The sequence below is a fragment of the Actinoplanes sp. NPDC051343 genome (assembly GCF_044455125.1).
Classification (GTDB): Bacteria; Actinomycetota; Actinomycetes; order Mycobacteriales; family Micromonosporaceae; genus Actinoplanes.
Genome location: NZ_JBITEL010000005.1, coordinates 168005 through 225675, shown reverse-complemented (window position 1 = coordinate 225675; position 57671 = coordinate 168005). Strand labels below are relative to the sequence as shown.

The window sequence follows — 57671 nt, the reverse complement described above, 5'->3', positions numbered from 1 at the left end:
ACGATCGGCGTTGCCAGCGCCCCGAACGCGACCGGCGCCGTATTGGCGATCAACGCCACCGACGCCGCCCGGATCGGACTGAACCCGAGCGCGATCAGCATGACCACGGTGACCGCTACCGGCGTACCGAAGCCGGCCAGCGCCTCGAGCAGCGCGCCGAAGCAGAACGCCACGATGACGGCCTGGACGCGCATGTCCGGGCTGACCCGCGCCATCGATCGGCGCAGCACGTCGAAGTGGCCGCTGACCACGGTCAGGTTGTAGACCCAGATCGCGTTGAGCACGATCCACAGGATCGGGAAGAAGCCGAACGCCGCGCCCTCGGTGGCCGAGAGCACGGACTGTCCGACCGGCACGGAGTAGACGGTTATCGCGACGACCAGGGCCACCACCAGGGCGATGACGCCGGCCAGCCAGGCGCGCATGCGCAGCACGCCGAGCAGCACGAAGAGCGTTAGAAGGGGAAGAACTGCGAAGATCGCGGAGAGACCGACCGAATTGCCGACGGGGTCGGTCACGATCCGGAACTGATCCACCATAGGACCCATCCAGGGTTGTCGATCGTTCCGATCAATCTAAACCGCGCATGACCGAAACGAACAGCCCTAGATCCCGATGCGACCGAACCGCACGTCGCCCCACGACCAGATCGCGGTCAGTTGCACCCGCTGCCCGGGCTTCGGCGCATGCCAGACCCGGCCCACGCCGGCATAGACCGCCACGTGGTAGGCATGGCCGCCGCTCAGCCAGAAGACCAGATCGCCCGGCCGGGCGGCGGCTTTCGCGATGTGCCGGGCGGCACGGAACTGCCCGTCGGCCGTACGCGGGAGGCTGATCCGCACACTCCGATACGCGTACCCCGTCAAGCCGGAGCAATCGAAGGCGCTCGGCCCGGTGGCGCCGAAGCGGTACGGCTTTCCGTGTTGAGCACGCGCCGCGGCCACGATGTGATAGCTACGCATTCTCGCCGCGTACGCAATTCCAGCGGGAGTCGAACGCGCCGCGCAAGTGCCGGCGGCGGGAGCAATGGTCAGCACCACCAGTGCGGCGGCGATGAGAATGGCGAGACGAACCGGCAGAGCCTTGACGTCGAGAAACACAAAGAATCCTTGGTCCTTCAACCGCCTGCGAGGTTAGCTGTCGGATCAGGCCGGAAGGACGGCCCGTCGCGCGTGGCGACCTCACCCCGAGCCGGCTGGTGAGCCGGCATGATGGTTCCCCCGTCCCCGCTCACTGAAGATCCTGATAGGAGTCGGTTTCCTCGACGCTCTCGGTGAGCGGGACTCGGCGCCCGAGAGCGACCTCCCGTCGGGGAGGCACCGCATACCCATCGGCGGCCCTCCGTGATTCGACAGTTCACGCGCCGCGTCCCGCCCGCCTCATTGGTCCCGAACCGGAGGCCCCGGTCGCTACCTCTCCGGACATCGCAGCCGGATCGACCCGATTCGGCGGAAAAATACGGCCGCCGGACGGTGAACCTCGTCACCGAATTCGTTGACCCCCGAAAGTGGATATCGGTTAAGCGCGAGCCCGGATCGGTCGAAAGGTATTGGGATAGACCTCTGCAAAGGGCGGTGAATTGCATGGTTCTGCACCAGATCGGAGAGTGGACTGATGCGGAACTTCCCCGGCTCAACCGGGCGATTCTTTCCGGTGATGCCCCACCGGGACTACTCACCGAGCAGTGCACTCAGGTGCTTTTCCCGCTATTGCCGCAACCCGACCGAGTGCCCGCTGAGCAGGCAAAACGCTTGGCCGTACGCCTCGGATTCGTCGGCGCCTCGCTCGGCCGGCACTACCAGGAGCGGACGCCGGAGGGAAAGCGGACGCCGGAGCGGGCATACGACGGCCTGACCGTCGGTGACCTGCCTTTTCGTCTCTACTTCGAGGCGATCGCGGAGCGGACCGGCACCGGACACTGCGGCCGCGACACCTATGCCTCCCTGGTCCGCTGGAACGTCGGCACGCTGAAGGTCCTGCGAGGCGACGAGACGATGGCCGTGCTGCCCGGCGTCTTCGACGACGGCAAGGTGCGCAGTTACACCGGCACGCCAGGTGAGGAGCGCTTCTTTCTGCTGGTCAAGAAGGGCGAGGCGGTCGAACTCGCGATCAACGACGTGCTGGGGCCGCTGACCGGGGACGAGGGCGTCCTGCTCGGCGCCGAAGCCCTCGACCGGGTGCGCCTCGCGATCGAGCTGCTGGTCGCGCTGCGCGAACTGTTCCGCGATTTCGCCGCGCTCCCGCCCGAGCGCAGCATGCCGACCGACCAGTTCCTCGACGTGTTCCGGCAGTTCGCGGTCCATTGGACGCCCGGCGACGTCCCGCCCAGCGGCGCACTCGACCCGGAGGCGCTGAAACGGGACTTCCTGCTCGGCCTCAACCTCGACGGGTACGAGAGCAACGTCCGGCGCCTCTTCCCGGCGTTGCTGACCGCCGAGCGGGAGGCGATCGAGTCGATGATGGCCGAGCCGACGCTGCCCGAGCGTGTGCTCGCCGGCCTCGGCCGGTCGCCCGCCTCGCTGCGGGAGGCCGACCGGGGTGACCTGGTCCGGCTGGTCGGCGAGCATCCCGGCCTGGTCGACTGGTATCTGCTGCTCGCGGCGCACGCCCGGGCGGCCGGTGCGCACCTCATGCTGAGTAAGAAGTTCCTGTTCAAGCCGCAGCAGCGCCGGGATGCGGCAGGTCTCGGCGACCGGCCTCTGGTGTCGAACCGGTCCGGCACGACCGGCATGAACGAGACCTTCCTGGAGCGGATCACCCGGGCCCGGCAGGACCACCTGCTGGCGCCACTGCGCCGCGTCATAACCCGTGAAACACCAGAAACCACCACCAATACGGGTGTATCGTCGCCGATATCCGTTTCCCGTATGGGCTAAGGCGGTACGCAATGGGCCCCCAAGCCGTCGAGGTCGGTCATGAGCAGCTCATGGCCCTGATCGACCACACCTCGGCGGTCATCTACATGCGCGACGCCGACGGCCGCTACCTGCTCGTCAACCGTGAGTACGAGCGGCTGTTCAAGCTGCACCGCGAGGAGATCGTCGGTCTGACCGACCACGACCTGTTCCCGGAGCCGATCGCCGACGCGTTCCGGGCCAACGACCTGCAGGCATTCGCCCGCGGGGTGCCGGTGCAGGTCGAGGAACAGGCGCCGAGCGACGACGGGCTGCGCACCTACGTGACCGTCAAGTTCCCGCTCACCGACCCGCGCGGCCGGGCGTACGCGGTCTGCGGCATTTCGACCGACATCACCGAGCGGAAGCTGGCCGAGGAGGAGGTGCGCCGCCTCAACGACGAGCTCGAGATGCGGGTCCGTCAGCGCACCGCCGAACTCGAGGCGTCGACCCGCGAACTGGACGCGTTCGCGTACTCGGTCTCGCACGACCTGCGGGCCCCGCTGCGCTCCCTCGAGGGCTTCAGTCAGGTGCTGCTCGAGGACTTCGCCGACGATCTCGAGGAGGAGGCGCAGCGCTACCTGGGTCGCATCCAGGCCAACGTCACCCGGATGGCCCAGATGATCGACGACCTGCTGCATCTCTCCCGCGCGACCCGCTCCCAGCTGCGCCGCGAGCACACCGACCTGTCCGAGCTGTCCCGCGAGGTGCTCGCCGAACTGGCCGCCCAGCAGCCCGGCCGCCGGGTCGAGATCCATGTGCCGGACGGACTGGTCGCCCGGGCCGACCCGCACCTCGTACGCCTCGTCCTGCAGAATCTGATCGGCAACGCCTGGAAGTTCACCGCCCACCGGGACGACCCGGTGATCCGCATCGGCGTGCGGCGACAGGACGGCATCGACGTCTTCTCGGTCGAGGACAACGGCGCCGGTTTCGACCCGACCTACGCACACAAGATGTTCGACCCGTTCCAGCGGCTGCATTCGGCGGCCGAGTTCGAGGGCACCGGGATCGGACTGGCCATCGTCGCGCGGATCGTCACCCGGCACGGCGGGCAGATCCGGGCCGACGGCACCCCGGACGGCGGCGCCACCTTCCGGTTCAGCCTGACCGCCGCCCCGGCCGGTTGGGAGCTGCGATGACGAGCCACGGGCCGATCCTCCTGATCGAGGACAATCCGGACGACGTGCTGCTCACCATGCGCGCGTTCGGCAAGAACCGGATCAGCAACGAGGTGGTGGTCGCGAACGACGGCGAGCAGGCGCTTCATCTGCTGCTGCCGTCCGAGGGCGAGGCGGTCCACCCGGCGCTCGTGCTCCTCGACATCAAACTGCCGAAGATCGACGGACTCGAGGTGCTGCGGAAGGTCCGGGCCGACGACCGTACGCGTTCTCTCCCGATAGTCGTGCTGACCACCTCGAACGAGGAGCGCGACATCGTGGACAGCTACCGGCTGGGGGCGAACAGCTTTGTCCGCAAGCCGGTGGTGTTCGACGAGTTCGTCAAGGCGGTAAACGTGCTCGGCATCTACTGGCTGCTGGTCAACGAACCGGCCCCGGTCCCGGCCGGGAGCTGATCGCATGGACGAGGTCAAGGTCCTGGTCGTCGACGACAGCGACGACGACGCCCTGCTGATCATCCGCCAGTTGACCAAGGCGGGTCTCGAGGTCAGTCACGTGCGCGCCGACACCGCCGCCGACGTGGCCGCCGCTCTCACCGACTGGTCCCCCGACGTCGTGATCTCCGACTACACGATGCCGTCGTTCCGGGCCGAGGAGGCGCTCGAACAGGTCCGCGCGCACGACGCCGACATCCCGTTCCTGCTGGTCTCCGGCCAGGTCGGCGAGGAGACGGCGACCGCGATGATGCGCGCCGGGGCGCGGGACTTCGTACTCAAGGGGCGGCTGGCCCGGCTCGCCCCGGCCGTGCAGCGTGAGCTGCGCGAGGCGGCCGAGCGCCGGCGCCGGCGGCGGGCGGAGGACGCGCTGCGGGAGAGCGAGGAACGTTTCCGCCTGATCGCCGAGCACGCGCAGGACATCATCTTCCGCTACCGCCTGGTCCCCGAGCCGGTCATGGAATACCTGAGCCCGGCCGTCGAGGCGATCACCGGGTACCGCCCCGAGCAGTTCTACGAGCACCCGGGCCTGATCTTCAGCCTGGTCGAGCCGGAGGATCGGGTGGTGCTGGCCCAGTCGTGGTGCGAGGACCACGAGGGCATGGTCACGATCCGCTGGAACCTCCGGTCGGGTGGCGTCGCGTGGATCGAGCAGCGGGCCGGCGCGATCCTCGACCGGGACGGCCGGGCGGTCGCGGTCGAGGGCATCCTGCGCGACATCACCGAGCGGGTGCGGGCCGAGCAGAACAAGCTCGAGCTGGAACAGCAGTTGCGGCAGTCGGAGCGGCTCGACTCGCTGGGCCGGTTGGCCGGCGGCATCGCCCACGACTTCAACAACATCCTCGCGGTGATTTCCGGCTACGCCACGATGCTTGCCGAGGAGCTCGAGGAAAATGGTCCGAATCGGGCTGACGCGCAGGCGATCGAACAGGCGGCCGCCCGCGGCAGTGCGCTCACCCGGCAGCTGCTGATCTTCAGTCGGCTGGAGCCGTCCCGGCCCGAGACCCTCGATCTGAACGTGGTCGCCACCGACATGCAGCGGCTGCTGGCGCGCACGCTGGGTGAGGACATAGAACTGCGGACCGTACTCGGGCCGGATCTTCCGCCGATCACCATGGACCGCAGCAAGCTCGAGCAGGTGCTCATGAACGCGGTGATGAACTCGCGCGCCGCGATGCCCAGCGGCGGCCGGTTGACGATCGGCACCGCGGCCGAGCCGGACGGCGACTTCGTCTGCCTGACGATCACCGACACCGGCTGCGGGATGGCGCCGGAGGTCGCGGCGCGGGCGTTCGAGCCGTTCTTCACGACCAAGGGGCGGGGCAACGGGACCGGGCTGGGGCTGGCCACCGCGTACGGCGTGGTGACCGACGCCGGCGGGACGATCGGCCTGGAGTCACAGCCCGACCAGGGCACCACCGTGCGAGTCCGCCTGCCGGCCGGATCCACCGGTCCAGCGGGTGAGGCCGTCGTCGCTCGAACCCCCTCCGCCGGTGGCCGTGGCCAGCGGATCCTCGTCGTCGAAGACGAGGACGGGGTACGCGACATCGTGTGCCGCATTCTGAAGAAAGCGGGCTATGACGTTCGCGCCTCCGGCGACCCGCAGGAGGCGCTGAAGATGTGCTTGGACTTCAATCTCCATGTCGATGCCCTTCTGAGCGATGTCATCATGCCCGGCATGTCCGGCACCCAGCTCGCCGCCGAGTTGCGCCGTACGCGCCCGGGCCTGCCCGTGCTCTTCATGTCCGGTTACACCAGTGGCCCGAAGCCCGGCGGTCAGGAGCTGCCGCTGGACGCGCCGCTGCTCTACAAGCCGTTTCAGACCGATCAGTTGCTGCAGACGCTCGATCAGCTTCTGCATCGTTCGCGGTGATCAATTCCAGTTACGTTTCGTGGTTCGCTCGCGACGACTGATCACGATCAGTGCTCCTGCCGGCCTCGTTGCGACCCGCATATCCGAGCAGATCCCGGCCTCCGTAGCGGCCGTTCGCTCGCGTCTCCGGTCCGATTCCCGACGTCCCATTCGAGGCTTTCGAGATTCTTTCCTAAACGCGAACATCATCCGATCCGGTCGTCGATCTTCAGTTTTCCGACCCGGTGGGAAGATCCGGATCGCCCTGACCTGCGATCTCGACTAATGTCGGCACGTGACGTCGACCTGCAATTACGCGCCTGTTCACGTGCAAGTTGCAGACTCCGAGGACGTCCACTAGCCGTCCGTCGACATTGGCACCAAAGAATCGGCGAACACGCATTGTGCTTGAGGCGTCACTCTTCGTACTCTGATGGTCAACACTTATCGATCAACGTGAGTGCGGAAGCGGGCCGGCCTGGCGGAGGCCCGCGGGGGAGAGCAGCCATGCTTGTCAAGGTCATCGATCAAGTTCCCGACGGCGATCTGCGCGAGACCCTGTGGAAGCTCTACGAAGATTCCTTCGCTGAGCTCCGCTCGCTGGCAGTCCAACGGCACCTGATGTACCGGTCCGAGTTCGACGAGGTGATGGACGATCCGCGGATCAGCAAATACCTCGCCCTGGAGGACAACGGCACGCCGGTCGGCATCGCGACCTACACCAACGATCTCGAAGCGGTGCCTCTGATCGCACCGGAGTACTTCGAGCGCCACTGGCCCGAGCACTACGCGGCAAAGAAGATCTGGTACATCGTTTTCGTCGCCGTCAGTCCGCAAGCGCAGGGTCGCGAGGCATTCGCTCTCCTGTGCGAGCAGTTGTACCTGGTGGCGTCGACGCAGAACGGCTTGGTCGGCTTGGACATCTGCACTTACAACGACGATGTCCGGCACATGTCGCGGATCTTCCGGGTGTTGGTTCGCCGGATGGCCGACAACATGAGGTTCAGCCGAATCGATCAGCAGTCCTACTGGCTGTACGAATTCCCCTCTGCCGCGTAGTAGCTCTCTCGTCGGTCGGGGGCTCAGGGCATAGGCAACCTCCACATGGTCCAGAGGGATGGTCCGTCGGGCAGCTCGATCACGGACCGGACCCGGTATCCGTGTCGGAGGTAGAAGTCCCGGTTACGGGGGTGGTTGGCCTCCAGGTACGCGGGGAGGCCGGCCTGGTCGAGCCGGGCATGGTGGCGGTCGAGCAACGCGCTGCCGATGCCCCGGCGCTGGCTTCCGGGTCGGACAGCCAGGAATGCCAGGTAGTGATGCGGCTCAAGAGGGTGACGGGCGTCGAGTGCGGTGTCGAGTTGGCACGCTCGCTCGAAGGCATCGCCGGCCACCTCCTTGAGCCGCCTTTCGTAGTCCTGCGGGGGCGGGAGCGGCGAGGTCAGCGGGAACCAGAGTGCGACTCCGGACAATTGCCCGCCGGCCGCGTCGGCCGTGGCGTACACCTCACCGCACCGCACCGCGTGCTCCACGAAGATCTCGAGGTACCGCGGGCCCTCGGTCCGGCGCTGCTCGAGGTCCGGCTGAAGCCATTGCGCGACCGGCCCGTCCTGCATCGCCTCGGCGACGAGGTTCGTGATCTCGGCCGTGTCGACCGGCGCGACGTTGCGGATGACCAGTTCCTGGATGGCGTACGTCATCGGTCCGTCCCTTCGGAGTCTCAGTACGGATAGCTCCGTGCGCCCACCGGGTCGGCGTGCAATGCGCGAGGGAACGAGTCGTCCGGGAGCAGGCTGACCCGGCCCTCGGTGCCGCGGCCGATCGCCGCGTAGACCTCCGGTCGCGTGACCCGCATGATCAGCGCCCAGATCACGCCGATCAGAGCCACACCCACGTAGAGCGGGGGGATCACCCACTGGAACGGGGAGTTCTTCGGCACCTGGAGCAGGTCACCGAAACCGATCACGGTCGCTATGAGCACCACGGTGAGAAGAAGGAAAGCGAGTCCGGGTGCGATGTAGGCCCGGAGGGTGTTCTCGCCCCGTTTGGATCGGCTGAAGAACGCGACCACCGCGGCCGAGCACAGCCACATCAGGATCAGCACACCGAGTCCACCGATCGTGGTCAGCCACGCGAAGACGTAGACCAGTGGCTCGACGTGCCCCGCCGCGTATGCGGTCAGGACGCCGAGTGCGAGCAGGCTCTGAGTGACCGAGCCGAGCAACGGAGCCCCGGTGCGCGGGTGGGTGTGACCCCACGCGGCGGGCAGTACGCCCTCGCGGCCGAGAGCGAACTGATAGCGGGCGACGGCCGCGTGGAACGCCAGGAGGGCGGCGAACACGCTCGTGAGGAAGAGGAGATAGCCGACGTCCACCAGGACGGTGGGGAGGTACTTGGAGACGAGGAAGAACACCAGGTCGGTCTGATGCGCTCCGGCCACCGCGGCGATTCGATCGGGTCCCGTCGCGACCGACATCGCCCAGGCGGACAGACTGCACAGCAGACCGGCCAGCATGACCGCCCAGTGCGTGGCGCGGGCGATCGTGCGCTTGGGGTCCTTGGCCTCCTCGGACAACACCACTGTCGCTTCGAAGCCGACGAAGCCGGCGATGGCCAGCACCAGCAGCGAGCCGCCGACCGGGGTGAGCAGGGGGCCGGGGTTGAACTGGCTGACCGTGACGTGATGGTTGGCCGGGTGGGCCAGCATCACGAGGTCGTAGATGAGAACGAGGCTGATCTCGGCGACCAGCAGCACGGCCAGCACGCGGCCGGACAGGTCGACCCAGAGCAGACCGAGTACGGCGAGCACGGCCCAGGTGACCAGTGCGCATGCGTACCACGGCACCTTGAAGCCGAACTCCAGCAGGATGTTGGAAGCGGCGGAGCCGAAGAGGCCGAACAGGCCGATCTGCATCAGCGAGTAGGCCGGTAGGGCTACGAACGCCGCGCCGACTCCGGTCACGCGGCCGAGGCCGTGACTGATGTAGGAGTAGAAGGCGCCGGAGTTGACGATGTGCCGGCTCATGGCCACGAACCCGACCGTGAACAACGAGAGGATGCCGGCCACCACGAGATAGGCGATCGGCACCGCGGTGCTCCCGATGATCGCGTAGATCGTGGAGATTGCTCCGATGATGACGGTCAGCGGGGCAGCACCGGCCACCCCGAAGAACACCACGGACGGGACTCCGAGCCGATTTTTCGCCAGTGCTTGCCCGACGATGTCCGGCCCGGCCTCATCCTTTTTCACCATCAGCAGCCTCCCGGCCCAGTGTTCGAAGTTGTTCTGGCGGAGGTGATGGCGCCCGGCGGCGCTCACCTTCGACCGACGGTCAGGACCGAGCCCACGGAGGCCTCGGTGATCTCGACAAGTTCCCTCAGATCGCTCGGCAGCGACTCCACCGCGTTGGGCAGGGTCTGGAATGCGTGCCGGTGCATCTCGAAGTCGTAGAGCACGTGGCGGGTGAGACCGGTGGCGGCGATCAGGCCGACCAGCAGCCGGTCGCTCACGCTCATCTCCACGCCGCGTACGAGAAGGTTGGCCAGGCGGGCCGGCGCCCAGGCGGCGGCATTACGCTGCTCCGCGCTGTTGGGCATATATAAGGTCTGGGTGCTGAGCATGCGGCGGCGCACGACCGGCTCGACCGCGCCGAGGCGCATCAGGCGTTCGCCCACGCGGGCCGCCGAGTCCTGCGAGAGGAAGGCGAGCCAGGTGCGCACGTCGCGATGCCGCGACTGGGCGATCAGCAGATCGAGAATGTCGTGGGCGAGCGCGTCGGTCGGTGGGTGCCGGTCGAGAATGATCAGGTCGCCGTCGGCGATCCCGATGCGTCCCTCGAGGATCAACTCGCCGATCAGCGCGCCGGCCAGGCCGAGGCCGGTCGCCCGGGGATGCAACCGGGACCGCCCGGTGCGGTCCTCGTGTGCGATCAGGAAGTACTGGTCAGCCAACACGCCTGTCCACGCCCCTTAGACAGCATTGAGACTCTCTTTTTCTTGCTCGCTTCGTTGCGGCGAACCCATGGCGACCGATTCGCTGGTCGTGGGTCCGATTGATGTTGAAACAGTGCGGTTCTCGGAATCGAGACGTCACTGTGGGTAGAGGTTGGGATAACTCGATGTCTCGCGCATCATGTACCCAACTTCAAGGTCATGACAAGGAGTACTAGACTTCTTATTCAGGCCTCCCGTCCAGCGCTGTCCAAGTTGGATCATGGGTAGGCCGGGTCTACTATCAGCCTCATCAGGACCGAGGGAGTCCAGGTGACCGTTGACGAGGGCCCCACGCTGCGACGACGCCGCCTGGGTGCGGAGTTGAAACGCTGTCGTGAGGCCGCGGGATTGACGCAGGAAAATGTGTCCCGCCATTTCGAGTGGCATGCGGCCAAGGTGACGCGCATCGAGACCGCGCGCGTGGCTGTCACCCCGCGCGACGTCAAGGACCTGCTCACCCTCTACAACGTCCGCGACGACGAATACCGCGAGGCGCTGGTCGAACTGGCGCGTCTCTCCCGCGAACGCACCTGGTGGACCGACTACCGCGACATCATGCGCCCGGGCAACTTCATCGGCCTCGAGGCCGGCGCCGCCGTCATGCGCACCTGGGAGCCGATCGTCCTTCCCGGCCTGCTGCAGACCGAGGAATACATGCGAGCCCTGCTGCAGACCGGCCGTCCCGACGATTCGGCCGCCGACCTGCAGCGCCGCGTCTCGCTACGCCTGACCCGGCAGGGCCGCCTGAGTGGCAACCGTCCGCTGGAGCTGCACGCCATCGTCGACGAGTCCGCGGTGCGCCGGGCCATCGGCGGCCGGGACATCATGGCCAAGCAACTGGCCTATCTGATCGAGGTCGTCCAGCGGCCGAACGTGACGCTGCAGATCCTGCCGTTCGAGGCCGGGGCGCACCAGTTCCTGGGCGGGTCGGCGGCGCTCCTGGAGTTCCAGGAGACCTCCCATCTGGATGTCGTCTATCTGGAAGGGCTGGCCGGAGACCTGTATGAGGAACAGCCGCACGAGGTTGCCCAATACCGTCAAGAGTTCGACCGGCTGAGCGCGGCGGCGCTCGACGCCCGTGGAACCGTCAAGATGATCGAGAGCCTGCTGCACCCGTAAGGCCGGGCCGTCCGGCAGTTCGGCCATGGCTGCGATTGCGGCGGGCTCCGGCTTCCGAGCACAGTGGACCTGGGGCGGGCAGTAGATTCGCGGTCGGCGGTTCGTCGATTACCGACTGTAGTGGCGCGAGCTGTGACGATCAGTCGCCCGGCGTTCCGCTTCGGCATTCCGAGCAGCGCATTCAGCCCCAGAAACCCTCGTCTGGGTGTTGTCTATCCAGAAGCCCTTGCGGGAGACTACAGAACGTGCACCGCATCGGCTGCACACCAAAACCGCATATGGAGGGAGGTGCTTGGGATTGCTCGCGCACCAACTCAACGGTGCTGCCTGGAAGAAAGCCAGCCGCAGCAACGGTAATGGCGGTAACAACTGTGTCGAAGTCGCCTTCCTTGACACGGGCGTCGCCGTTCGCGACAGCAAGGACCAGTCAGGTCCGGCTCTTATGTTCACGAAAGCGGAGTGGACCGCTTTTGTGGGCTCGGCCAAGGACGGCGAATTCGACCTTTCCTGAGAATGGACACTACCGATAGGCACCGAGCGATGGGAAGTGCCTACGCAACGTCAGCTTTCTCGGTATGTGCCTAAAGAAGTGCCGCAACGCCCCGGTCGCGGGGCGTTGCGGCACCAATACCGAGGGTTAAGTGCCGACCCCACCTCGGGCGGTGGCGAGGTTGGCCAACTGGACCCTCTCGAGCGCGTTGACGGGCCCACCGTCGCTGGTCACGGCCAGTGCGAGCGTGTTGGGCCCGTGTGGATCGAGGACTCCGGTCGGGAGCACGAACGTGTGCTGCGGTCCGACATCGGCGATGTACTGACCCATGTTCCAGCCGTTCACGAAGATCAAGACCCGGTAATGGCCGCGCGGCTGCGTACTTGACGAGTCGCCGCCAATCGTCAGACCGAGCGAGGCGTCCTCGCCGCGCGGCACCCGCAGATCGAATGTGGTGCGGTACCACGACGTGCCGGCCGGGGCGTCGGTGTCGGGGACCGGCCGTGTGGTCCACCCACGATCGTCGAAGCCCGGCAGGTACCAGCCGGTGCGCTCGCCGTACAGGCCGCCGTTGTTGAGCGGGCCGCGCACCCGGTCGGCCGACGAGTCTCCACCCTGGATCTTCCAGGTGACCGCGGTGGACAGGCCGGTGACACCGATCAGGCCGCGGCCCTCCTTGTGGGCGTCGTTCACGCCGCCGTCCTCGTTGTGCGAGTCGTTGCGCACCATCACCGACAGCACGTGATCGCCGTCCGGCATCCCCGGTGGCACCACGAAGGTGGCGGTTCCGCGCGTCGGCGGGGAGGCCAGGTTGGTCGGCAGGACGTACTGGCCCAGGTACTTGCCGTCGAGCCAAGCCTGAATCAGGCCCGCCCCACCGCCGCCGAAGTCGAAGCTGACGCTCGGCGGGGCGGATCCGGCGAAGTGCCCGCGATACCAGACATCCCCGTGGTGGAAGCCGTAGTCGTCGGCGGTCAGCACGACCTGGCCGGCCGGGGGCTTGGTGGTGCTGTTGGTGGTCGTCAGATCGGCGGTCCGCCAGGACACGTCGGCGAAGCCGGGCTGCGACTCGGGCGACTCCGGGGCGTACCTCCAGGTCGCCCGGCTCAGATCGGGCAGCGGAACCGGTGCCGGGCCGGGCAACTGCCGCCAGGCGGTCAGGCTGCGGGAAGTGGTCGGGCGGGCCGGGACGAGTACGCCGTTCCACGTCACCAGCAGCGACTGCCGCGGCCCCCACACCTCGAGATCAGCCGGCGCCGTGGTGTCGCCGGTCAGCGCCAGCAGCGGACCGGCGGCATGCGCGGTGCGCACCAGTTCCGGGCCGCGCACCAGCACCGGGCCGGCCTCGCTGTCCACCCGCCAGAACGTGTTCGCGGTGCCCTCGTCGGCGATCAGGAGCGTCAGAGCGTTGATGCGTACGCGGATCAGGCCGTGATGCGTATAGGAAAGCTTGAGATCGCCGGTCGCCGGGTCGTAGGAGCTCGTCGCCGACCCGCTGAGCACCTGGACCGCGGGCTTCGACGCGTACCGGAGAACGGTCTCCCCGCTCTCGCCGTCACGTCCGTGCAGGAGCGCAACCCCCGGCAGGTGGGTTTCGATCTCCGACGTCGAATAGACGAGGTGTTGTCCCTCGAGGTCGTAGTCGGCCACCAGGGTCTTGGCGTCCTGGCCGTTCAGGCGCAGGGGCAGCGTGTAGGAGCCGTCGGCGGTGCTGATCGGGAACGTGAAGCTGTCGTCGGTGGTCGCGCTCGACGGGTTGTGCACGGCGAAATAGAAGTGGGTGTCGGTGTCCGGGTTGACGGTGTGCTCAACCTTGACCGCGGTCGAGCTCGGTAGCACGTCGGGACCCTTGTCGACCTTGGTCAGCGGGGCGACGCTCTGCACGAAGTAGCCCAGGCTCTTGAGCGCGGCCGCCTTGGGCCGCAACTGCCGCGCCTCGTCGATCGCCGCGCCGTAGTCGTAGGACGTGTAGACCACCGGGGCCGGCAGCCAGCCCCACGAGGTGCCGCCGAAGGTCATGTAGAAGTTCTGCACGGTGAGCCGGTTGGCGATGTTGGTGCCGTAGAAGACCCGCTCGTAGCCGCTGCCCTGGCGCTGGGCGGTGCACGGATAGGTGCCGACACTGCCCCAGTAGTCGAACCAGCCGCCGCCGAACTCGGCCGCGAAGCCGGGAGTGTTCGGCGAGGCGGTCGCGCCGCCCTTGGCCCCGCCGGCGCCCTGGATGCCCCAGTCCGGGGCGGCGCTGGGCGCGCCGACCGAGCCGTCGGTGTGGCAGGTGCCGCCCGGGTAGCCGTCGAAGGCGTACAGGTCGGTCGGGCCCGGGACGGTGCCCTCGACGCCGGAGTTCGCCGGCACCCAGATGCCGTTGCGGCCCTTGTCGTTGTGGAAGATCGGCACGCCGATGCCGTCGGCGTGCGCTTTGTCGTAGAGATGCTGCAGGTAGTTGCGCTGGCTGGTGCCGGTGGCCGCCAGCTCGTTCTCGATCTGGTAGAGGATCACCGACCCGGTCCCGTTGGTGACCTGATGCCGGGCGATGATCGCGTCGATCGCCGACTGCCACTGATCGGTCGCCGCCAGATAGTCGGGTGCGTCCGAGCGGGCCTTGCCGGCCTGCGTGGTCAGCCAGGCCGGGAACCCGCCGCCGTCGGTCTCGGCGTTGATGTACGGCCCGGGACGCGCGATCACGTAGAGCCCGACCTGATCGGCGATCGTGAGCAGCCGGTCCATGTCGCGCACGCCGGTGAAGTCGTAGACGCCCGGCGCGGGCGAGTGATAGCCCCAGTCGAAGTAGAAGGAGACGGCGTTGAGGCCGGTCGCCTTCATCTTCTCCAGCACGTCCCGCCAGAGGGTGGGGCTCGGCAGCCGGTAGGCATGCATCTCGCCCGACCAGATGAAGGTGCGCTGCCCACCGATGATCATCGAGTACTGATCGAAGCCGACCGTGCGGGGTGGATGGAGAGGGCGTGGAGCCGGCGGGGCCGCGCCGGCCGTGGCCGCCGCGCTGGTGCCGAGAAGCGTCGCGGTCGCGAGGGCCGCGAGGATCGTCCGGAGGCGTCGTCCCCATCCATCGAAGCGCATCGACACATCGTGGAGGTTGAATAGGCGAGGCGTCAATCTCCGGCCGCGGACTATCCGGCGGCCGGACAGCGGCCGCTCGCCGCTAGGAGGGAATGGTGGCGACCAGCCGCTGGAGGTCGTCGTGGAGGAAGAGGGCGTCGAAGACGGCGGTGCGGTCGAAGGTAAGGGCGCGGGTGCGGGCGCGGATCGCCATCCGGCGGCGTTCCGGCTCGGAGAGGGTGAGCACCGCGTGGTCGAGGGCGGCGGCCAGGCCGGCGACGTCGCCCGGCTCGACGATGAGGGCCGTGTCGCCCACCGCCTCGCCGGTGCCGCCGGTCCGGGTGGTGATCACCGGGCCGCCGCCGGCCAGCATCTTCTCGGCCAGGGCGATGCCGAAGGTCTCGACGAAGTCGGGCTCGGGGCGGGTCGGGAGGGCGTAGGCCGCACAGCCTCGCATCAGCAGGGGCTTCTCGTCGTCGTCCACGTCGGTCAGGAAGACGACGCGGTCGTCGCCGGCGGCCAGGGCCTGCATTTCGGTCAGGGACGGGCCGGTGCCGGCCACGACGAGCTTCACCGTGCCACGCGCGCGCGACTGGGCGTACGCCTCGATCAGGTCTTGGATCCCCTTGGCCCGGGTGACCCGGGAGAGGAACAACAGATAGCCGTCGCGGCGAAGCCCGCGGCGGGCCAGGACCTCGTCGACGTGGCTCTCGTGGAGGCCGACGAAGGCGGCCGCGTCGATCGGTGGGTAGCTGACCGTGACCCGGCGGCGGCACTGGTCGGCGAAGGTGGTGCCGCAGGCCGCGTCGACCTCGGCCGCCGAGGCGACGATCTCGTCGCGGGTGTAGTCGGAGACCGCGACCACCTCGTCGTTGGCGAGGAACGTGGTCAGCAGGACCGTTGCGGCGCCGAAGCGGCCCTCGCGCAGGCAGTTGCGGATCACGTTGGTGACGTCGGAGCCGACCGCCTTGGCGATCGTGCGGACCCGCGGTGCGAAACCGGCCGCGCGGGCCGCGGTGACCGCGTCGACGACGATCTGGGTGTGCGGCACCAGGTACATCGAGAGGACGGTCGTGGGTACCGGCTCGGCGAGCAGTTCGACCAGGCGGCCGGTGAGGCCGGCCAGGTGACGGCCGTCCGGTACGCGGTAGTCGCCGACCGGGGCGGGGCGCTCCACGGTGATGCCGGGGCTGTACGGCTGGAGCCGGTCGAGCGGCTTCAGCGGCAGGCCGGCCGCCTGCAGCGTAGGAATCGGCCAGGTGAGCAGCCGTACGTCGTCGAAACCGCGGGTCAGGGCGACCTCGGCCAGATTGCGGGCCTCGCCGGAGTGACCGCAGATCACCGGGTCGGCACGGACCGCGATCACCAGACGGCGGGTGGGAAAAGTCATCGGGTGTCCTTCGCGGTGTCGAGGGAGAGGGACGGCGGGCGGGTCTGCCGTCCCCAGGCGGAGGGCTCGGGGCCGAGCCGCAGGTGCAGCCGGCCCCCGCGATGCAGATCGGTGGCGCGGAGGTGGGTGGTGAGCAGGGGCCGGCCGTCCAAGGTGGCCGACTGGACGTAGAGCGGGGGCGGTTCGCGGTCGATCCCGTCGACCCCGATCGGGGTCTCCCGGTGCCCGCTGGTCTCGATGACGAACTCGGCGTCGCCGACGTTGATCGCGGCCCGTTCGAAGGCCGGTGCGTTGATCAGGAAGAGGTTCTGCCCGGCCACCGGGAAGAGGCCGAGAGACGCCCAGACGTACCAGGAGCTGAGGCCGCCCGAGTCGTCGTTGCCCGCCAGGCCGCCCGGGCCGGTGCCGAACTGCCAGGTCAGGGCCGAGTGGACGACCTCGGCCGTACGGTCCGGCCGCCCCGCCCAGTGGTAGGCCCAGGGCGCCTCCATGTCCGGCTCGTTGTTGAGCCCCTCGAACCGGTTGAGCGCGTAGCCGGTCGCCATCTCCACCGGATCGGGGCAGCGGCCGGGTTGCACCACCGGCTCGGCGCCGTAGCCGAAGAAGCGGTCGAGCATGCCGACGAACGCGTCGTCGCCGCCGGCCAGCGCGATCCGGGCGGCCATGTCGTGCACCAGGCGGAACGAGTAGTTCCACTTGCCGCCCTCGTAGAACTCGGAGTCACGCAGCAGCCCGGTGGCCGGGTCGAACGCGTTGATCCACCAGCGGCCGCGGCGTTCCAGGTCGTCGGCCAGGCGCCCGTCGCCGATCGCGCGGGCGACCTGGGCCGTGCAGTGGTGGGCGTACGCCAGGTCGAGGGTGTGGGTCACCGGGTGCACCAGGCCGTGCTCGAAGAAGTCCTCCCCGTACATCCGGCGCAGGTCGCCGGCCATGTGGACGAGCGCCCAGTTCCAGTCGATCGGAGCCCGGCCCAACGCGTGCGCGTCGGCCAGCGCGGTGTGGGCGAGCGCGCTGGCCTGCCGGAAGAACCGGTCGGCGCCGCGGGCCATCCGGTAGCCGATCGGGAAGTTCCCCTCCTCCTCGCACACCCGGATCAGTGATTCGAGCAGGTCCTGGAACCGATCCGGGGCGATGGCGGCGAGCAGCGGCAGCTGGGTCTTGTAGATGTCCCACATCGTGCAGACGTCGAAGGCGTAGGGGCCGCTGTCGGGCCAGAACGGGCTCTCGTCGTCGGTCACGCAAGGCTTGATCAGGGAGTGGTAGAGCGCGGTCGCGAAGACCTTGCGGCGGGCCGGCGTACCGCCGTCGACCTGGACCTTGTCGAAATGCTCGCGCCAGCGGGCCCGGGTGTTGGCGCGCACCCGTTCGAAGGCCGGCTGGTCGGGCTGGCACTCCCCTTCGAGGTTGCGTTTGGCCTGCTCGGCGCCGCGCAGCGAGAAGCCGAGCCGCACCTCGATGGTCTGGCCCGCCCGGGCCGAGCCCATCAGGAGCAGGCCGAACGGGCGGAGCGTGGTGTGCCGGATGCTGTCGAAGTCGAGCCGGGTGCCGCCCGGGATGAGGCGCCGGTCGTACCAGAGCATCTGCCGCCAGCCGGGCGCGTCGGCCTCCATGCGGACCGAGAGGGGTACGCCCTCCATCACCACCGTGCCCTGCGCGGTGCCCGCCCCGGTGCTCTCGATCTGGGCCCGCAGCGGGACCGTGCGGCCGAGGTCGATCGCGAGGCCGCCGCACGACAGGTCGATCACCACACGGGCGCTGCGGTGCTCGGGGAACGTGTAGCGGTGCACGGCGACCTTGGCCCCGACCGTGATCTCGCAGCGGACCCCGGTGTCGAGGGTGGCCGCGTAGTAGCCCGCCTCGGCCCGCTCGTCGGTCAGCGCCCAGGACGCGCCGAGGTCGTCGAGCGGCTGGACCATCGGGGTGACGCGTACGTAGTTGTAGTACTTGCGGATCGCGCCGGTGCCGGACTGCTGGAAGTGGGTGAAGCCGGACGCCTGCAGCCGGTCGAACATCTCCTCGGGCACGCCTTCGGTGTTCTTGGCGTACCGGCCGTACCCGGTCGGGTAGGCGCCCGAGTAGGCGCAGGCCGAGACCATCCCGAGCGGCGACGTCGCGCCGGGGTGGGTGTTGCCGACCTGAGGCTTGGGCCACCACCACGTGGCGGCGAGACCACGCGCCCGGGGCAGGTCGGTGGCGGCGGTCCCGATGGAGGGTCCGACATCGTCGAGGATGGCGCGACTGTATTCAGCCCACCGGTTCGAAATGGTTTCGAGCTGGTGAAATTCAGCTCTTCTCGAAGGTCGCCAGGTGTCGTTCCCGGGCCTCGGTGAGGTGGGCGCGCATGGCCGCCTCGGCCTCGTCGGGGTCGTTGCGGTCGATCGCGGCGGCGATCCGCTGGTGCTCGCTGGTCGTCACGGCCGTCTGCTCGTACGGGAAGTAGCGCCGGTGCAGGTGGAGGTGGGCGTGCAGGCGGGTGATGCTGTCGACCAGCAGCGGGCTGGCGGCGGCCTCGGCGACCAGGCCGTGCAGGTGCGCGTCGAGCGTGGTGAACGCCGAGTGCCAGGACTGGTCGTCGCCCGGCGGGACGGTGCGGGCGGCCTCGGCCACCAGCGTGGCCCGCTGGTCGGGGGTGGCCCGCTCGGCGGCCCACCGGGCGGCCGCGCACTCCAGCAGCAGCCGCATATCGAACATGTCGGCGAACTCGGCCCGGCTGAGCAGCGGGCTGACCGTGTAGCCGGCCAGGGGACGCTTGCGGACCAGGCCCTCGGACTCGAGCCGGGCCAGCGCCTCGCGGACCGGGGTGGGGGAGACCTCGAGCTCGCGGGCGAGCGCGTCGATGTTCATCCGGTCGCCGGGGCTCAGCGTGTGCTCGAGCACCGCCGCCCGCAGCGACTGGTAGACGTCGTCACCCAGCGTGGAGCGCTTCAGCGGGGGCAGCGACATGTTTCCAGCTCTTTTCGTCTCGGTGTCTTGACGACCGTACCTGTGAACTAGTACACATCCAGGAAAGATCCTATAGGATCGCTCTCCCCGAAAGGAAGTCGCGCATGAAGCGGCCCCTCACCCGCCTCGGCACCGCGGCGACCGCTCTGCTTCTTTTGGTCGCCGGCTGCACCAAGAAGAGCGACAACGACGAAGCCGCGGCGAACACCCGCGGTCCCGGCCAGGTCAAGATCGCGCTGATCCCCGGCGGCGCGCACCCTTACTTCCAGCCGTGGAAGACGGCGGCGGCCACGGTCAAGACCGAGTTCAAGCTCGGTGACGTCACGTTCAACGAGACGTCGGCCTGGGACCAGACCAAGCAGAACGACGTCATCAAGTCGCTGGCCGCGCAGGGTTACAACGCGTTCGGCATCTTCGGCGTCTCGCCGGAGAACATCAACTCCACCTTCGAGGACCTCAAACGGCAGGGCTTCCCGGTCGGTTCGCTCGCCTCCTGCCCGGCCGGCGACGTCGACAAGGCCGACTTCTGCCTGTCGACCGACGTCGGCGAGGCGGCCTACAAGGCGACCAAGGCGGCGATCGACGCGATCGGCGGCTCCGGCACCCTGGTCCACCTGACCGGCAACAAGGTCGACTCCAACACCCAGCGCCGCATCGCCGGCGTGCAGAAGGCGGTCGACGAGACGGGCGGCAAGGTCAAGGTGATCCAGACGGTCACCGACATCGACACCGACCTGCAGAGCGCGCAGAAGGCGGTCGCCGACCTGCTCGCGGCCAAGGGCAAGCAGATCAACGGCATCGTCACCACGGCGTACAACCCGGCGGTGGCGGCGGCCGAGGGCGTCAAGCAGGCCAAGCTGCCGATCAAGGTCATCGCGATCGACGACGACAAGACGATCCTCGAGGGGATCAAGGACGGCGCGGTCGCCGGTACGGTCACCCAGAACCCGGTCGGCCAGGCCACGGTCGGCTCGTACGCGCTGATGAAGCTGGCCGGCGGCTGCACGATCTCGCAGCCGGGCGTGGTCATCGACTCGGGCTCGTTCGTGGTCACCAAGGCCAACGTCGAGACGTACGACACCGAGCGGCAGGCCAAGACCGACGACCTGCGCAAGGCGTTCGACAGCCAGTACCTGGTCTGCAAGTAGGAGTTCGAGTGCCGGTCATCACCCACGCCGAGGCGTACCTGGTCGATCTCGCGGTCGAAACGGTACGCACCGACGCCCTGCAGACCTTCGTGAAGCAGGAGACCGTCTTCGTCGAGATCCACACCGACGACGGCGGCTCCGGCCTCGGCTACAGCTACACCATCGGCACCGGCGGCGGGGCCGTGCTGTCGCTGCTGCGCGACAGCCTGCTCGGCCTGCTGCCGGGGAAGGACCCGCGCCGGGTCGAGGCGATCTGGCGGGAGCTGTTCCTGACCACGAAGGCGACCACGGTCGGCGCCATCACCTCGCTGGCGCTGGCCGCGGTCGACACGGCGCTGTGGGACTGGCGCTCGAAGAACGCCGGCGAGCCGCTCTGGATGCTCGCCGGCGGGGCCAAGGACCGCATCCCGCTCTACGACACCGAGGGCGGCTGGCTTCAGCTGTCGACCGACGAGCTGGTGGCCGGCGCGAAGGCGAGCCAGGCCGCGGGCTGGCCGGGCATCAAGATGAAGATCGGGCGGTCACCGGCCGACGACGCCTCCCGGGTCGCCGCGGTGCGGGAGGCGGTCGGACCCGACTTCGACGTGATGCTCGACGCCAACCAGTCGCTGACCGCGGCCGAGGCGCTGCGCCGGGCCCGGCTGCTCGAGCCGTACGACCCGTACTGGCTGGAGGAACCACTGCCGGCCGAGGACGTCGCCGGGCACGAGAGGCTGGCGGCCGGCACCACGATCCCGGTGGCGGTCGGCGAGTCGATGTACGCGATCGGCCAGTTCGCCGAATATCTCCAGCGGGGCGCGGCCGGCATCGTGCAGGTCGACGTGGCCCGCATCGGCGGCATCACCCCCTGGCTCAAGGTGGCCCACCTGGCCGAGGCGGCGAACGTGCCGGTCTGCCCGCACTTCCTGATGGAACTGCACGTGAGTCTCTGCTGCGCGGTCCCCAACAGCCGCTACCTCGAACACATCCCGCAGCTGCGGGCGATCACCCGCGACGAGATCGCCGTCGCGGACGGGTGCGCGCTCGCCCCGCTTTCACCGGGCCTGGGTATCGCCTGGGACTTAGACGCGATCGACGACCGGAGGGTGCGATGACCGACGCCGTTGTCCAGACGGGGAAACCGGCCCGCATCCCGCTGTGGGCCAACCCACGGATCGGCCTGGTCGTGCTGCTGATCGTGCTGGTCGTGCTGTTCAGCGCGATGCGGCCGGCCTTCCTCGACACCCGGCTCACGCTGGTGCCGCTGCAGTCCGACATCAGCGTCTACCTGGTGGTCGGCCTCGCCCAGCTGATGGTTCTCTCCCTCGGGCACATGAACCTGGCGGTCGGCCGGATGGCCGCGACCAGCGCGTTCGCCATGGGCCTGGTGCACGACAAGCTCGGCTTCGGACTGGTGCCGAGCCTGCTGACCGGCCTGATCGTGGGCGCGCTGCTCGGCGCGCTGGCCGGGCTGATCATCTCGCGTACCGGCGTGAACTCCTTCGTGGTCACCCTGGCCATGGACTTCGCGCTGGTCGGCCTCATCACGATCCTCTACACCGCGGTCACCGACGGCGTCGCGTTCCCCGACCAGCCGGCCGGGATGGGCGCGCTGCGCTCCGACACCTTCGCCGACTACTGCATGGGCGAGGTGTGCGGGCCGCGGATCCCGCTCGTCGTGCCGTTCGCGCTGGCGGCGGCGCTGCTGGTCGGGCTGCTGTTCCGGTTCTCCCGGCTCGGCCGCGAGATCTTGATGACCGGGTCCAACATCCGGGCGGCCGAGCTCTCGGGCATCCCGACCAGAAACCGGATCGTCCAGGCGCACGCCCTCTCCGGGCTGGTCGCGGCCCTGGCCGGTTTCCTGCTGGCGGCCAACAACGGCGCCTTCTCGGCCAGCCTGGGCGACCAGTTCCTGCTGCCGTCCTTCCTGGCCCCGGTGCTCGGCGGGACGCTGCTGGCCGGCGGCGCGGTGAGCGTCCTCGGCACGGTGCTCGGCGCCACCATCACCCAGGTCATCTACAAGGGCCTCAACCTGCTGCAGTTCCAGTTCGACCAGCTCCAGCTCTACATCGGACTGGTTCTGCTCGCCGCGTTGTCGCTGGACCGGGTGCGACATGTCATCGCCTCCAGACGAGGAGCCAAGCTGTGAGCATCGACAGCACGGCGGAGCGGTCCCGCTTCGCGAGCCCCCGCTTCTGGCGTACGCCGGAGCTCTCCCTCGCCGTCGTCGCGCTGATCGGGTTCGTGGCCCTGGCCATCGCCACCGGCGGCAACCTGCTCTCGGCCGGCACCCTGGGTGCGTTCTTCCGGTTCCTGGCGGTGCCGATCGTGATCGGCCTGTCCCAGATGGTGGTGCTCGCGGTCGGCCAGATGAACCTGTCGGTCGGCGCGCTGACCGGCCTCTGCGCGATGGTCGCCGCCGCTCTGATGATCGAGGCCGGGCTGCCGGCGCCGCTCGCGGTGCTGGCGGCGCTCGCCGTCGGGCTGCTCGCGGGCGTGGTCAACGGTCTGCTCGTGGTCGTCACCCGGATCAACGGCTTCATCGTCACGCTCGCGACGATGACGATCATCCAGGGCCTGCGGTACGGGGTGAACGGCCCCGACACCTTCCAGGGCTACTCGTCCGGGCTGCGCGCCTTCGGCCGGGCCGGCGTGCTCGGGCTGCCGCTCGTCTTCCTGGTCGCGCTGGTCGTGGCCGCACTGGTCGCCTGGTTCTTCGGCCGGACCACCACCGGGCGGCGGCTGCTGGCCAGCGGCGGCAGCCCGTTCGCGGCCCGGCTCTCCGGCATCTCCAACGATCGCTCGCTGGTCATCGCCCACGCCCTGTCGGGCCTTCTGGCGGGAGTCGCGGCGGTGCTCACGGTGGCCGCCTCGGGCTCGGTCAACTCCAGCATCGGCGACGACCTGCTGCTGCCCAGCTTCGCTGCCCCGATCATCGGCGGGGTGGCCCTGGCCGGTGGCATGGTGAGTGTGACCGGCACGCTGCTGGCGGCGTTTCTGGTGCGTCTGGTCGACGTCATGCAGGCGCAGTTCGGCATCAACCCGCGCTGGATCGACCTGATCATCGGCGCGGTCGTCCTCGGCGCGGTGCTGCTGGGCACCGTGCGGCAGCGGTTACTGGGCTTTCCGGCTCGCTTCGCTCGCGGCGTTGTGCCCCGGGAGGCCGATGACTCGGACACAACCGACACAACGCGGGGGTCGTCGTGATGCTGGTCGCGGAGAAGCTGGTCAAGACGTTCCCCGGGGTGCGCGCGCTCGACGGCGCCACCCTGCGGGTCGAGGCCGGGAGCGTGCACGCCCTGCTCGGCGAGAACGGCGCCGGCAAGAGCACGCTGGTCAAGCTGCTCACCGGGGTCTACCAGCCGGACGGCGGCCGGATCCTGGTCGACGACCAGGAACTGCACCTGGGCGGGCCGACCGACGCGCAGACGGCCGGCATCGGCGTGGTGCACCAGGAACGCAACCTCATCCCGCTGTTCTCGGTGGCCGAGAACATCTCGCTCCACCACATGCCGCACCGCCGCGGCGTGGTCGACCGCAAGCGTCTGCGCGAGGAGGCCCGGCGCTGCCTCGGCCTGCTCGACGTCGACCTCGACCCGGACCGGCCGGTGTCCGAGCTGTCGGTCGCACAGGGGCAACTGGTCGAGATCGCCAAGGCGCTCAGCCTGGACAACAAGATCCTGCTGCTCGACGAGCCGACCGCGTCGCTGACCGGCGACGAGGCCGATCGGCTGTACGCGGTGGTCCGCAAGCTGCGCGGCTCCGGGCACGCGGTGGTGCTGGTCAGCCACAAGCTGGAGGAGGTCTTCGGGGTCGCCGACACGGTCACCGTGCTCCGGGACGGCCGCAGCGTGGCCGAGGCCCAGCCACTGGCCGGATTCACCCAGAGCAAGGTCGTCGATCTGATGGTCGGACGCGCGTACGAGAAGGTGGCCCTCGCCGACCGTGAGGTGGACGCCCGAGCCGTGCCCGCACTTCGCCTTTCCGGGGTTTCCACCGCGCTGGGGCACCGGGACATCTCGCTCGAGGTGCGCCCGGGGGAGATCCTCGGGCTCTACGGGCTGGTCGGAGCGGGGCGCAGCGAGCTCGCCAAGTCGATCCTCGGCCTCGAACGGATCACCGGCGGGACGGTCGAGATCCACGGGCGGCCGGCCCGGATCCGCAACGTGGGCGAGGCGCTGCGGCGTTACCGGCTCGGCTACGTCACCGAGGACCGCAAGGACGAGGGGCTGTTCCTGGAGCAGCCGATCTCGCGCAACGTCGCGGTCACCGTCTGGCGCCGGCTGGCCAGGGCCGGGCTGGTCACCGACCGGTCGGAACGCAGGCTGACCGACCGCTGGTCGGAGAGCCTGGGCATTCGGCTCGCCTCGCCGCTCCAGCTGGCCGGCCAGCTCTCGGGCGGCAATCAGCAGAAGGTCAGCCTGGCCAAGTGGCTGGCCGCCGAGTGCGACATCCTGATCGTCGACGAGCCGACGGTCGGCATCGACGTGCGCACCAAGGCGGCGTTCCACGAGCTGATCGCCGGGCTGGCGGCCGACGGGCGGGCACTGCTGCTGATCTCGTCCGACCTGCCCGAGACGGTCGCGCTGGCCGACCGGATCGCCGTGATCAGCGAACTCGAGATTGTCGGGGAACTGGTCAACGACCACGACTACCCGCGGATGAGCCAGCAGATCATTCGCATGATCCACGCCGAGACGCACAGCGTCGCATGACTGCCCGCACCGAGCGGCACCCCGCCGCACCGGCCGGCGGGGTCGAAGGCGAGGGTCGGCAGGGCATTCCGGAGGAGGGCACAGCGGCATGAACGTCACCGAGACGGTTCCGATCGGAAAAACAGATGTGCGGGTGACCCGGCTCGGACTCGGGCTGGCGCCGATCGGCGGGCTCTACGCGCCGGTCAGCGAGGCGCAGGCCCGGGCAACCGTCGAGAAGGCCTGGGACCTGGGCATCCGCTATTTCGATGTGGCGCCGCTCTACGGCAACGGGCTCTCCGAGACCCGGGCCGGAGCGGTGCTGCGCGACAAGCCGCGCGAGTCGTTCGTGCTGTCGACGAAGGTCGGGCGGGTGCTGCGGGCGGGCGGCGCGGACCGGCAGCGGATCTGGGCCGAACCGGTCGAGGTGACGCCGGTGTTCGACTTCTCGGCGGACGGGGTGCGTACGTCGTACGCGGAAAGCCTGACCCGTCTCGGCCTGGACCGGGCCGACCTGCTGCATGTGCACGACCCCGATGACTTCTTTGCCCAGGCGGCCGCCGAGGCCCTGCCGGCGCTGGTCGACCTGCGGGAGCAGGGGCGCATCAGCGGCGTGTCGGTCGGCATGAACCAGACCGGGCTGCCGGTCGAATTCGTGCGCACCGGCATGCTCGACTGCGTGCTCGAGGCGGGTCGCTACACGTTGCTCGACCAGTCGGCGGGGGCCGAACTGTTGCCGCTGTGTCTTTCCCTCGGCGTTTCGGTGATCGCGGCCGGGGTCTTCAACTCGGGCATCCTCGCCGATCCGCGGCCGGATTCGACCTACGATTACAGCCCGGCCTCGCCGTCGCTGATCGAGCGCGCGCTGGCCGTTCAGGCCGTTTGCTCGTCGCACGGTGTGCCGTTGCGGGCGGCGGCCATTCAGTTCCCGCTCACCCATCCGGCGGTGGCGTGCGTGCTGGTGGGGGCGCGCTCGCCGGAGGAGGTCTCCGACGCGGTGGAGATGGCCTCGATATCGATTCCGTCCGCGCTCTGGTCCGATCTGCGTTCAGCCGGGTTGCTCTCATGATTATCGACGCGCATCAGCATCTGTGGACGGCCGACTATGCGTGGCTGGCCGATCCGTCACTTACTCCCGTTCGGCGGGACTACACGCTGAACGACTTGCGGAACCAGATGAGCGTGGCCGGGGTGGACCGCACCGTTCTGGTCGAAGCCGGCCTCGGTTCTTCCGCCGAGACCACCTCGTTTCTCGCTCTTGCCTCCGCTGCGCCCGAGATCGCCGGAGTCGTCGGCTGGGCCTCGCTGACCTCCCCCTCGCTGGCTTCTGATCTCGACCGGCATCGGGCCGGTGCCGGCGGGGAACTGCTGGTCGGCGTCCGCGACCAGGTGCAGGGTGAGGACGACACGTTCCTCGACCGGCCCGACGTGCGGGACGGGCTGGCCGTGGTCGCGGCGGCCGGCCTGGTCAACGAACTGGTGGTGCGGGCTGCGCAGCTGCCGTCGGTGGTCCGGGCGGTCGAGTCGCTGCCGTCGTCGACGTTCGTGCTCGACCACCTGGGCAAGCCGCCGATCGCCAGTGGGGACATGGCCCCGTGGCTTTCCGTGATGGAGTCGCTCGCGGCGCTGCCGAACGTCGTCGCCAAGGTGTCCGGGCTGGTCACCGAGGCTTCCTGGACGTCGTGGAAACCGGCCGACATCGCGCCCTACGTCCAGGCCGCGGTCTCGTTGTTCAGTCCTCGGCGACTCATGTGGGGATCGGACTGGCCGGTGGTCGAGCTCGCGTCCACCTATTCGCAGGTCAAAGACCTCATCACGGACGTGTTGGGCGGTCCGGATCCGGACGTGTTCGCGGGCACCGCTGTTCGCACCTATCAACTGGAGATCATGTGAGGATCGTCGCGGTCGAGACGCACGACGTCCGGTTCCCCACCTCGCGCGAGCTGGACGGCTCCGACGCGATGAACCCGGACCCGGACTACTCCGCGGCGTACGTCGTGCTGCGCGCCTCGGACGGCTCCGAGGGGCACGGCTTCACCTTCACGATCGGCCGGGGGAACGAGGTCGCGCGGGCAGCGATCTCCTCCCTGGCGCCGCTGGTGATCGGGGGCGACGTCTCCGATCTGGGCGACTTCGCGCGGCGGCTCACCCACGACTCGCAGATCCGGTGGCTCGGGCCGGAGAAAGGGGTCATGCATCTGGCCGCCGCCGCCCTGATCAACGCCGCCTGGGATCTGGCCGCGCGGGTTGCCGGGCAGCCGGTGTGGCGGTTTCTGTCCGGGCTCGCTCCGGACGCTCTCGTTGACATGATCGACTGGCGGTATTTGAGCGACGCTCTGACCCGGTCGGAGGCGCTCGACCTTCTCGTTGCCGCCCGTCCCGGCATCTCCGACCGCATCGATTTCCTGTCGCGCTCCGGATATCCGGCCTACACGACATCGGCGGGCTGGCTGGGTTACTCGGACGAGAAGCTGGTGCGGCTGTCCAAAGCGGCCGTGGCCGACGGGTTCGCGCTGATCAAACTGAAGGTCGGTGCGGACCGCGACGACGACCTGCGGCGGTTGCGGCTCGCCCGGGCGGCGGTCGGCGACGACGTACGGATCGCGGTCGACGCCAACCAGCGCTGGGACGTCGGCGACGCGATCGAATGGATGACGGCGCTCGCGCCCGGCCGCCCCTACTGGATCGAGGAACCGACCAGCCCCGACGACATCCTGGGGCACGCGGCGATCCGGCGGGCGCTCCAGCCGGCGGGCATCCGGGTGGCCACCGGCGAACACGTGCAGAACCGGATCATCTTCAAGCAGATGCTGCAGGCCGACGCGATCGACGTGGTGCAGATCGACGCGTGCCGGGTCGCCGGGGTCAACGAGAACCTGGCGATTCTGTTGCTGGCAGCCAAATTCGGCAAGCCGGTGTGCCCACATGCCGGCGGGGTCGGGTTGTGCGAGCTGGTACAGCATTTGTCGTTGTTCGACTATGCGGCGGTGTCCGGGCGGCTCGACGACCGCATGATCGAATACGTCGACCATCTGCATGAACATTTCGTCGACCCGGTGGTGATCCGGGACGGGCGCTATCAGGCGCCGGAGGCACCCGGGTTCTCGGCGCAGATGAAGGCATCGTCGCTGGCCGAGTACGCCTTCCCGGACGGGCCGGCGTGGGCCTGATCCGGTTGGCTCTGGACGGCGGCCCGGTGCCTTTGCCGACGGGGGCCTCGTTTGACGGGCCGATCGCTGCGTTGCAGCATCTCGCGGCCGCGATCGAGGAGTTATCCACCGCTGATCCTGCGGCGTTGCCGTTTGCGCTGGTGACCGGGCTGGTCGGGGGCTCGGGTGCGCCCGGTACGGCGCGATGCGCGGCGATCGCGGTCTCGCCGTTGTCCGGCGGGGTGGCCGAGACCCGGGCCGAGGGGCCGTTCGCGGCCGGGTTGCGAGCGGCCGGGGCCACCGGAGTTGTCCTTTATGGACGCGCGTCTGCGCCGGTCTGTGTTGTCGTCTCGGAAGGCCGGGCGTGGACCGAACCGGCCGGCGACCTGTGGGGGAGCGAGACCGGGCCGGCCACGGACCAACTGCTTGCACGATACGGATCCGGAGCTGCGGTCGCCGTCATCGGGCCGGCTGGGGAGCGGCAAATTCCGTACGCGTCAATCGTCACCTGCCGTCACCACCCGCTGCCGCGACTTGGTCTCGGAGCCGTTCTGGGGGCCAAGAACGTCAAGGCGATCGTCGCCGTCGGCGACGCACCGGTTCCGGTCGTCTCGCCGGCGGCCGTCTCCCGGCTAGCGGCTTCCTACGCGGCCGAGGCGGCCGCCAACCAGCTGACCGTGTGGCAGAAGTCGATGCCCGGATTCGGGGTGTGGGCCGGCGAACCCGGATATGCGCCGGTCAACGGCTTTCGCGACACGACCCGCGGCGGCGGGCTCGGCGTCGTACCCGACGCCATCGCCCGCGCCGCGAGCGTTGCTGCCTGCCCCGGGTGCCCCACCGACTGCATCAAGGTGTACGCGGGAGCCGGCCTCCACCAGGAAGCCCTGGCCATGCTCGGGCCGAACCTCGGGAAAGATGACCCGTGGCCGTTGCTCGCCCGCTGTGAACAGCTGGGCCTCGACCCGGTCGAGCTCGGTGCGGTGCTGGCCGGGGCCGGGATGGCAAGCGGTCCGAATCGGGTCGGGTCTGTGTCGTCGGCGGGGATGGCTGGCGGGCCGGAGCCTTTTCCGCCCGGTGGGATGGGCGGCTGGCTGGATCGGGTCGAGCGGCTGCCGCCGGCCCGGATGGCCAGCAAGGGTGTGGCGATCCCGCCGTTCGATCCGCGGGTGCAGCCCAATCTCGGCCTGGCCTATGCGGTTTCGCCGATCGGGCCGCGTTACGACCTGGTCGAGCACGACCTCGACTTCGACCCGGTGGAGGGGATGCCGTCGAGCTTTCCCGAGATGCGGAGGCTCGGGGTTGCGGTGCCGCGGGCCCGCGGAGTGCTCGATGTGGAGGGAACCGCGCGGTTGATGTGGTTGTGGAGTGGCCTGGACGCGCTGGGCGTGTGTGTTTTCGCGGCTACGCCCACCCGGCCGCTCCTGCTCAGCCAGGTCTCGGACCTGGTCGAGGCCGTGACCGGGCGTCGGCCGGATGTGCTGGCGCTGGGGGCCGAACGGTTGCGGTGGCAGTTCGCGATCAATCGGCGGCTCGGGTTCGGGCCGGAGGCTGACACGCTGCCCGATGTCTTCTTCGACGAACCGGTGCGGGAGGGCCGTTATGCCGGGGCGGTGCTCGACCGGGCCGAGTTCGGTGCGGCCGTTGCGGCTCTGCGGGAACTGCTTCTTGCGCCCTGATCGGAGAATCCTTCCGGGATAGTCGGGGTCGTGCCGGCCGGTGCTTCAGCGGGGTTGGCTCGGCGCCAGGAGCGGACGCATGAAGGTGCGCTCGTAACGGAGGACGCACCCGCTCTCGTCGCGGATCCGGTCGGCGGCGACGAACTCGGGGTCGACGCCGAAGAGTTTCCGGTATTCCTCGTAGGCGGCCAGGCTCGGAAAGCTGAACAGGGCCAGCGCCTCGTCGCTGGCGCCCTCGCCCGGCAGGAAGTAGCCGTGATGCTGCCCGCCCCGGGCGTTGACCAGGCGGATCCACTCGGCGGCGAAGCGCTCGAACGCCTCGATCTGGGCCGGGTCGATCGTGTAGCGGACCACGCACGTAATCATCCGCCGAGCCTAGGCGTGACCAGGCCGGTCTCCTAGGCGACGACGACGGCCTGGACGCGGTCGCGAAGGCCGGGTGGCCCCGGTCGGGCCGGGGGTCAGGCGGTGGGGGCGAGAACTACCACGGCGGTCTCGCGACCCCGCTGGGCGGCGAAGGCTTCGAGGTCGCCGTAGCCCCGGTAGTCGTGGAGGGCTTTCCACAGGCGGTCGCGCTCGGGGCCGTCGGCCTGGCGGGCCTCGACCGCGAGCGGGCCCGTCACCAGGTCGACCCGGGTCGACGGGTGGGCCCGGAGGTTGTGCCACCAGGCCGGGTCGGCGTGGTCCCAGCCGTTCATGGCGAGGGTGACCAGGTTGTCGCCGTCCTGGATGTAGCAGAGGATGACCGCCCGGCGGCGGCCCGAGCGGCGGCCGAGGGTGTGGAGCCGGAGCATGCCGCAGCGGCCCGGCGTGGGGAGGGACAGACCCACCCGGTCGAGGGTGACGCGGAGGAGGGCGCGATGGGTGATCCAGGCGGTGCGGACGAACCAACGCGGGGGCAGTTTGGGCATCGGAGGATTCCTCCTACACTGTAGGTCTACACTGTAGGGCGAACTCTACACTGTAGGGTCAAGCCCGTGCCTCGCCGTTCTTCCGACCGACCCACCGCCACGCGCGCGCCCAGCCGCCTCAGCCGGGAAGGGATCGTGACCGCCGCGGTCGAGCTGGCCGACCGGGACGGGCTCGACGGCCTGAGCATGCGGCGCCTGGCGCAGCACCTCGGCGTCGACGCGATGTCGATCTATTACCACGTGCGCGACAAGAAGGCGCTTCTCGGAGCCATGGCCGACGCGGTCGCGGCCGAGATTCCGGAGGTGCCGGCCGATGGGCTCTGGACCGCGCGGCTGCGGGCGCTGATCATGGGTGCGCGGCAGGTCATGCTGCGGCATCCGTGGGCCGTCCGGATCTTCACCGATCGCGCCACGCCGACGCCGGCCGTGCTGCTGCACATCGAGCGGGTGCTCGCCGTGATGCGGGCCGGCGGCTGCTCGGTCGGCCTCGGCCACCACGCGATCCACCTGCTCGGCAGTCGCATCCTCGGGTTCAGCCAGGACCTGTTCGACGACTCGCCGCCGGCCGGTGAATCGGCCCCGCCTCCGCCCGAGTGGGCCGAGACCATGCCGCACATCGTCGAGCTGGCCACCGCCGTCACCCACGACGGCGCGCTCGGCGGCTGCGACGACGAGACCGAGTTCGCCTTCGGCCTCGACCTCCTGCTCGACGGCCTGGAACGGCGCCGCCAGGCCGCCTGAGCGGTGGCGGTCACGCCGCCTGGACGGTGGCCGTCAGGCGGCCTGGACGGTGGCGTACTCCCACAGGCGGTTGTAGTTGACGTCGTTCAGGTCGCGGCCGGCATCGGTGCGGGCCCGGAACGGCCTCGCCGTCGTCGCGGCGGGGGCCCACGGGGTCGCCGAATTGAAACCGGGGCCGATCAGGCTGTCGCGCAGGACCAGCTGACCGTTCGGGGTGACGCCGGGTACGTAGCCGGTCGCGCTCGCGCCCTGGTCCCACGCGCGGCCGAGGAAGCCGGTCGGTGCCTCCCGGTAGCCCTCGTCGGCGTCGATGAGTGAATGCGTGACCAGGAATCCGTACGGGAAAGCCGGCGCCGTGTTCGGCGCGAAGACGACGCCCCCGGCGGGTTTCCGGCTCGAGACCAGGTGGAACCGGCAGCGGTCGAAGACCGCGGCAGCCCGGCCGAAGACGAAGTCGGTGTCGCCCTCGATGTAGCTGTCGCGCACCGAGACCCGCGCGATGCGTTCCGGGTCGTCGGCGTTGGTGAGCAGCGTGTCCTGGCGGCTGATCAGGCGCATGTTCTCGAGCTGGGTGCGGTCGGCGTCGGTGCGCAGCGCGAGCGCCTGATGGGTGCCGCGGTCGACGGTGTCGAGCAGCGTGTTGGTGATGGTCAGGCCCTCGAGCTGCAGGTCGGTGCTCTGCGCCCAGACCACGGTCGCGCAGAGGCCGGCGGTCGCGCTCGTCTTCGTCGCGCACGACTCGAACATCGGCCACGCCGGGTCGCCGGTGGCGTAGCGGCCGTCCGGGTTGACCAGCGCCGCCCACGCCGCCGGGGTGATCGTCGCGTCGACCGTGAACTCCAGTCGGACGTCCTCCGGGCGGCCGACGCCGTAGATCGTCAGCGGCGGCGACCCGGCCGGGACGAAGACCGTGCCGGTGTAGGTGCCGGGCCGGATCGCGATCCGCCGCCGGGCGGTGCCGCCCATCCGGTACGCGGCGTTGACCGCCGCCTGAACCGATTCGCCGTTGCGGACCACCAGGTCGGGATGGCCGGTGACTATCGGTTGCGGTCGCCAGGGGTCGGTCTGCGGTTGGGCGTACGCGCCGGAGAAGCGCCAATAGCTCGCCGCGACATAGGGCGCCGCCTCGCCCCGGCTCAGTATCGGCCGGGACGGGGTGCCCGGCGCCGGCCCGGACACGATCATGGCCACCGCCATCGCCGCCGCTGTCCACATGGCATCTCCTCAGGAATGCGCTTACCTCAGGGGTTTCCGGCAGCATAGACCCGAGCGGGGCATTTCTGCATTAGCATGCATCGATGTCAAAGCCTCGACTGCGGTGGCTCGCCCTGCTCGCGGGCGTCCTCACCGCGCTGTCCGTCACCGCCACGCCGGCGAGCGCCTCGACCACCCCCTACGTGCACGGCAACCAGACCGTGCCGGTGTACTCCTACGCGAACGCCGTCCGGGAAAGCGTCTGGGTGCAGACCGGCCTGGACAACGACCACGACGGCGTCGGCGACAAGGTCGCCGTTGATCTCGTACGCCCCCGCGAGGCCGCAGCCGATCGCCTGAAGGTGCCGGTGGTCATGGAGGCCTCGCCCTACTACGCCTGCTGCGGGCGGGGCAACGAGAGCGAGCTCAAGGGGTACGACCCGAGCGGCACGATCAGCAAGGAACCGCTCTACTACGACAACTACTTCGTGCCGCGCGGCTACGCGTTCGTCGCCGTCGACCTGCCCGGCACCAACCGGTCGACCGGCTGCGAGGACGTCGGCGGCCGCGAGGAGGTGCTGGGCGCCGAGGCGGTCATCGACTGGCTGAACGGGCGGGCCAAGGCCGTACACGCCGACGGCACCCCGGCGGTGGCGACCACCTGGACCAACGGCAAGGTCGGCATGATCGGCAAGTCGTGGGACGGGTCGGTGGCCAACGGGGTGGCCGCCACCGGTGTGGACGGCCTCAAGACCATCGTGCCGATCTCCAGCATCTCCAGCTGGTACGACTACGAGCGGTTCAACGGGGTGCTGCGCAGCCCGTCCTATCCGTTCTTCCTCAACCAGGCCGTGACCGGACGGCCGGACGCCGACTGCGCAGCGGTGCTGGACTCGCTCAACATCGACAGCGACGACGCCACCGGGAACTTCAACGCGTTCTGGGCCTCGCGCGACTTCCGGCCCGACGCGAGCAAGGTGCGGGCCAGCGTGTTCGTCGTGCACGGGATCAACGACACCAACGTGACGACCTCGCAGTTCGCGCTGTGGTGGAGCCGGCTGCGGGTGCCGAAGAAGATCTGGCTGTCGCAGATGAGCCACGTCGACCCGTTCGACATCCGGCGCGCCGACTGGGTCGACACGCTGCACCGGTGGTTCGACTTCTATCTGCAGGGGCTGCCCAACGGCATCGACCGTGCGCCTCGAGCCAGCCTGGAGACCGCGCCCGGCACCTGGACCGACCAGCCTTCCTGGCCGGCCGCGGACGCCCGCCCGGTGCGGGTTCCGCTGGGCGACGGCGTCCTGAACCCCCGGACGCCGGGCGGGTCCACGACCTGGACCGACAACCCCGGCCTCACCGAGGAGCAGGCCGTCGCCGACCCGAACGCGACGATCTCCGGACGGGTCGCGTTCCTCTCGGCGCCACTGACCAAACCGGTGCGGATCTCCGGCATCCCGCACGCGACGCTGAGGGTGCGGGCCGACAGGCCGACGACCGAGCTCACCGCGCGGCTGGTCGACTACGGCACCGCCTCGCGGATCAACTATCTCGGGCCGGGGGAAGGCATCACCACGCTCGGCACCCAGTCGTGCTGGGGCTCGTCGACGCCGGCCGACGACGCCTGTTACCTCGACACGGCCGAGGACGTGGTGACCAGCGACCACGCGGTGCTGACCCGGGGCTGGCAGGACGCGGCCCACCACGTGTCGCTGCGGTTCCGGACCCCGCTCCGGCCCGGCACCTGGTACTCGATCGACGTGCCGATGGAGGCGACCGATCAGACGGTGGCGACCGGCCACGTGCTCGGGCTGATCCTCCAGCAGAGCGACGAGGACTACTCCTCGCCGGATCCGAGCGGGGCGACCGTACGCCTGGACCTGCGTGGCAGCTCGCTGACGCTTCCTCTCACCGGCCGGGCCGGTCTGCCGCCGGCCGCCGCCGCACCCACGGTGACCACCGCGCCGCCGGCGTTTGCGCCGCGGCGTCCGCACGGTCCGCTACTGCCGTAAGGACCCCTAATCGATGTGCTCACAGACGTTGGCGGGGTGTCCGAGCGTCAGCGTGAGGTGGCCGTCGGCGGTGATCACCAGCCGGTAGAGGCCGTCGATCACGTAGAGGCCGCGCGGGAGGTTGCCGACTTCCGCGCGGAACCCGGCCAGGATCGGGCCGGCGACATACCAGGTCTGGGCGCCGTCGGCGGCGTGATCGACGATCGCGCTGCCGCTCGCGTCGGCGTCGTAGAAGCGCCCGTTCGACGTGTTGGTGACGCGGACGATGAGGGGGCCCTTGAACGCGTCCCGCTTGATCGAGCCGTCCGGATAGGACGCCAGCACTTTGGTCACGACGTGATCGACGATCGGCTCGGCGTGGACAGGAAAGGCGCAGAGCACGCCGGCCGCCCGATCGAGGGGCGGGGTGGGTGCGGGCGTCCAGCCGGTCGTGGACGGACCGGTGAGCAGCGACAACACGCTGAGGATGACGGCAATCAGATTCATGGGACCCAGCTTCGAGGCGTCCGCTCACCGCGACCTGACCATGACGGCCGCCGGCCCGTCCTCCCGTCCCCACCCGTTTCCGGGTGGGGACGAGCAGAGCAGCCGGGTCTGACATCTTTCCGCGGTTGTCCACATGATGGGGGCATGGACTTCCGTCTGCTCGGGCCGTTCGAGATCGGCGACGGTGACCAGTCGGTGACCGGAGGGCTTCGGCGGCAGGAACGGGCCCTGCTCGGCATCCTGCTGCTCGAGGCCGACCATCCGGTGACCATCGACCGGCTGGCCGACCTGCTGTGGGACGGGAATCCACCGTCGACGGCGCGCGGAGCCGTGCACACCTACGTCGGGCGGCTCCGGCGGGCGCTCACCCCGCGCGGCCTGCGGATCGTCACTCATCATGACGGCTACACGGTCGTGTCGGCCGGCCACCGCCTCGACATCGCCGACTTCTCGGACCGGTGCGGACGGGCCGCCAAAGCCACGGATGATCTCGTCCGGGCGGAACTCTACGACGAGGCCCTCGCCCTCTGGCGGGGCCCGCTGCTGGCCGACGTCGCCGGGGACGGGCTGCGGACGCGACTCGAGCCGGCGTTGCGCGAGCCGTGGCTGACGGCGGTCCGTAGACGGGCCGAGGTCCGGCTGGCCATGGGGGAACACGAGCGGGTCGCCGCCGACCTCACCCCGATCGTCGAGCGGGACCCGTCCGAGGAACGACTGGTCGCGCTGCTGATGACCGCCCTTCACCGGACCGATCGGCGGGCCGAGGCGCTGCGGCGCTACGACATCACGGCCAAGGTGCTCGACGCCGAGCTGGGCGTGCCGCCGGGGTCCGAGCTCCGAGCCCTGCGCGAGCGCGTACTCCGGCGTGACCCCGACCTCGACCGGCCGGCCGCGCCGGCCTACGCGGTGCGGGTACGCGACCAGTGGCTGCCCTGGAACGTCGGCGGGCATCCGGCGCTGGAGTTCTGCAACACCTACGCCGGTTGGGGCGCCCCGGGTGAGCTCTCATCGGAGTGGCTGCGTGGCTACGCCACCCTCGCGGTCTGGGCCGAGCAGCACGATCTGGCGTCGTCGTCCACGGTCTCGGGTCTTCTCCGGCAGGCCCGCCGCGCCCCGCACGCCGGTGCGGAGGTGCTGGCCCGGGCCCGTCGGCTGCGTTCCGCCCTCTATGCGTGCCTGACCGACCCGGCCGACCGGAAGGCGTTTGCGACCGTCGCGCGTTTCGCCTCGGAGGCCGCGCACGTCTCGGTCTTCACGGCCGGCGACGACGGCCTGGGCCGCTGGGTGCTCCCGGCCGGGGCCGGGCTGGCGCTCCCGCTGCACGCGGCCGCCCGGAGCGCCGCCGACCTGCTCGCCGACCCGCGCCGGTTCACGGTCTGCGCCTGCCCGGGTGTGCATTGTGGATGGCTGTTCCTCAACCCGAGTGGCCGCCGGGCCTTCTGCAGTGCCGCCACCTGTGCGGAGCGGGGTGTCAGGACGTGACCTTGCGGCGGGCCCGGTAGGCGGCCACGGCGTTGCGGTTGGCGCAGGTCGTGCTGCAGAACCGGCGGGAGCGGTTGCGGGTCAGGTCGAGCACGATGCCGTCGCAGGTCACGTCGGCGCAGATCGCCAGACGGGACATCTCGTCGCCGCGCACCAGGTCGGCCATCGCCATCGCGGTCTCGACCAGCACCCGGCTGACCAGTGGCTCGTCCGGGGAGACCGCGTGCAGGTGCCAGTCGATCTCGTCGTGCCGCACTAACTGGGGCATCGCCCGGGCGTCCGCCAGCATGGCGTTGACCAGGCCGGCCGCCCGGTCACGCCCGGCGGTCAGCAGTTCCCGTAGCACCGGGCGCAGCGCGCGCAGCGCGGCCAGTTCGGCGTCGTCGCGGTCACGCCGGCCGGTGTAGCCATGCCTCGAGTACCACTCGTCGACCTCGGCCACCTCGGTCAGCGTGTCCGGGTCCTCGGCGCTGTTGACGAGGTCGACCGCGGCCTGCAGCGACGCCTCTGTGTCATGGGCTAAGAGCACCTTGACATCTTACCGGCTCCTTCCTACTGTCATTTTCTATGACGCAGTTAGCCGATGACGCCCCGATCGTCGCCTCCCGCAGTGTCGGCGGCGGCCTGCTGCTGGCCGTCGCCTCGGCCACCTCGTTCGGCCTCTCCGGCCCGCTCGCCGCCGGCCTCCTGGCCAACGGGTGGAGCCCCGGCGCGATCGTGCTGGCCCGCATCGGGCTCGCGGCGATCGGGCTGGCGCCCTTCACGCTCGCTTCGCTGCGCGGGCGGTGGGGCCAGCTGCGCGGTCAGCTCACGCGCCTTCTGGTGTACGGCGTACTGGCCGTCGCCGGCGCCCAGTTCTGCTACTTCTCGGCCGTCGCGAAAATGGACGTCGGTCCCGCGCTGCTGATCGAATACACCGCCCCGGCCGCGGTCGTCGGGTGGCTCTGGCTCCGGCACGGACAGCGCCCCCGGCTGCTGACCGTGTTCGGCGCGGTGTTGGCCGCCCTCGGGCTGGTGCTGGTGCTCAACCTGGTCTCGGGCGCCCATCTGGCCTGGTCGGGCGTGGCGTGGGCGCTCGCGGCGATGGTCGGCGCCACCGCGTACTTTCTGATCTCGGCCGACACCGGGACCGGGTTGCCGCCGCTCTCCCTGGCCGGGATCGGCCTGATGATCGGCGCCGCGGTCCTGGCCCTGCTGGCCGTCGCCGGCATCCTGCCGATGCACGCCGGCACGGCTTCGGTGGCGTTCGCGCCCGGCACCGTCGCCTGGTGGGTTCCGCTGCTGTTGCTGGGTCTGGTCACGGCCGCGTTCGCGTACGTCATGGGCATCGCCGCCAGCCGCCTGCTGGGCTCCCGGGTCGCCTCGTTCGTGGCCCTGCTCGAAGTCGTGGCGGCGGTCTGCTTCGCGTGGCTGCTGGTCGACCAACTGCCCGGCTGGTCCCAGCTGGCCGGCGGCCTCCTGATCATTGCCGGCGTAGTGGCCGTCAAGCTCGGAGACCGCCGGTAGCTCGTCAGCTCAGATGCCGGGCCAGGAACCCGTCGTCGACGCCCACCCAGCGGATCGTGCGGTGGTCACCCGGGTTGGCGTGCAGCGTCTTCTCGGCCGAGCCGAAGGAATCGAACAACGCCAGGGCCTCGCCCCGTCGCCGAACGCGTCGATGATCGCCTGCCATTCTCCAGCGGCCCGCTCCGCTATCCCGCTGATGTAGCGGACACTGACGTCCTTGAATCGGTCCCGGTCGCCGGTCGTCACCGTCCGGCGCATGTCGGCGCGGGCCCGATCGTCCTCGGCGGTGCGGCCGGTCGCCGTGCCCGGGAGCGTCGATGGCGACCACCCGGAAACCGTGGGTGATCACGGCGGCGCGGGCGCGGGCGACCATGGCCGGGGTCTTCTTGTGCAGGCCGCCGCCGTGCCCCCCGGGGACATTAGCCGGTCGCCAACTACGCAGCCAGCGATTTGCGGGCCCGGCGGCTCGGGCCGAGCGACACCACTTTGAACGGGCAGGCCTTGTCGGTCAGCGTGGCGTAGGCGGACATCGCCCGCTCCCCGGCGTCGCGGGCCTGCTGTGCGGGGGTCAGCCCCTTGCCGCGGTTGCGGAAGAGGGCGCCGTAGAACGCCGAACAGAACACGGTGCTGTCATGCCAGCCGATGTTGGCCGATGTGCCGATGTAGGTGACCTCGCCCTGCAGACAGTCGCGGACTGCCCGCTGCCAGGCACCCGTCCCGGTGCGGCAGCCGTCGGCGAGAATCGCGCCGGCCGAGATGCCCCGGCCACGCTGCGAGGCGACCGCGCCGAGTTCCTCGAACGACACGGTGAACGAGTTGTCGTCACTGAGGAAGGTCGGCGTCTCGGTGGCATCCCCGTGGGCCATCACGTGGAGCACGTGGCAGGTCGAGGTGAACGCCGAGAGAACCGTGTCGAGGTCGCGCGACCGAATGAAGTCGATGTCGGCGACCGGGTTGGCGTAGCCGGCGTTGATGTTCTGCAGGACCGACTGCACAAAGGTCATCGACGCGTCGAACGACGCCTCCAGCCCTACATCGATGAGGTTGATCTGCTTGTTGCGCACGAATGAGAACCCTAGGGTCGCTCCGGCTCCCGGGCTGCCCCGTAACGACGTCAATGCGGCGCGCGGACGGCCGCGGCCGACGGCAAGGTGAGTGCGGTGGCGGCCCGGGCGGCCGCCTCCTTCAGGTCCAGGCCGCGCACCAGTTCCTTGACCGCCGGGATGGCCGGCGGGGCCATGCTCAGTTCGTGGACGCCGAGGCCGGTGAGGATTTCCACGGCGGCCGGGTCGGCGGCCAGTTCGCCGCAGACGGCGACCTCGAAGTGGCCGCGCGCGGCCCGGCAGACCGTGTCGATCAGGCGCAGGACGCCCGGGTCGAGACCGTCGGCCAGCGACGCCAGCGCCGGGTTGCCGCGCTCGGCGGCCAGCGTGTACTGGGTCAGGTCGTTGGTGCCGATGCTGACGAAATCGACGTACGGGGCGAAGGCGGCGGCCTTCAGGGCGGCCGCCGGCACCTCGATCATGATGCCGACCCGGAGAGTTTCCGGGACCTGGCCGAGCACGCGGCGGGCGGCGATCACCTCGTCGACCGTGCTGACCATCGGAAACATGATGTCGACCGGGTGGTCGCGGGCCACCCGCACCATCGCCTGCAACTGGATGGCGAGAAGGTCGGGATGGGCGAGGGAGTGTCGGAGACCGCGTACGCCCAGAAAGGGGTTTTCCTCGGCCGGCCCCGGCAGATAGCGCAACGGTTTGTCGCCGCCCACGTCGAGCGTGCGGAGCGTGATGCGGCGACCGCCCAGCGCCGCGGCGATGGCCCGATATGTGGCTTCCTGTTCGTCGGCGTCGGGCGCGGCGTCGCGGTCGAGGAACAGGAACTCGGTGCGGACGAGACCGGCCATGTCGGCGCCGTAGGCGGCCGCGGCCGCGGCGTCGGCAACCGAGCCGACGTTGGCCCCGACCGAAACGGTCACGCCGTCGCGGCTGACAGCCGGGCCTTCCGACCGGTCGAAAGCGTGCTTGCGCCGCTGCTCCTGGGCGGCGGCCCGCTCGCGGAAAGCCGCTCTGCGGTCGGCGCCGGGCTCGATGACGACCTCGCCGGTGCCGCCGTCGAAAACCACGAAGGCGCCGTCGGGGACCTCCAGGACGGCGGGTCCGAGGCCGACGACGGCCGGGGTTCCCCGCGTACGCGCGAGAATCGCCCCGTGCGAAGTCGGGCTGCCATAGGCGAGCAACACTCCGGTGACCGTCGCCGGATCGAGCGCCGCCGCCTCGGCCGGGGTCAGTTCGGGAGCGACCAGAATGCCCTCCCGGTTCAGGGGGGCGGCGGTGATGCCGAGTAGCGCCCGGAGGACCTGATCGCCGACCGCATGGACGTCGGCGGCCCGCGCCTGCAGGTAGGGGTCGTCGAGAGCCTGGAAGGCGGCCGCCGTCCGTTCGGTGGCGGTGGCCCAGGCGCGGGGGGCGGTTTCCCCGTCCCGGATTCTCCGATGTGCCTCGTCGAGGATGTCGGCATCGTCGAGAAGGAGCAGGTGCGCGTCGAAGATCTCAGCTTCGGCGGGGCCGATTTCTTGGGTGGTGACGCTTTTGACCGCTTCGATGTCCGCGCGCACGGAGGCGAGTGCATCGTTCAGGCGGTGCTGCTCGGTGGCGGCGTCTTGGGGTGGGGTGTCGGGGATTTGGGGAGTGCCGCCCTGAAGGTGCCAGACCGGCCCGATGGCGATGCCGGGGGAGGCCGCTTGTCCATTCATGACTGTGGACGGGATGTCCGCGGGCTTGGGCGAGGTGGCTTCCGCTGTGGTTGATGTTGCTTTGGCTGTGTGTGAGGAGGCTCCGATTGTGGACGACCCCGAAGAATTGTCGGATCCACCCGCTTTACTGGACCCCACCCAGTGCTGGGGTGGGGGTGGGAGAGGCGCGGGCCGATCGCGAGCTGAGGCAGGCTGACCCGGCAAAATTCCCGCGGCGAGCACATCACCCGCCGGCGCGGGCAAGTCGTGGGAGTCCTCGCCGAACGCGCGCCCGGCCAACGCGAGCACGGCGTCCGTCGCCTCGTGCGCCTGTCGGCCCGACGCGCGCACCTCGACGACATGGCCCTCCAGCGCGCCCAGCGTGGCCACCCGGGACAGGCTTCCGGCCGGCACCCACGCCGACCTGGTCGTCGCGTTGCGCAACTCGACCGACGCGTCGAATCTTCGCGCTTCGGCGACCAGACGGGCGGCCGGTCGCGCGTGCAGCCCGTGTGCGTTTCGGAGGACGAAGGACGCCGTACCGTCCGAAACCGCAATCGGCGGATCTGACGGCGTACCCGCCGCAAGCGTGACCTCCGCGCCCAGCTGGGCCTGCTTCCCGGCCAGGGCGTTCGCGGCCTCGGCGGCGACTTCCTGCCGCGTGGCGCCGGCGGCCGCGGAAACCGCGGCCGCCACCAGACCCTCGACCAGCGGCGCGGCGGACAGCGTCACCTTTTCCCGTACGCCGTCTTCCAGCAGTTCCAGCGCCAGCTCGGTCGAGAGGAGGGCGCTGCCCAGGTCCATCAGCACGACTACCCCGTCGCCCCGGTCGGCGCTGGTGATGGCATCCATGATGGCCGTGGCGTCGGTGCCGAAAGTGGTGTCGTCCAGGCCGGCCGCCACCTCGATCGGGACCGGTCGGTCGTGCACCATCTCGGCGGCCAGCGCCACCGCCGCAGTGGCCAGGGCACGACTGTGCCCGACCACCACCAGGCCCACCATGTCAGGCGCCGGCCGCGGTCGCGGCGGCGGTGAGCAGCAGCGTCACCGAGGTGGCGCCCGGATCCTGGTGGCCGGCGCTGCGCTCGCCCAGGTAGCTGGCCCGGCCCTTGCGGGCGACCAGCGGGATCGTCGCGTCCCGGCCCTCCTCGGCCGCCGTGACCGCGGCCCGGAGAGCATCGGGCAGCGACTGACCGCCGGCCACCGCCGCGTCGAAAGCGTCGACCGCGGGGGACAAGGCGTCGAACATCGTCTTGTCGCCGGCGACCGCCTTGCCGCGGGTGACCACGCCCTCGAGGCCGGCCCGCAACGCCTTCGCGAACGTGGGCCCGTCGAGCTCCGCGGCGTCGCCGGTCGCCGCGGCCATGCGCAGGAACGCCGTTCCGTACAGTGGGCCGCTCGCCCCGCCGACCGTGCTGACCAGCTTCATGCCGGTCTGCTTGAGCAGGGCCGACGGGGTACCGCCGCCGATCTCGTTCTCATCGAGCGCCTTCACCACGGCCGTCATGCCGCGGTCCATGTTGGTGCCGTGGTCGGCGTCGCCGATCGCCGAGTCGAGGGCGGTCAGTTCCTCCTTGTGCTCCGCGATCAGCCGGGCGAACTCGCGCAGCCAGGCCGTGACGTCGACGCTGTCGCTCATCTTCCTAGACTCCCCACCGCAGGCCCGGCGTACGCACCGGAGCGTCCCACAGACGCAGCAGCTCGTCGTCGGCCTTGACCAGCGTGACCGAGCAGCCGGCCATGTCGAGGCTGGTGATGTACGGGCCGACCAGCGACCGGGCGATCGAAACGCCGCTCTTGGCGAGGATCTCGGCGACCTCGTGGTACATCACGTAGAGCTCGATCAGCGGCGTCCCGCCCATCCCGTTGACGAAGACAATGACGGCGTCCTGTTTGAAGTCAAGATCAGAGAGGATCGGCGTCATCAGCATCTCGGCTATCTCACGAGCCGGCGCGACGGGCACCCGGCGCCGGCCCGGCTCGCCGTGGATGCCGATGCCGATCTCCATCTCGTTGTCCGGCAGGTCGAACGTGGGCTTCCCGGCCGCCGGCACAGTACAGCTGGTGAGCGCCATGCCCATGCTGCGACCGTTCGCGTTGACCTTGCGGGCAACCTCGGCGACCGCGGCCAGCGGCCGCCCCTCCTCGGCCGCCGCCCCCGCGATCTTCTCCAGCAGCACGGTGACCCCGACACCACGACGCCCAGCGGTATAGAGACTGTCCTCAACCGCAACATCGTCGTTGGTGACCACGGAAGCCACCTCGACACCGGTCTCAGCCGCCGCGATCTCGGCCGCCATCTCAAAGTTCATGACGTCGCCGGTGTAGTTCTTGACGATGTGCAGCACACCCGCCCCGGCGTCGACGGCCTTGGTGGCGGCCACCATCTGATCAGGCACCGGCGAGGTGAAAACCTCCCCCGCGCAGGCGGCGTCGAGCATGCCGGGCCCGACAAACCCGCCGTGCAGCGGCTCGTGCCCCGAACCCCCACCAGAAATCAGCCCGACCTTGCCCGACACGGGCGCGTCGGCACGGTACACAATGCGGTTCTCAAAATCGACGCGCAGCTCAGAATGGGCGGCGGCGAGGCCGCGAAGCGCGTCCGGGATGACAGTTGCCGGGTCGTTGATGAGCTTCTTCATCGGTGGCTCCTCGCTCGGATGCCGGGCTGACAACCAGCCTGCAGACAAGCTACGCCGAGGCGAGGCGGCGCAGCCCGCCTCGATCGTCATCCGGGCCAGGCCTTTTACACCAGGAACGCCGTTCGACATTACCGAACGTCGGGGGTCGGTGGACTTGGTTGGGTGGGTCGGGGTTGCGCTGGCGCTGGCGCTGGCGTTGGCGCTGGCGTGTGGGTGGGCTGGGCGGGCTGGGCGGGCTGGGGCTGGGCCTGTGGGTTGGGGCCGGGCTCGGCGGGCTTGGGGTTGGTCCGTCGCGGCGGGTGGGGTCGGCGCGGTAAGCGGGACGGGCTCGGCGGGGCGAGTAGGGCTTAGCCACCCGGCCGGCGCAAGCGAGGATCGCAAGTGATCCGTTCCGTTGTGGCGCGGTCGGCGGCTCTGCAACGACTCATATCCTGCAGCGGTCGGTCACCACCGGCCGGACCGGCTGCGCCGGGGCTGTGGACAACGGTCCGAAAATGTCGGTGCCGGCCGTTTGACTCAGCCCACCCAAAACAGGGCGGGGGAGGCGGCGGCGGATTGGTCCACAGGCGCGGTTGCGAATTGCTGACCTTTTCTGATAGGCGGCGTTCCCGAGTGTGTGAACGGATTTTGGCATGATCGAATGCTGACGCGAGAGCTCGATCGTGCGAAAGAATTACCTCATGCGACAGCTGGAGCTATTCACCCGGGCCGAATTGGCGCCAATGCGTGATCGCACCGCGTCGCGCAATTATTTCCCCCGAGGGGGAGGAATTTCGTCGCCAACACGAGCGTCACCGCGCTTGGGGCCTCGAGCGCCGCCAGGCAGAGAAGCTGAGCCGTGCATGTGCCGACGGCAGCCACAGGCCGGCAACCGGAAGCCCTTCCGTGCACGCCGATGCTGGAACCCCGCCGCGATCAATCCCGAACGAAAACCCCGCCTCCACGAACAAGACCCGGCGATCTGCGCCTCCGAAAACCGTGCATTCAGGCGGCGAGATCAGGCAGCCAGAGACAGTGCCCGGTCGGCAGAGCTGTTCAGTCGCGGCACCCATCCAGCGACCGGAGCAAGGTGAAGCGGGCGTCTGTGCTGCCCAGGGCAACGACCCAAAGCCGGTCAACCAGCGCGAGCACTCCAACCCGCCGCGATCCGACGTTGGGCACGGGGTCTCCGCCTCCTCGCCGGCCCACTCCAGCTCCCGCCGCGCTACTCCACCGATTGATCGTCCCGCATCAGCCAAATCGCCTACATTTTCCCAGCCAACCACATCTGACGGACGTGGAAAGGGCGCCCGAAGCGAATTGCCAAAAATGTGGTCGTCAGCCAATTCCGGTGATCGCGTATGGGTATGCAGTTGTCCAGGACGGGAGCCCGCTGAGGCCCGGCGCGACATCATGCCATTGCGCGGCGGTGTCGCCCATGAAAGTTCGTGTCGCGTTTCGCATGGCAGCGGTTTGCGTAGTCTGCTATCTGCCCTGTGCCGCACCGGCCGCCCGCTCGAGTTTGGCCCGCGATTCCGTCGCGCCTCGCCTGCGTCACGCCCGCACTCCCACCGTGCACGCCCGCCTTCGCATCGTGCCGTGCCGGCATGCCGCCGAGGCGTCGGCCGCCTTCCGTTTACGGCCGACGGTGCCGCAGTCGCGCAGGCTGGCTGGCGGTGCACCCGTGCTCCACCGATCCCAGGCGGCCCCTGCGGGTGGTGCGCCCACGTCGGCCCATTGGCCGAACCAGCGTCTGATGGAAGCCGCGCTGTGCTGCCCCGTCTTGTGCCGCGCGCGGCCCTTGCGCCCGCGCCGGACTGCACCGCGCCCTGCCGGACGGCGCTGTGCCGGACTGGGAGTCGTGTCGGGTCGTGCCGTCCGCGCCGACGTCGCGCCGCGTTGTGCCGGGCCGGGCCGGGCCGGTCATGCTGGGCCGCATCTCGCGCCCACGCCGCACCGGGCCGGGCCGCACCGCACTGGGCCGGACCGCATTGGGCCGCACCGGGCCGGGCCGCACCGCATTGGGCCGCACCGGGCCGGGCCGCACCGCACTGGGCCGCACCGGGCCGGGCCGGACCGCACTGGGCCGCACCGGGCCGGGCCGGACCGCGCTGGGCCGGACCGCGCTGGGCCGGACCGCGCTGGGCCGGACCGCGCTGGGCCGGACCGCACCGCGCCGGGCTGCGCCACGCGTGCCGGGCCGCGTCGCCTCCGGCCCGCGCCAGACTGCGTCGTGCCGGACTGCGCCACGCCCCGGGGTGCTGGGCCGCGTCGCGCTGCCTGCGCCGACGTTGCGTTGTACTGCGGCGGGGCCGTGCCGGGGCGCATCTCGTCGCCCACGCCGGACCGCATCGCATCGCACCGCGCGGTGCTGCGCCCCGCGTGCTGGGCCGCGTCGTCTCCCGTGCCGGACGGCACCGCGCCGGGTCGTGCTGGGCAGGGCGGTCGTGGTGGGTTGAGCCGGGCTGGGTTGGACCGCGTCGGGCCGAGCTGGGCCGGCAACAGGCTGGGCTGCGGCGGGCTGTGCCGGGTTTGTGGGCGGCCTGGCTTGTGCGACTTCGGCGGCGACACTCGCGGGGTCCGGCACGCGCGTGTTAGGCCCTTTTGTGGGTCGTCGGGTTCGGGAAGGTTGGTGCCGGCTGGTTGTGGCCGTCCGGTCTGGCTCGCGCGGCGCGGGGGCTTCGGGACGGCGGCACCCCGAAGAGGGTCTAGGAGGTTGGGATGGTCTCGTTTGCTCTGGTGGGGAGCGGGTTTCGCGCGGCGGCCTACCGACGGATCGCTGCGGTTGTGGGAGAGCCTCAGTGCGTGGGGGTGGTCGCGCGTACTCCTCGGGAGCTTGAGGTGCCCGTATTCGGCGACGTCGGGGCCTGCCTTCGGGCTGTGGCGCCCGACTTTGTCGTTACGGCGGTTCCTCGGGCGGTCACCCCTCGGATTGTTGCCGAATTGGTCGGCCACGGGGTGCCGGTGCTGGCCGAGACGCCGCCGGCTGCTGACCTCGACGGGATGCGGTGGCTTTGGAGGACCGTCGGCGGGAGTGGGCTGGTTCAGGTGGCCGAGCAATATCTGCTGATGCCTACGCATTCTGCCCGGCGTGCGGTCATCCGTGAGGGGCTGATCGGGGTGCCGGGGCAAGTTCAGGTTTCGTCGACGCAGCTCTATCACGCCGTGTCGCTGATGCGGGGCATGTTGGGGGTGGGGCGGGGCCGGGTGACCGTGCGGGCTTCGCGGCACCGGGCGGGGCTTGTCGACCCGCTCGACCGGGGAGGGTGGACCGATGATCCGCAGCCCAAGGATGCCGGCACGACCATCGCGATGCTGGACTTCGGGGGTGGGCGGAGCGGACTCTACGACTTCACCGACAACCAGACGCGGAATCAGCTGCGCGCCCGTCGGCTGCTCGTGCGGGGCAGTCACGGGGAGTTGCAAGACGATCAGCTGGTCCGGCTGGTCGGGCCGCGCACGATCGTGCGTACGGAAATCGGCCGTGACGATATCCCCTGGAAGGGGATTCGATTCAACGACGACGAGATTGCCACCGCCCGCTTGCTGCGGGCTACGGCCGATTGGGTACGCGGGGAAGCCCTACCCCCATACCCGCTGGTCGAGGGCCTTCACGACCATCGAATCGGGTTGGCGATCGAGGAAGCAGCGGAGACCGGGCGCACTGTCGTGGTCGCGGACGAGTCGTCCGGTTTCGGAGGATTCGAGGAGGGCGGGTGATCTCGCGTTGTGCAGACAGGGAGGCCTCTCACGGCCAATTTTGAGAAAACGAACCTACAGTCGGAGCCATGGACACCCCGGGGCCAGGTCCCGTGATGACCGTGTTGCGCACCGACGGTGACCAGACGCCGGAGCCGCCGCGGCGGCGATGGCGCATGCCGGACAGGTCGCTCGGCCGCAAGGTGCTCATCGCCGTCGTCGTGGTCTGGGCGGTGGCGATCACCGCTGTGGTGCTGACCCGCGGCGGCGACAAGGCGCCGGCCCCGGCGAGCGCGAGGCCGACTCCCAGCCCGTCAGCGTCAGCCGCCCCGCTGACCGTCGCGCAGATCTATCAGACCGTCCGGCCGTCGGTCGTTCTGATCCGGGCGGTCGGCGGAAGTTCGAGCGTGGACGGCAAGCAGGAGACCGAGGTCGCCACCGGCACCGGCGTGATCATCAACGCGGACGGGACGATCCTGACCGCCGACCACGTGATCGCCGGCTCGAAGAATGTCGAGGTCACGTACGTCGACGGCACCTCCTCGCCGGCCGCCGTCGCCACCGGCGACCCGAAGCAGGACATCGCGACCCTCACCCCGGCCAAGCTTCCCGGCACGGTCGTCCCGGCCGTGCTCGGCGGCGGCGTCCAGGTCGGCGACGACGTCACCGCCATCGGCAACCCGTTCGGCCTGACCGGCACCACGACCAGCGGGGTGGTGTCCGGGCTCGACCGGGTGCTGTCCCGCGACCGGAACGGCGACATCGGCGGCCTCATCCAGTTCGACGCGGCGGTCAACCCGGGAAATTCGGGCGGCCCGCTGATCAACGAGCGGGGGCAGGTGGTCGGGATCGTGGTCGCCCTGACCAACCCGACCGGCTCCGACACCTTCATCGGCATCGGCTTCGCCGTCCCGATCGGCGCCGCCCTCGGCGCCGGCCGGGGAAGCGGCCAGCCGGCGCCGCCCCTGTGAAAGCGACAGACCAGAAAGAAGCAACGGGCCGAGGGCAGCGGTGGGCCAGGGAAGGTGGCCGATCCGATGGGGAGCGGTCGGCCCGCCCGGTCGGGCTGATCGGTAGAGCCAGTAGCGAAGAAGAGGACACATGAGCTGGAGCGACACCGCAGGCGCCCCGAAAGGGCCGGTCGAGAAGGTGCTCTACGAGGTCAAGAAGACCATCGTCGGGCAGGATGCGCTGCTTGAGCGGCTGCTTGTCGCCCTTCTTGCGCGCGGCCACATCCTGGTCGAGGGTGTGCCGGGCCTGGCCAAGACGCTCGCCGTGAAGTCGCTTGCCGAGGCGATCGGCGGGGAGTTCCACCGGGTGCAGTTCACGCCCGACCTGGTGCCCGCCGACATCCTCGGCACCCGGGTTTATCACCAGCCGACCGGTGAGTTCCAGGTGTCGCTCGGCCCGGTCTTCACCAATTTGTTGCTCGCCGATGAGATCAATCGCGCGCCGGCCAAGGTGCAGAGTGCGCTGCTCGAGGTGATGCAGGAGCGGCAGGTCACGATCGGCCGTGAGACGCATAAGGTGCCGGACCCGTTCCTGGTCATGGCGACGCAGAACCCGATCGAGTCGGAGGGTGTCTATCCGCTGCCGGAGGCGCAGGTCGACCGGTTCATGATGAAGGTTGTCGTCGGCTATCCGAGTGCGACCGAGGAGTTCGTGGTCGTCGAGCGGGCGCTCGCCCCGGCCGCCGTCATCCAGCGGATCATCGACCCGGAGAGCCTTATTGTGCTGCAGGCCGAGGCCGACGGCGTCTACGTCGATCCGTCGCTGATCGAGTACGCGGTCACCCTGGCTCATGCCACCCGCGATCCGGCGCGGGCCGGGCTCGGCGACCTGGCGCGTTACGTCACGTTCGGGGCCAGCCCCCGCTCGTCGATCAGTCTCGTGCTGGCGGCGCGGGCTCTCGCGTACATCCGGGGGCGCGAATATGTCGTGCCGGAGGATCTCTCCGATCTGGCTCTTGACGTTTTGAGGCATCGCCTCGTGCTGTCCTACGAGGCACTGTCCGACGAGGTCACGGCCGACGTGATTCTCTCCAGGATTCTGGCGAATCTGCGGGTGCCCGAGCCGGCCGGACGAGGGCGATAGTGGCCACGGCACCCGAGAAGTTGTTGCGGCGCCTGGAGTGGCGGCTGGGCCGCCGCCTCGACGGGCGGCTGCAGGGTGCCTACCGCACAGTCTGGCACGGCGACGGCATCGATTTCACCGATCTCCGGGCCTACGTCCCGGAGGACGACGTACGCCACATCGACTGGAACGTGACCGCCCGCCTCGACGAGCCGTACGTCCGGCAGTACACCGAGGACCGCGAGCTCACGGCCTGGCTGGTCGTCGACCGGTCGGCCTCGATGAGGGTCGGCCGGAAGGCGGGGAAGGAATCGGTCGCGACCGACCTGGCGGTCAGCCTGGGCAGGCTGGTCACGCAAGGGGGCAACCGGGTCGGCGCGATCCTCTTCGACAACGGGCACCACCTGGTCATTCCGCCGCGCACCGGCCGTGATCAGATTCTCCGGATAGCGCGCGAGTTGATCACCCCGAGAGAACCCAAGGCATCCACGACGACGACCGACTTGTCGGCAATGTTCAAACTGGCCGCCACCACGACGGCTCAGAGACGCAGCCTCGTTTTCGTGATGAGCGACTTCATCGCCGAACCCGGCTGGGAACGCCCGCTGGCCATGCTCACGCACCGCCACGAGGTGGTGGCGATCCGCGTGACCGACCCGGCCGAACTCGAACTGCCCGACGTCGGCCTGATCCTGGTCGAGGACGCCGAGACCGGCGAGCAACTTCTCGTCGACACCAGCGACCCGCTGCTGCGGCAACGGCTGGCCGATCAGGTCGGCGCTCGCGAGGCGGAACTCGCCGACGGCATGCGCCGGGCCGGCGTCGACCCGCACCACGTCACGACCGACCACGATCTGCTGGCGGCCCTGGTGGACATGGTCCGCCGCTCGGGACGGAGCCGCCGATGAGCGTCCACTACCCGCTCGTGATCGTCGTCGCGGTGCTGCTCACGGCCGGCGCCGTCGTCGCGTACGTCCTGCTGCAGCGGCGCCGCAGCGCCGCCCTCACCGCTTCCGGCTTCGGTTCCCTCGCCGGCGGGCGGTCACGCCGGGCGGTCATCCGGCGGCATCTGCCGTACGCCCTTCTCCTGGCCGCCCTCCCGATTCTGCTCGTGGGCCTGGCCCGGCCGGAGGCCGAACTGAAGGTGCCCAAGGTCGGCGGCACCGTGATCCTCGCCTTCGACGTCTCCAACAGCATGAAGGCGACCGACGTCAACCCGAGCCGCCTCGCCGCCGCCCAGGCCGCCGCGGCCGACTTCGTGCGGGACCAGCCGTCCGGCGTGGACGTCGGCGTGCTGCTCTTCGGCGACACCGCGCTGCTCACCCAGGCGCCGACCGGCGACCACGACCTGGCGATCGCCGCCGTCAACCGCGCCGAGGCGGGCGGCGGCACCTCGCTCGGCCAGGCGATCCTGGTTTCTCTCGGCACGATCACCGGCAAGCCGGTGGCGCTTCCCAAGGACGGGCAGGCCCCGACCACCGGCAGTCTCGGCTATTTCCCGTCGGCGACGATCGTGATGTTCTCCGACGGGCAGGACACCGGCGGCCCGGACGCCGAGGCCGCCTCCGAGGTCGCGGCCGCCGCCGGGGTCCGCATCCAGACCATCGGTGTCGGCACTCCGCAGGGCGCGACCGTGCAGGTCGACGGCTTCCAGCTGGGCACCGCGCTCGACGCGGCCGAGCTCACGACGGTCGCGCAGACCAGCGGCGGCGCCTACCGTGCGGCCGGCGACGCCGGCGCCGTCGACGCGATCACCAAGTCGATCGACCTGCGGCTGACCACGAAGAAGGAGCCGGTGGAGCTGACCGGGCCGTTCGCGGGGGCGGCGCTGGTGTTCCTGACGCTCGGCGGGCTGCTCGGCACCCGCTGGCACGGAAGGATCGTCTGATGTCGCTCAGCTGGCCGTGGGCGCTGCTCGCGCTGCTGGCCGTGCCGTTGCTGCTGGTGGTGCGCTGGTGGCTCAACCGGCGCCGCAAGCGGGCCGCGATCACCGTCAGCAGCGTGGCCCTGATCCGGGCCGCCCTGCCCGGGCGTACGGCCTGGCGCCGGCGCATCCCGGTCTACCTGTTCCTGGCCGGCCTGCTTCCGCTGGCCGCCGCCCTCGCCCGGCCGCAGGCGACCGTGTCGGTGCCGGCCGACAACACCTCGATCCTGCTCGCCCTCGACGTCTCCGGCTCGATGTGCAGCACCGACGTGCAGCCCAACCGGCTGACCGCGGCGAGCGACGCGGCCCGCAAGTTCGTCAAGGCGCAGAAGGGCGGCACCCGGATCGGCCTGGTCGCGTTCTCCGGCATCGCGGGTCTGCTGGTGCCGCCGACCACCGACCAGGACAAGCTGCTCGACGCGATCGACGGTCTCAAGACGGCCCGCGGCACCGCGATCGGCCAGGGCATCCTGACCTCGATCGACGCGATCGCCGAGATCAACCCGGCGGTCGCCAAGTCGGGCGTCGACCTGGGCGATCAGGCGTCCGGCGGGCCCGGCAACTTCCAGCCGGACACGATCGTGGTGCTGACCGACGGTTCCAACACCACCGGCGTCGACCCGGTGACCGCGGCTCAGCAGGCGGCCGCCCGGCATCTGCGGATCTTCACGATCGGGTTCGGCACCACCAATCCGGCGTCGATGGTCTGCAGCTCCAGCCAGATCGGTGACGACGGCGCGTTCGGGCCGCGCGGGGGCGGGGGTTTCGGCGGGTTCGGTGGCGCCGGCGGCCGGGCCCGGGTCCAGGAGATCGACGAGGACACGCTGCAGAAGGTCGCCGACACGACCGGTGGCCGCTACTTCCGGGCCCAGGACGCGGGCAGGCTCGACGACGTCCTCTCCGGTCTGCCCAGGCAGATCGGGCTGCACCGGGAGCACGTCGAGATCAGTGTCTGGTTCGTACTGGCCGGGGCGCTGTTCGTGTTCGCCGGGGTCGGCTTGTCGCTGTGGTGGAGCCGTGGACCCTCCCTTGATCGACGTTCGTCAAATGCCAATTTGCGCTGACGGGTTCCCTTGAGCACCGATCGTCACTCATGATGATCGAGGGGACACGATGAGTGAACTACGGATACCACCACATGTGTTGACCGAGATCGGCAGCCCGATCCGGGAAAAGCGGCTGTCCGGGGTGGACGAACTCACCCGCATCGCCGCCGGCACCGACCTCCAGCTGGCCGCGGCCGCCCGGGCGGTGCTGCAGCGGATGACCGAGGACGACAGTCGCAGCGTGGCCGCCTCGGCCGCCGCCTCACTCGAGCGCACGGCCGTCCGCCTCAATCCCGACCGCATCGACTTCGGCCAGGTCACACCCGAGACCCCGCAGCTCGCCGCCGAGGTGTCGGTCGAGGGGCCGCCGCTCGCCGTCGCGGCCGCCACCCTGACCGTCTCCGGTCCCGGCCTGCGGGCCATGCTCGACGGCCGCCGGCTGCACATCGTGTGGCAGCCACGATCCGACTGGCTCGACGGCTCGGTCACCGTCCGCGGCCCGGCCGGCTGGGCCGACGTCCGGGTCACCGGCCAGATCGCGTCCGGTCCGATGTCGACCACCGCGGTCGAGGCCCGGCTGCGTGCGGTCGACTCGCTCGGCGTTCTGCGTACACCTCAGGTGACCGTGCTGCCCGCCGTCGCCGCGCCCGTCCGGCGGCGCCGCCGGGCCGGCACCGCGGTGCTCGCCGGCGCGCTGGTCGCCCTGGTCGTGCTCGGCGGTGCGGGCGTCGCGATGGCCCTGACGATGCGCGACAAGGGCAGTCCCGCGCCGGTCGCCGCGGCACCGCGGATCCCGGCCCCGGTCTCGGCCGTGCCCACCACGCAACCGGGGCCCAGCGCGGTCGCCCGGGAGCCGCTGGCCAAGCGCATCGCCAGCGTCGACAAGCCGGCCGTCGCCGGCACGATCAAGGTCGGCAACGAGCCCGAGGGCCTGGTCGTCTCGCCCGACGGCCGCACGGTCTACGTGGCGGACCAGAGCGCACACGTCCTCTCCGTCGTCGACGTCGGCACCCGCAAAGTGACCTCGGTGAAGCTGCGCAACACGCCGCGGTTCGTCACCACCTCGCGCGACGGCAAGCTGGTCTTCGTGTCGATGTACGAGACGAACCTGACCGGCAGCGGAGTGGCCGTCATCGACGCGGCGAGCCACAAGGTGCTGCGCAACCTGACCACCGGCACCCAGCCGTACGCTCTATCGATCGGCCCGGACGGCAAACTCTGGGTGCCGATCCACAGCGCCGGACGGGTCGAGATCTACGACCCCGGCACGATGAAGGCGAACGGCCGCATCCAGACCCCACCCAACCCGCACTCCGTCGGCTTCTCGTCCGATCTGATGCGCGCGTTCACCCCGGACCACGAGTCCAACGTGGTCTCGGCCATCGACATGGACACCGGCAAGGTCATCAAGTCGGTGCCGGTCAGCAACGCCCCGCACAGCCTGGCCGTCTCGCCCGACGGGCGCCGGGTGCTGGTCGCCGCGTTCGGGGCGAACGCCGCCAACCTGATCGACGCGTCCACGCTCAAACGGACCGGACCGTTCCCGGTCGGCAAGGAGCCGCAGAGTGCCTCCTTCTCGGCCGACGGCGAGCACGGCTACATCGTCAACGAGGGCGACAACACGGTCTCGGTGCTCGACGGGCACACCGGCAAGGTCACGGCCACGGTGAAGGTCGGGCACAGTCCCCGCTACCTCGCGGTGTCGCCGGACGGCCGCTCGGCCTACGTCTCCAACGGCCAGGACGACACGATCTCGGTGCTGCGGGTGGGGGAGTGAGCCGGCGACCGGTCGGCTCGGCCGGCGAGGTCCTGATCTCAGGGCTGTTCGAGGAGCACGGGGCGGCGCTGGTGGCGTACGCCTCGAGGCTGACCGGCGATCGGGCCGGCGGCGAGTCGGTGGTCCGCGAGACTCTCCTGCGGGCCTGGTCCGACCCGCGGTCGACGGCCGATGCGGGCACCGCCCGCGCCCATCTGTTCGCGGTCGTGCGCCGGGTGGTCGCCGAGCGCCGGGGCGAGGTGGCCGAGGACGGTCCGGTGGTCGACTCGACGGCCGTGCTCGGGGCGGTGCGCACGCTGCCGCCGGAGCAGCGCGAGGTGCTGCTCGCGGTGTACTTCCAGGGACGTGACGTGTCGTCGACCGCGGCCGAGCTGGGCGTTTCCGAGGCGACGGTCAAGGTGCGGGTGTCGTCGGCGCTGCGGCGGCTGCGGGACGTGCTGGGCGGTTCGCCGGTGCCGCTGGTCCTCGCCGAGGAGGCCGGGCCGTGAGCGGGCACGAGAACGAGCTGCTCGGGGCGTACGTCCTGGGGATACTCGACGGCGAGGAATGGGCCACCGTCCACTCGCATCTGGACAGCTGCGCGGCTTGCCGCCGGGAGGCCGGCGACCTGCGCGAGATGGAGGCGGCGCTGGGCGAGATCCCGCCCGAGGCGCTGATCGACGGCCCTCCTCCGGAGGGTTCCGGCCTGCTGCAACTCACGCTTGCAGAGGTACGGGGTGAGCACCGCCGCCGTGGATATCTCTGGGCTCTCGCGGCCGTGGCGGTCTTCGTCGTCGCGCTGGCCGGCGGCATATCGGCCGGCCGGCTGACGTCTCCGGACCCGGTCGCCGCGGCGCCTCCGGCCTCCTCCGCGGCGCAGGTGGGCTCCCCCGCGGGGCCGGCGGGCTCTTCCGCGGTGCCGGCGGGCTCTTCCGCGGTGCCGGTGGCCGCGACCGACCCGCAGACCGGCGTCTCGATGACTGTCGCCCTGACGCCCGCCACGGGGTGGGTCCGCCTGCACGCGACCCTCTCCGGTGTGCCGGCGGGCTCGCAGTGCCGCATCTTCGTGGTCTCGGCCGACGGCGCCCGGCAGCAGGCCGCGTCGTGGCTGGCCGCCGCGGAGTCGATGACGGTGGACGGCTCGGCGCTGATGGCCCCGGCCGACGTGACCTCGGTGCAGGCCGAAACGTATGCCGGACAGATTCTCGTCGCGGTTCCCGTCTGATCAGGACTATCGATCAAGTCACCGACATGCATATTATCGCTGTGTGATTGGTCGGTATACCCAGCGTCACTCCGCGGCGGGGCGGCGGTCATGACCTCCGCCGGCTGGATCGCGCTGGCGATCACCATCTTCGGCGCCTTCGCGTACGCGGCGGCGTCGATCCTCCAGGCCGTCGGCGCCCGCCGCAGCACCGGCACCGTGCAGACCCTGGGCCATCCGCTCTACATCGTCGGCACCGTCTGCGACCTGCTCGCGTGGGCCGGCTCGATGGTCGCCCTCCGCGAGCTCGCGGTCTATCTGGTCGAATCGGTGCTGGCCGGCTCGCTCGCCATCACCGTCGTCGCCGCCCGCATCTTCCTCGCCTCCCGGCTGCGCCGGCGCGACGCGGCCGCCATCGTGGTCACCGTCGCCGCCCTGACCGTCCTGGCGATGTCGGCCGGACCGCAGGAGGCCGTCGTCGCCTCACCCCAGCTGCGCATCGGTTTCTGCATCGCGGCGGTCGCGACCGCCCTGATCGGCTGGGTCTCCACCAAGGTCACCGGGCCGGGCGTCGCCGCCGGCCTGGCCGGGCTCGCCCTCGGAGCTGCCGCCCTCTGCGGGCGGGCCCTCGCCCTCCCGCCGGACGCCTCCGCGCACCCGCTGTCGGCCGTGCTGGCCGTCGTGACCGAGCCGGTGACCGGGGCGCTGGTCGTCTTCGCGGGCACCGGCATGCTGCTCTACGCCAGCGCCCTGCAACGCGGCCAGGTCGGCCCGGTCACCGCCGTCCTCTGGATCGCCGAGGTCATCGTCCCGTCGGCGATGGCCCTGCTCATGCTCGGCGACACCGTGCGCCCCGGCTGGGCCCTGCCGGCCACGATCGCCGGCCTGGTGACGGTCTTCGCGGCCGTGCTGCTGGCCCGCGCGCCGGCCAGCAACGACACCGCGGTGCCGTCGGCCGAGGGTGCACCGCCGCCCCCGCCGGTCCGGCCGCCCGCCCCGATCCCGGTCACCCCGAGGCTGTCCCGTGGCGACGAGCGCATCATCTGGTGGGGACCGCCGCCGGTCTGGGTGCCGCCGTCCCGCCCCCAGCCCTCGGTACAGGGCCGCCCGGCGGCCGCCTCGCTCACCTCGGCACCGGGCCACGCCGAGCCGCACTGGCGTCCGCCCCGCCCGGCCGACGCCGACACGGTCACGGCACCCCGGGCAGCCCAGCCGCGCTGGGTCACCGAGGAGGACCAGCCCGACTCCAAGGCGGTACCCCGGCCACGCTGGATGTCCGAACTGGACGACGCCGACATCGAGGCCGCGTTCGCGCCCGGCTGGACGGCGGAATCGCGCTGGCTGTCCGAACCGGACGACGAGGTGGCCGGCGAGACCATGTCTCCGCCGCCCGAGTGGCCTCCACGCCGCCCGGCGTCGATGACCACACCCGTGGAACGCTCGGCGGCACCCCGGTCACCCTGGCACGACCTGTAGCCTCCGCCGCGGCCGACCGCACGGTCAGGACGGGCCGAGACCCGACTGGATGTCGATCAGCGCGACGTCGGGGCCGGAACGCCGGATCAGTTCGATGCCGGCCCGCCCGTCGGTGGCCTCCCCGACCAGTTCGGTGTCGGGCTCGACGGCCGGCAGGGCCCGCACGCCCATGCGTACGAGCGGCTGGTCGTCGACCACCACCACCCGGATCGGTGTCACGCGAGCTCCCCCAACGGCAACACGGCGTCGACCGTGTAACCCGGTCCCGGGCCGGAAGCGGCGGTCAGCAGACCCCCGAGGGCCTGCGCCTGGGCCCGGATGCCGGCGATTCCCGAGCCGCCGGACGTCGCCGGCGGCTGCGACGGTACGCCCAGTGCCCGCCCCGCATCGGCGACCGTCAGATGCAGCATGCCCGACGACACCGCCATCGTGATGTCGACCGACGTGGTGCCCGCGTGCCGCAGCACGTTGGTCAGCGACTCCTGGATGATCCGGTAGGCGGCCGCGCCCACCGGTTCGGGCACCGGAGGCGGATCCGGCAGCCGCACCGTCAGGCCGCCCGCCCGCACCCGTTCGATCAGCCGAGGCAGGTCGGCGAGGCCGGCCGCCGGGCCCCGTGAGGTGCCGCGGAGCGTGTCGAGCTGGGCCCGCAGGTTTTCCAGCGACTCCCGGCTGCAGCCGCTCGTCGGCGACGGCCCGGCGGGCCTGCTCGGCGCGTACGCGAGCGGCCGACTCCCGGCCGATCCGCACCGCCGTGCCCACCGCCAGGGCCCCGGAGCCGATCGCCAGCCAGGCGAAGCTCAGCCAGGCCCC

At 70.3% G+C, this 57671-nt stretch carries 51 protein-coding genes and 1 riboswitch (2 of these 52 running past the window's edge); of the genes, 31 read left to right on the top strand and 20 right to left on the bottom strand.

What is annotated here, in order from left to right:
- Window positions 1-548, bottom strand: the beginning of a protein-coding gene (locus tag ACIA5C_RS18520; RefSeq protein ID WP_396056058.1) for an L-lactate permease. Its footprint begins 1417 nt before the window's first position; only the first 548 of its 1965 coding nucleotides appear in the window; the start codon lies at window positions 546-548; the stop codon falls past the left edge of the window.
- 57 nt (window positions 549-605) lie between these two features.
- On the bottom strand, window positions 606-1100 hold the full coding sequence (locus tag ACIA5C_RS18515) for a C40 family peptidase (protein WP_396056056.1): 495 nt from the start codon (window positions 1098-1100) through the stop codon (window positions 606-608).
- Between the two features lie 7 nt (window positions 1101-1107).
- Window positions 1108-1268, bottom strand: a riboswitch (cyclic di-AMP (ydaO/yuaA leader).
- Between the two features lie 459 nt (window positions 1269-1727).
- Between ACIA5C_RS18515 and ACIA5C_RS18510 the strand changes: the two genes are divergently transcribed.
- The 5 genes from ACIA5C_RS18510 to ACIA5C_RS18490 all read left to right on the top strand — a co-directional run bounded on the left by ACIA5C_RS18510 (window position 1728) and on the right by ACIA5C_RS18490 (window position 7420).
- Window positions 1728-2876, top strand: a complete 1149-nt coding sequence (locus ACIA5C_RS18510) for a hypothetical protein (RefSeq protein ID WP_396056054.1) — start codon at window positions 1728-1730, stop codon at window positions 2874-2876.
- Between the two features lie 11 nt (window positions 2877-2887).
- On the top strand, window positions 2888-4036 hold the full coding sequence (locus ACIA5C_RS18505; RefSeq protein ID WP_396056052.1) for an ATP-binding protein: 1149 nt from the start codon (window positions 2888-2890) through the stop codon (window positions 4034-4036).
- On the top strand, window positions 4033-4470 hold the full coding sequence (locus ACIA5C_RS18500; RefSeq protein ID WP_396056050.1) for a response regulator: 438 nt from the start codon (window positions 4033-4035) through the stop codon (window positions 4468-4470). Before ACIA5C_RS18505 ends, ACIA5C_RS18500 begins: the two co-directional genes overlap by 4 nt.
- Before the next feature lie 4 nt (window positions 4471-4474).
- Entirely contained in the window at window positions 4475-6382 is a 1908-nt protein-coding gene (locus tag ACIA5C_RS18495; protein ID WP_396056048.1) for a response regulator, read from the top strand.
- Window positions 6383-6868: 486 nt separating this feature from the next.
- Window positions 6869-7420: a GNAT family N-acetyltransferase gene (locus ACIA5C_RS18490; protein ID WP_396056046.1), complete on the top strand. Its 552-nt coding sequence runs from the start codon at window positions 6869-6871 to the stop codon at window positions 7418-7420.
- A gap of 23 nt (window positions 7421-7443) precedes the next feature.
- Here the strand turns inward: ACIA5C_RS18490 and ACIA5C_RS18485 are convergent, their stop codons facing one another.
- From ACIA5C_RS18485 to ACIA5C_RS18475, 3 genes are all read right to left on the bottom strand, one after another.
- On the bottom strand, window positions 7444-8058 hold the full coding sequence (locus ACIA5C_RS18485; protein ID WP_396056043.1) for a GNAT family N-acetyltransferase: 615 nt from the start codon (window positions 8056-8058) through the stop codon (window positions 7444-7446).
- A 20-nt stretch (window positions 8059-8078) separates the two neighbouring features.
- Window positions 8079-9611, bottom strand: a complete 1533-nt coding sequence (locus tag ACIA5C_RS18480; RefSeq protein WP_396056041.1) for an APC family permease — start codon at window positions 9609-9611, stop codon at window positions 8079-8081.
- A 62-nt stretch (window positions 9612-9673) separates the two neighbouring features.
- Window positions 9674-10312: a GPP34 family phosphoprotein gene (locus ACIA5C_RS18475; RefSeq protein WP_396056039.1), complete on the bottom strand. Its 639-nt coding sequence runs from the start codon at window positions 10310-10312 to the stop codon at window positions 9674-9676.
- Window positions 10313-10621: 309 nt separating this feature from the next.
- On the opposite strand from ACIA5C_RS18475, the gene ACIA5C_RS18470 reads away from it, so the two are divergent.
- Complete coding sequence (locus ACIA5C_RS18470; RefSeq protein ID WP_396056037.1) at window positions 10622-11470, top strand: helix-turn-helix domain-containing protein; 849 nt, start codon at window positions 10622-10624, stop codon at window positions 11468-11470.
- Between the two features lie 298 nt (window positions 11471-11768).
- Window positions 11769-11981 carry a DUF397 domain-containing protein gene (locus ACIA5C_RS18465; protein ID WP_396056660.1) on the top strand — a complete coding sequence of 71 codons (213 nt, stop codon included), beginning with the start codon at window positions 11769-11771 and terminating at the stop codon, window positions 11979-11981.
- A 126-nt stretch (window positions 11982-12107) separates the two neighbouring features.
- On the opposite strand, the gene ACIA5C_RS18460 is transcribed toward ACIA5C_RS18465, so the two are convergent.
- From ACIA5C_RS18460 to ACIA5C_RS18445, 4 genes are all read right to left on the bottom strand, one after another.
- Window positions 12108-15038, bottom strand: a complete 2931-nt coding sequence (locus ACIA5C_RS18460; protein WP_396056035.1) for a beta-galactosidase — start codon at window positions 15036-15038, stop codon at window positions 12108-12110.
- A gap of 82 nt (window positions 15039-15120) precedes the next feature.
- A complete protein-coding gene (locus ACIA5C_RS18455; RefSeq protein WP_396056033.1) occupies window positions 15121-16407 on the bottom strand; it encodes a glycosyltransferase in 1287 nt (428 codons plus the stop codon).
- Window positions 16404-18614 carry a glycoside hydrolase domain-containing protein gene (locus ACIA5C_RS18450; protein ID WP_396056658.1) on the bottom strand — a complete coding sequence of 737 codons (2211 nt, stop codon included), beginning with the start codon at window positions 18612-18614 and terminating at the stop codon, window positions 16404-16406. The genes ACIA5C_RS18455 and ACIA5C_RS18450 overlap by 4 nt, the downstream gene beginning before the upstream one ends.
- Window positions 18615-18690: 76 nt before the next feature.
- Window positions 18691-19350 (bottom strand): GntR family transcriptional regulator, encoded by a 660-nt coding sequence (locus ACIA5C_RS18445; RefSeq protein WP_396056031.1) that lies wholly within the window; start codon window positions 19348-19350, stop codon window positions 18691-18693.
- A gap of 104 nt (window positions 19351-19454) precedes the next feature.
- Here ACIA5C_RS18445 and ACIA5C_RS18440 point away from each other — a divergent pair, with 104 nt between their 5' ends.
- The 9 genes from ACIA5C_RS18440 to ACIA5C_RS18400 all read left to right on the top strand — a co-directional run bounded on the left by ACIA5C_RS18440 (window position 19455) and on the right by ACIA5C_RS18400 (window position 29996).
- Window positions 19455-20498, top strand: a complete 1044-nt coding sequence (locus ACIA5C_RS18440) for a sugar ABC transporter substrate-binding protein (RefSeq protein ID WP_396056029.1) — start codon at window positions 19455-19457, stop codon at window positions 20496-20498.
- Between the two features lie 8 nt (window positions 20499-20506).
- Window positions 20507-21592 (top strand): mandelate racemase/muconate lactonizing enzyme family protein, encoded by a 1086-nt coding sequence (locus ACIA5C_RS18435; RefSeq protein ID WP_396056027.1) that lies wholly within the window; start codon window positions 20507-20509, stop codon window positions 21590-21592.
- Window positions 21589-22626 carry an ABC transporter permease gene (locus ACIA5C_RS18430; protein WP_396056025.1) on the top strand — a complete coding sequence of 346 codons (1038 nt, stop codon included), beginning with the start codon at window positions 21589-21591 and terminating at the stop codon, window positions 22624-22626. The genes ACIA5C_RS18435 and ACIA5C_RS18430 overlap by 4 nt, the downstream gene beginning before the upstream one ends.
- Window positions 22623-23684: an ABC transporter permease gene (locus ACIA5C_RS18425; RefSeq protein WP_396056022.1), complete on the top strand. Its 1062-nt coding sequence runs from the start codon at window positions 22623-22625 to the stop codon at window positions 23682-23684. The genes ACIA5C_RS18430 and ACIA5C_RS18425 overlap by 4 nt, the downstream gene beginning before the upstream one ends.
- Window positions 23684-25192 (top strand): sugar ABC transporter ATP-binding protein, encoded by a 1509-nt coding sequence (locus ACIA5C_RS18420; RefSeq protein ID WP_396056656.1) that lies wholly within the window; start codon window positions 23684-23686, stop codon window positions 25190-25192. Before ACIA5C_RS18425 ends, ACIA5C_RS18420 begins: the two co-directional genes overlap by 1 nt.
- Window positions 25193-25280: 88 nt before the next feature.
- Window positions 25281-26240: an aldo/keto reductase gene (locus ACIA5C_RS18415; protein WP_396056020.1), complete on the top strand. Its 960-nt coding sequence runs from the start codon at window positions 25281-25283 to the stop codon at window positions 26238-26240.
- Window positions 26237-27064: an amidohydrolase family protein gene (locus ACIA5C_RS18410; protein WP_396056018.1), complete on the top strand. Its 828-nt coding sequence runs from the start codon at window positions 26237-26239 to the stop codon at window positions 27062-27064. Before ACIA5C_RS18415 ends, ACIA5C_RS18410 begins: the two co-directional genes overlap by 4 nt.
- A complete protein-coding gene (locus tag ACIA5C_RS18405; protein WP_396056016.1) occupies window positions 27061-28341 on the top strand; it encodes an enolase C-terminal domain-like protein in 1281 nt (426 codons plus the stop codon). Before ACIA5C_RS18410 ends, ACIA5C_RS18405 begins: the two co-directional genes overlap by 4 nt.
- Before the next feature lie 71 nt (window positions 28342-28412).
- Window positions 28413-29996, top strand: coding sequence for an aldehyde ferredoxin oxidoreductase N-terminal domain-containing protein (locus ACIA5C_RS18400; RefSeq protein WP_396056014.1), 1584 nt, complete (start codon window positions 28413-28415; stop codon window positions 29994-29996).
- Window positions 29997-30041: 45 nt separating this feature from the next.
- On the opposite strand, the gene ACIA5C_RS18395 is transcribed toward ACIA5C_RS18400, so the two are convergent.
- Together ACIA5C_RS18395 and ACIA5C_RS18390 are read right to left on the bottom strand one after the other, a co-directional pair.
- A complete protein-coding gene (locus ACIA5C_RS18395; protein ID WP_396056012.1) occupies window positions 30042-30362 on the bottom strand; it encodes an NIPSNAP family protein in 321 nt (106 codons plus the stop codon).
- 95 nt (window positions 30363-30457) lie between these two features.
- A complete protein-coding gene (locus tag ACIA5C_RS18390) occupies window positions 30458-30907 on the bottom strand; it encodes a nitroreductase/quinone reductase family protein (RefSeq protein WP_396056010.1) in 450 nt (149 codons plus the stop codon).
- Between the two features lie 135 nt (window positions 30908-31042).
- Between ACIA5C_RS18390 and ACIA5C_RS18385 the strand changes: the two genes are divergently transcribed.
- Window positions 31043-31648: a TetR/AcrR family transcriptional regulator gene (locus ACIA5C_RS18385; RefSeq protein WP_396056008.1), complete on the top strand. Its 606-nt coding sequence runs from the start codon at window positions 31043-31045 to the stop codon at window positions 31646-31648.
- Between the two features lie 33 nt (window positions 31649-31681).
- On the opposite strand, the gene ACIA5C_RS18380 is transcribed toward ACIA5C_RS18385, so the two are convergent.
- Window positions 31682-32863 (bottom strand): putative acyl-CoA thioester hydrolase, encoded by a 1182-nt coding sequence (locus ACIA5C_RS18380; RefSeq protein WP_396056005.1) that lies wholly within the window; start codon window positions 32861-32863, stop codon window positions 31682-31684.
- Window positions 32864-32946: 83 nt separating this feature from the next.
- Here ACIA5C_RS18380 and ACIA5C_RS18375 point away from each other — a divergent pair, with 83 nt between their 5' ends.
- Window positions 32947-34851 (top strand): Xaa-Pro dipeptidyl-peptidase, encoded by a 1905-nt coding sequence (locus ACIA5C_RS18375; protein WP_396056003.1) that lies wholly within the window; start codon window positions 32947-32949, stop codon window positions 34849-34851.
- 6 nt (window positions 34852-34857) lie between these two features.
- Here ACIA5C_RS18375 and ACIA5C_RS18370 read toward each other — a convergent pair whose 3' ends face one another.
- Window positions 34858-35337: a hypothetical protein gene (locus ACIA5C_RS18370; RefSeq protein ID WP_396056001.1), complete on the bottom strand. Its 480-nt coding sequence runs from the start codon at window positions 35335-35337 to the stop codon at window positions 34858-34860.
- Window positions 35338-35481: 144 nt separating this feature from the next.
- On the opposite strand from ACIA5C_RS18370, the gene ACIA5C_RS18365 reads away from it, so the two are divergent.
- Window positions 35482-36819, top strand: a complete 1338-nt coding sequence (locus ACIA5C_RS18365; protein ID WP_396055999.1) for a BTAD domain-containing putative transcriptional regulator — start codon at window positions 35482-35484, stop codon at window positions 36817-36819.
- Here the strand turns inward: ACIA5C_RS18365 and ACIA5C_RS18360 are convergent.
- Window positions 36809-37348 carry a CGNR zinc finger domain-containing protein gene (locus ACIA5C_RS18360; protein WP_396055997.1) on the bottom strand — a complete coding sequence of 180 codons (540 nt, stop codon included), beginning with the start codon at window positions 37346-37348 and terminating at the stop codon, window positions 36809-36811. The genes ACIA5C_RS18365 and ACIA5C_RS18360 overlap by 11 nt on opposite strands.
- A gap of 38 nt (window positions 37349-37386) precedes the next feature.
- On the opposite strand from ACIA5C_RS18360, the gene ACIA5C_RS18355 reads away from it, so the two are divergent.
- A complete protein-coding gene (locus tag ACIA5C_RS18355) occupies window positions 37387-38325 on the top strand; it encodes an EamA family transporter (RefSeq protein ID WP_396055995.1) in 939 nt (312 codons plus the stop codon).
- 434 nt (window positions 38326-38759) lie between these two features.
- On the opposite strand, the gene ACIA5C_RS18350 is transcribed toward ACIA5C_RS18355, so the two are convergent.
- The 4 genes from ACIA5C_RS18350 to dhaK are packed head-to-tail and all read right to left on the bottom strand — an operon-like array spanning window position 38760 to window position 43701.
- Window positions 38760-39389: a hypothetical protein gene (locus ACIA5C_RS18350; RefSeq protein ID WP_396055993.1), complete on the bottom strand. Its 630-nt coding sequence runs from the start codon at window positions 39387-39389 to the stop codon at window positions 38760-38762.
- 50 nt (window positions 39390-39439) lie between these two features.
- Complete coding sequence (ptsP, locus tag ACIA5C_RS18345) at window positions 39440-42061, bottom strand: phosphoenolpyruvate--protein phosphotransferase (RefSeq protein ID WP_396055990.1); 2622 nt, start codon at window positions 42059-42061, stop codon at window positions 39440-39442.
- Between the two features lies 1 nt (window position 42062).
- Window positions 42063-42698, bottom strand: coding sequence for a dihydroxyacetone kinase subunit DhaL (gene dhaL, locus ACIA5C_RS18340; RefSeq protein WP_396055988.1), 636 nt, complete (start codon window positions 42696-42698; stop codon window positions 42063-42065).
- A gap of 4 nt (window positions 42699-42702) precedes the next feature.
- Window positions 42703-43701: a dihydroxyacetone kinase subunit DhaK gene (dhaK, locus tag ACIA5C_RS18335; RefSeq protein ID WP_396055986.1), complete on the bottom strand. Its 999-nt coding sequence runs from the start codon at window positions 43699-43701 to the stop codon at window positions 42703-42705.
- Between the two features lie 2784 nt (window positions 43702-46485).
- On the opposite strand from dhaK, the gene ACIA5C_RS18330 reads away from it, so the two are divergent.
- From ACIA5C_RS18330 to ACIA5C_RS18285, 10 genes are all read left to right on the top strand, one after another.
- Window positions 46486-47400 (top strand): gfo/Idh/MocA family oxidoreductase, encoded by a 915-nt coding sequence (locus ACIA5C_RS18330; RefSeq protein WP_396055984.1) that lies wholly within the window; start codon window positions 46486-46488, stop codon window positions 47398-47400.
- Window positions 47401-47468: 68 nt separating this feature from the next.
- Window positions 47469-48350: a S1C family serine protease gene (locus tag ACIA5C_RS18325; protein WP_396055982.1), complete on the top strand. Its 882-nt coding sequence runs from the start codon at window positions 47469-47471 to the stop codon at window positions 48348-48350.
- A 130-nt stretch (window positions 48351-48480) separates the two neighbouring features.
- Window positions 48481-49473: an AAA family ATPase gene (locus tag ACIA5C_RS18320; RefSeq protein WP_396055980.1), complete on the top strand. Its 993-nt coding sequence runs from the start codon at window positions 48481-48483 to the stop codon at window positions 49471-49473.
- On the top strand, window positions 49473-50360 hold the full coding sequence (locus ACIA5C_RS18315) for a DUF58 domain-containing protein (protein ID WP_396055977.1): 888 nt from the start codon (window positions 49473-49475) through the stop codon (window positions 50358-50360). Before ACIA5C_RS18320 ends, ACIA5C_RS18315 begins: the two co-directional genes overlap by 1 nt.
- Window positions 50357-51340, top strand: a complete 984-nt coding sequence (locus ACIA5C_RS18310; RefSeq protein WP_396055975.1) for a VWA domain-containing protein — start codon at window positions 50357-50359, stop codon at window positions 51338-51340. The genes ACIA5C_RS18315 and ACIA5C_RS18310 overlap by 4 nt, the downstream gene beginning before the upstream one ends.
- Complete coding sequence (locus ACIA5C_RS18305) at window positions 51340-52440, top strand: VWA domain-containing protein (RefSeq protein WP_396055973.1); 1101 nt, start codon at window positions 51340-51342, stop codon at window positions 52438-52440. Before ACIA5C_RS18310 ends, ACIA5C_RS18305 begins: the two co-directional genes overlap by 1 nt.
- Before the next feature lie 49 nt (window positions 52441-52489).
- Entirely contained in the window at window positions 52490-54199 is a 1710-nt protein-coding gene (locus tag ACIA5C_RS18300; RefSeq protein WP_396055971.1) for a YncE family protein, read from the top strand.
- Window positions 54196-54687: a sigma factor-like helix-turn-helix DNA-binding protein gene (locus tag ACIA5C_RS18295; protein WP_396055969.1), complete on the top strand. Its 492-nt coding sequence runs from the start codon at window positions 54196-54198 to the stop codon at window positions 54685-54687. Before ACIA5C_RS18300 ends, ACIA5C_RS18295 begins: the two co-directional genes overlap by 4 nt.
- Window positions 54684-55403 carry an anti-sigma factor family protein gene (locus ACIA5C_RS18290; protein WP_396055967.1) on the top strand — a complete coding sequence of 240 codons (720 nt, stop codon included), beginning with the start codon at window positions 54684-54686 and terminating at the stop codon, window positions 55401-55403. Before ACIA5C_RS18295 ends, ACIA5C_RS18290 begins: the two co-directional genes overlap by 4 nt.
- Before the next feature lie 90 nt (window positions 55404-55493).
- A complete protein-coding gene (locus ACIA5C_RS18285) occupies window positions 55494-56858 on the top strand; it encodes a hypothetical protein (RefSeq protein WP_396055965.1) in 1365 nt (454 codons plus the stop codon).
- Between the two features lie 24 nt (window positions 56859-56882).
- On the opposite strand, the gene ACIA5C_RS18280 is transcribed toward ACIA5C_RS18285, so the two are convergent.
- Both ACIA5C_RS18280 and ACIA5C_RS18275 read right to left on the bottom strand, forming a co-directional pair.
- Window positions 56883-57077, bottom strand: coding sequence for a response regulator transcription factor (locus ACIA5C_RS18280; protein WP_396055963.1), 195 nt, complete (start codon window positions 57075-57077; stop codon window positions 56883-56885).
- Complete coding sequence (locus ACIA5C_RS18275) at window positions 57074-57382, bottom strand: sensor histidine kinase (RefSeq protein ID WP_396055961.1); 309 nt, start codon at window positions 57380-57382, stop codon at window positions 57074-57076. Before ACIA5C_RS18275 ends, ACIA5C_RS18280 begins: the two co-directional genes overlap by 4 nt.
- Before the next feature lie 230 nt (window positions 57383-57612).
- Between ACIA5C_RS18275 and ACIA5C_RS18270 the strand changes: the two genes are divergently transcribed.
- Window positions 57613-57671 carry the 5' portion of a hypothetical protein gene (locus tag ACIA5C_RS18270; RefSeq protein WP_396055959.1) on the top strand. It continues 169 nt past the right edge of the window, so 59 of the gene's 228 nt are visible here — the first part of the coding sequence; it begins with the start codon at window positions 57613-57615; its stop codon lies off the right edge, out of view.

Bases quoted from the DNA above. Each gene is read 5' to 3' on its own strand.
- ACIA5C_RS18505 (WP_396056052.1), top strand. From the start codon at position 2,888: ATGGGCCCCCAAGCCGTCGAGGTCGGTCATGAGCAGCTCATGGCCCTG.
- ACIA5C_RS18500 (WP_396056050.1), top strand. From the start codon at position 4,033: ATGACGAGCCACGGGCCGATCCTCCTGATCGAGGACAATCCGGACGAC.
- ACIA5C_RS18495 (WP_396056048.1), top strand. From the start codon at position 4,475: ATGGACGAGGTCAAGGTCCTGGTCGTCGACGACAGCGACGACGACGCC.
- ACIA5C_RS18490 (WP_396056046.1), top strand. From the start codon at position 6,869: ATGCTTGTCAAGGTCATCGATCAAGTTCCCGACGGCGATCTGCGCGAG.
- ACIA5C_RS18485 (WP_396056043.1), bottom strand. From the start codon at position 8,058: ATGACGTACGCCATCCAGGAACTGGTCATCCGCAACGTCGCGCCGGTC.
- ACIA5C_RS18480 (WP_396056041.1), bottom strand. From the start codon at position 9,611: ATGGTGAAAAAGGATGAGGCCGGGCCGGACATCGTCGGGCAAGCACTG.
- ACIA5C_RS18460 (WP_396056035.1), bottom strand. From the start codon at position 15,038: ATGCGCTTCGATGGATGGGGACGACGCCTCCGGACGATCCTCGCGGCC.
- ACIA5C_RS18455 (WP_396056033.1), bottom strand. From the start codon at position 16,407: ATGACTTTTCCCACCCGCCGTCTGGTGATCGCGGTCCGTGCCGACCCG.
- ACIA5C_RS18445 (WP_396056031.1), bottom strand. From the start codon at position 19,350: ATGTCGCTGCCCCCGCTGAAGCGCTCCACGCTGGGTGACGACGTCTAC.
- ACIA5C_RS18440 (WP_396056029.1), top strand. From the start codon at position 19,455: ATGAAGCGGCCCCTCACCCGCCTCGGCACCGCGGCGACCGCTCTGCTT.
- ACIA5C_RS18430 (WP_396056025.1), top strand. From the start codon at position 21,589: ATGACCGACGCCGTTGTCCAGACGGGGAAACCGGCCCGCATCCCGCTG.
- ACIA5C_RS18420 (WP_396056656.1), top strand. From the start codon at position 23,684: ATGCTGGTCGCGGAGAAGCTGGTCAAGACGTTCCCCGGGGTGCGCGCG.
- ACIA5C_RS18415 (WP_396056020.1), top strand. From the start codon at position 25,281: ATGAACGTCACCGAGACGGTTCCGATCGGAAAAACAGATGTGCGGGTG.
- ACIA5C_RS18410 (WP_396056018.1), top strand. From the start codon at position 26,237: ATGATTATCGACGCGCATCAGCATCTGTGGACGGCCGACTATGCGTGG.
- ACIA5C_RS18395 (WP_396056012.1), bottom strand. From the start codon at position 30,362: ATGATTACGTGCGTGGTCCGCTACACGATCGACCCGGCCCAGATCGAG.
- ACIA5C_RS18390 (WP_396056010.1), bottom strand. From the start codon at position 30,907: ATGCCCAAACTGCCCCCGCGTTGGTTCGTCCGCACCGCCTGGATCACC.
- ACIA5C_RS18380 (WP_396056005.1), bottom strand. From the start codon at position 32,863: ATGTGGACAGCGGCGGCGATGGCGGTGGCCATGATCGTGTCCGGGCCG.
- ACIA5C_RS18375 (WP_396056003.1), top strand. From the start codon at position 32,947: ATGTCAAAGCCTCGACTGCGGTGGCTCGCCCTGCTCGCGGGCGTCCTC.
- ACIA5C_RS18370 (WP_396056001.1), bottom strand. From the start codon at position 35,337: ATGAATCTGATTGCCGTCATCCTCAGCGTGTTGTCGCTGCTCACCGGT.
- ACIA5C_RS18365 (WP_396055999.1), top strand. From the start codon at position 35,482: ATGGACTTCCGTCTGCTCGGGCCGTTCGAGATCGGCGACGGTGACCAG.
- ACIA5C_RS18355 (WP_396055995.1), top strand. From the start codon at position 37,387: ATGACGCAGTTAGCCGATGACGCCCCGATCGTCGCCTCCCGCAGTGTC.
- ptsP (WP_396055990.1), bottom strand. From the start codon at position 42,061: ATGGTGGGCCTGGTGGTGGTCGGGCACAGTCGTGCCCTGGCCACTGCG.
- dhaL (WP_396055988.1), bottom strand. From the start codon at position 42,698: ATGAGCGACAGCGTCGACGTCACGGCCTGGCTGCGCGAGTTCGCCCGG.
- dhaK (WP_396055986.1), bottom strand. From the start codon at position 43,701: ATGAAGAAGCTCATCAACGACCCGGCAACTGTCATCCCGGACGCGCTT.
- ACIA5C_RS18325 (WP_396055982.1), top strand. From the start codon at position 47,469: ATGGACACCCCGGGGCCAGGTCCCGTGATGACCGTGTTGCGCACCGAC.
- ACIA5C_RS18320 (WP_396055980.1), top strand. From the start codon at position 48,481: ATGAGCTGGAGCGACACCGCAGGCGCCCCGAAAGGGCCGGTCGAGAAG.
- ACIA5C_RS18310 (WP_396055975.1), top strand. From the start codon at position 50,357: ATGAGCGTCCACTACCCGCTCGTGATCGTCGTCGCGGTGCTGCTCACG.
- ACIA5C_RS18305 (WP_396055973.1), top strand. From the start codon at position 51,340: ATGTCGCTCAGCTGGCCGTGGGCGCTGCTCGCGCTGCTGGCCGTGCCG.
- ACIA5C_RS18300 (WP_396055971.1), top strand. From the start codon at position 52,490: ATGAGTGAACTACGGATACCACCACATGTGTTGACCGAGATCGGCAGC.
- ACIA5C_RS18285 (WP_396055965.1), top strand. From the start codon at position 55,494: ATGACCTCCGCCGGCTGGATCGCGCTGGCGATCACCATCTTCGGCGCC.